Origin of the sequence: Kitasatospora sp. NPDC048407 (assembly GCF_043200475.1) — a bacterium.
Taxonomy (GTDB): domain Bacteria; phylum Actinomycetota; class Actinomycetes; order Streptomycetales; family Streptomycetaceae; genus Kitasatospora.
In genome coordinates this window covers 55,213-107,642 of the sequence record NZ_JBICXW010000001.1, presented here as the reverse complement: position 1 = coordinate 107,642, position 52,430 = coordinate 55,213, and the positions used below count along the sequence as shown (strand labels likewise).

Sequence of the window (52,430 nt, the reverse complement as noted above, 5' to 3'; positions counted from 1 at the left end):
GCGACAGCCGGCTCAGCCGCTGACCGGGCCGGTGTCCAGGCGGACGTGGTCGACGGCCCAGTATCAGTTGTTGCCCGCGTCGTACATGCGGAACTTCCAGTCCGGCCGGAAAGCGTGCGCCGACCAGCGCAGCAACTCGCCCGCGAGCGTGCGGTGCGGGTGCGGGACGTCGTCCGGGATCGTGCGAACCGGCTGGTAGATGATCAAGTCTGCCCTTCCTGGCTCAGTCACACAGTCGTGGTCCTGCGACGAGGGAGAGATAATGCGTCGCGCCCCGGCCCGGCGCGAGGCCAGTCCGGGGCGCGGGGGGCGGGTCCGTCACACGTATTCGATGAGCCAGCCGGCCGGGTTGTCGTCCACCACGTCGGTGCTGCTCTTCTTCACGCGCCCGACGTGAATCTTCTGAATCCCCCTGGGGAGCTTCTCGGTGACGCGGGCACCACCCTGACTGACGTCCCAGTCCTTGGCAGGGAGCCAGGTCGTACCGTTGTGGAACTGCACCTTCAGCCGCACATCGACCCAGCTGGAGCCGAGGCTGAAGTAGGCGTCGCCCCATACGCCGGTCTGGTTGGGCTGAGGGATGGGGAGGAGAAGGCCGTACCTGTAGTGGATGAGGCCGTCGCTCTCGTTGAACACGAAGCCCGTGGGGACATCACCGAGCTGGAAGTTGGGCATATGCGCTCCTCAGGAGTGCCGCATGAGCTGTCTTTCGACGAACGAGGCTCAGATTACGAGTGCCCTTCCACGGCATTTGCGGCATCAGATGTCAAACCACCCATGCAGGTGAGCCAGGGGCGTGAAGAGGCGACTGGCCGGGTTCCGTAATCCGTCCGCGCCTGCGGCGATTGCTCACATCCTGGCTGTCTCGCGGCGGGCCCGTTCCTCCAGCAGCCGGGCAGCGTCAGCGGAGACGTGCACACCGGCCGTGAAGGGCAAGTTCATGTCGTGGGCCCACAGTTCACGGGCCGTGCCGTGCGGGACCTCGGAGTCCAGGCCTGCTTCGTAGTAGACGATCGTCCGGGCGATGCGCAGGGCCTCGTCCGAGGGCCTTGCGGCCCGGGTCTTGCGGCGTGCCACGGCGCGCCCCCTTCATCGCGTCGACTACCGGTACACCTGCCCTGGCGCCAACCCCGCCACTCACCCTCAACTCGCCACGCTCCGTAACGAGTTGATGTCGCCCGTGCGGTCGTCTGCGACTAGCGGAGCAGCGGGGCCGTGCTTCACGCGCGATTGCCCCAACGGGCGCCGACGGCGTCGCGGGCGTTGTGGCCGCGCTTGGGGCCGTCGCCCTCACCGCCGATCTTGGCGAGGTGGCCGGCCGCGCTCGCCCGGTTCGTCTGGGCCTGCGCGATGCCGGGGTGCAGGACGAACATTCCGGCACGGTTGCCACCGGGGATCATCCGGCCTTCGCGCTTGACCACGGCGTCGAGCTGCGCGGCGCGGGCGAGCATGGCCGCGGCGATGTCGATCGCCACCAAGTCGCCTGTTTCGAGGCCGAGTTCGGTCTCATGCAGATCGATGAGCGCGGCGCGGACGGCCTGCGGGGCCCTCAGCGTCGGATCGAGGTCAACGGACCTCACCGGGGTGCGGTCGGTGGGTTTGGGCGGGCTGCCAGCGCATCGCGGCAGCCCTCTTGCGGGCGCGGCCGGCGTCGGCGGCGTCCTTGCGCAGTACGTGCCAGTCGCACAGCGCGCGCAGGTTCGAGGGGTCGTCGCTGCCGCCTTCGGAGGCGGGGACGATGTGGTCGCAGTGGCGCGCGGGCTCGGCGCAGATCTCGCGCGTGTCGTCCAGGGCGAGTTGCCCGGCCTTGGGTCGCGTGCTGTCCGGGTCGGCCGCCGTGGCGACGACGACGGGTTCGGGCTTGCCAGGCAGGCGGAGGGTGGTGGTGGGCACTGGCGTCTCCACAAGCAGGCCGAACGCGAGCGCGCCGAACGGGCCCGCACCGGCGCGGACATCACCCTGACGTGGTCCGCGGTGAGTGTCGGCCGCTGGAGCGTCACAGGCGCCGGACACGACCGAGGCTTCGAAGTCACCCTCAACGAACGCGACTTCGCGCATGGCATGTACGAGATCCGGGAGAACGGACACTTCCACTCCCGCCACCCCTACCGCCATCAGGCCGAGGCCGCCGTCCGCCGGCTGCTCGCCGACGGAGTCGAACTCGGGCAGCCGGCACCAGGCCCCGCCCCGCGGCCCCCACCCGCCCGTGCCAGACCAGCCCCGCCGGCCGCTGGCACCAGGCCCCATCCCGAGCTCGCAGACCAGTACGTGCCTGCCGATACGAATCTTCCGCCGAGCGAGTCTCTCGTTACTCGGAGTGGCCTTGTTGTCGAGATCGCCAGCGACCTCGGGGCTGCGGCGGGTCGGCCTTTTCCGCTGGCCCGAGGGGCGGCGAGGACAGCAGAGAGCCACTGCGGTTGAGCTGGCGGTTCATCAGAAGAGGAAGCGCCTGACACGGCATCCGCTCGTGAGCGATTCTGGTTCCCGCGCCAACGGCCATGCAAGATCGCGCAAGTGGAGTGACAGGAGGGGTAGGCATGACGGTACGGTTCTTTGCGATCGATCCGGAGACCGGTCAGGGGAACAGCCCGACCATCTGGGTGGACGACGAGATCGGAGACTTGCTGGTTCAGAGCTACAAGGCTGACGGTGCGTCGATCGCTGCCGTACTCGCGGCCGGCCATGGTCCTGACCACGAGAACACGATCCCCTCGCACGAGGGTGTGCTTCGGATTCCGGCCCGCATGGTGCCGATTCTCAGGAAGGCGTGTGATGAGGCAGAGCGTTCCCAGCTTCGTCGAGATGTTGAACTCGGCGAAGCGGACGGCGGTGCATCTGGAGCTGCGTGACCAGTACAACGTTGCCGAGGAAGCCGCTGAGCTTGCCAAGTGGAACCGCGGTGAGTCCGTGGACGTTGATCCCGATTCGGACTACTGGACCGGGTGGAGCGATCTGGTACGCAGCACTGTCGCCCGAGGGGTCCTGGTCCGTCGAGCCCGTGTCGTCTCCGTACCGGTTACGGACTATGTCCGGTATGAACACCACATCACGGTGGTGAACTTGGCGATCGGTGAGCAGGTGCGATGGCTGTCCCGCGCCGAGGCGTCGGATATCGCCCTTCCTGGCAACGACTTCTGGCTCGTGGATGATCGCGCCGTTCGCTTCAACGTCTTCGACGGCCCCGGTGCCGCCCTTGAACCGCAGTACTCCGAGGACCCGGCGGTGACGGCTCTGTGCGCCGGCGCCTTCGAAGCCGTGTGGGAACGAGGAGTGGAGCACGAGAAGTTCGTCGTCTGACACGTACGCAGGACCGCCGGATCATGCCCCTGTCTCCATCGTCCAGCGCGCAGAGCGCCCGTGAGACGATCGCCAAGAGATTGAAAACCCTCCAGCAGGACGCCCGCCTCACCGGGCATGATCTGGCCCTGCGAACCGGCTTCAGCGAGTCCAAGGTCTCACGCATCGCAAGTGCCAAGACACCGCCGTCAGCAGACGACATTCAGCGATGGTGTACGGCCTGCGGCGCAGAAGACCAAGTGGCAGATCTGATCGCCGCGAGTCGTGCGGCCGACGAGATGTACGTCGAGTGGAAGCGCCTGCATCGAACGGGAATGAAGCACGCCCAAGACGCCATCCTGCCGATGTTCAGGGACAGCCGGCAGATTCGGGCGTACTGCTCCAACGTGATGCCGGGGATCACCCAGCGCCGTGACTACGCGCTTGCCCTGATGCGGGCCATCACTACCTTCCAGAACACTCCGGACGACGTGGAAGAGGCTGTCGGCAGCCGTCTCCAGCGCGGCAACCTGCTGTACGAGGGGAGTTGCACCTTTGCTTTCGTCCTTGAGGAGGCAGTCCTCTACTACCCCCTCGGTGACAGGGAGGCGATGACGGACCAGCTGCACCACCTGCTGAACATCATGTCCTTGCCGCGAGTCAGTGTCGGTGTGATCCCGTTCCAGGCCCCCCGCGCCATGTGGCCGCTCGAAGCCTTTTACATGTTCGATGACCGGCAAGTTGACGCCGAGCTGCTGACCGCAGTCGTCAAGATCACGACGCCCAGCGAGATCGCGGCATACTCGAAGGCGTTCAAGATCCTCTCAGGCATGGCAGTGCACGGACGGGACGCCAGAGTGCTGATGGAGCGAGCCCTCAAGGCGCTCGGGTGAATCGATGCAAGACGGTGCAAGATTGTGGCACCGCTCGTAGCCGCTTGCCTACGGTCTATCACGTATCCCCGCCGCCCCGGCAAGGAGAGCAGACCGATGGCGACACGCAAGACCCCGAGGGTCTACCGCGACCCCGAGCCCGGCCCGTCGAAGGCCGAGCGGTACAGGCTTCCGAAGGGGTGGAACCCGCTGGCCGAGTATCGGGCGGCCAACGCGGCCGGCCGGGCCCCGTCCCCGGGCGAGGCCGTGCAGGAGTTGGCCGTACGGTCCTCGTGCCGCTGCCGCAACTGCATCGCCCGCAGGGGTGCCGCGTGATCATCCGACAGAAGCAGAGCCTGAAGGTGATCAAGGGCGACCCGGTCCGGCACGGCGAGGACGGCTGGACGGGCACCGTCGCGGAGACCCCGGGCGAGCACGCCAACTACGCCTGGGTGAACAGGGATTCCTCCTGCGAGGTGTACCCGGAGCTGGTCCTGCTGACCGAGTTGGAGTCCGCAGAGTGAACACGCCGAGACCCTTCCGCCTCGCGGGCGACGAGTACGCGGTGGACCGGCCCGACGGCTACCGCCAGGGAAAGTGCTGGGTCTGCCGGCAGGAGAAGCTGGTCTGCGCGGGCACCACGCTCCGCGCCCCCGGCGACGAGGACAGCACGCTCCACGCGATCTGCGACGACTGCATCGCCCGCGCCCGCGCCCGCGCACCCCACCGCCGCGCCGCGCTGCGGGCCGCGCTCGACCGGCGGCCGGCGTAGCGGTGACACCCCGAGGAGAGAACGCCGTGGACGGCGGCCGGAACGACTGCGGGGACACCGCCGGGCGGGCCTCGCGCGAGGCCCCCACGCCCTGGCCCCTTGCCGCCGCGTAAACGGTCTCCCTGCTCGCGCTCATAGCGCTCGCGATGGCGCTGATCGCCTCGGGCCGCTACTGGCCCCACCCGCGCCCCTGGGCGCCCACGAGTTCCCGGCCCGCTGGAAAGGGCCCGTCGGGCCGGGTCTGCATCACCCGCACCACGGCTCGTCCACCTCGGACGAGCGGAGCCAACCCGATTGGAGAGGCATCGTGAGCGACACCACCATCACGCCCGACCCGGAGGTCACCGCCCTGACGCGGCGGCTGGACCACTCCGTCCCGGACGGCGACTTCGCGCCGGCCACCGTCCCGTCCCTGACGCGGCGGTTGGACCACAAGGTCCCGGACGGCGACTTCGCCCCGGCGGGAACCGAGAGCTGACCTCAACTCCGAACTGACGCCGTCTGACTGACGGCACGGCGGGCCGACTCGGAATGCGTAACCGGGTCGGCCCGCCACCTCCCAGACCTGCCACCTGCACGCCTCGACCAAGAGGAGAGCCATCGTGTCGCCGACGATTGCCGCCCGAGTGGAGCCCGGTTCCTTCTTCGACCTCACCCGCAAGGACCCGGCCCTGACCCGGCTCCGTGAGACGGGCGCCGAGCCGATGCTCCCGTTCGCCCTGATGGAGCGCCTGGTGCGCTCGGGCACCCCCTTCGCGGAGCACTCCCGCGTCCTGCGCAGTGACACCGTGACCGTGGCGGGCGTGACCTTCGATTGGTTCGACGCCGAGCTTCCCCGCGAGATCGCCGACGAACTCAGCCTGACGGACTACGAGATCGCCCAGCACACCGACGAGCGCCGCACGACGCTGACCCAGGCCCTGGACCGCCTGTCGCTCGTCCACCCCGAAGGATTCGCCCGCGTGCGCGAATTCGTCCGGGGCCTGCTGTGGGTCGGCCTCAAGTCCGGTGTCCACGCGTCCTCGCTGACCAGTTCCAGCGACCCGGCGCTCCCGTACGTCGTCGTGTTCTCCGACAAGGCCCGGCACCACATCCCGCCGAACACCGTCAGTCCCGAGCCGTCGCCCCTCTTCCTGGCGGAGAACCTGCTGCACGAGGGAACGCACCAGTCGATCAGCTTCCACGTCCTCCAGAACCGGGTGTTCGCCGACGGCTACTCCTCCCGGACCTCTCCCAGGATCGAGATCGGGTGGCGTGCGACGCAGGGCGAGGCCCGCAACCAGTTCTGGGAGATCGACCGCGCGTTCCACGCGATCTGCGTCTACAACCAGCTGCTGCGGTTCCGCCGGACCGAACTGGACCGCGACGACCTGACCGCCGACGAGCGTGTGCGCTTCCAGGACGCCTACGACCAGGGACTGCCGGCCGTCCGCTACCTCATGCGCGAACTGGAGCTCCTGACCGAGCACTTCTCCCCGCACGGGGCGGAGCTGCTGGCCGACCTGCGCCACCAGACCGACCAGCTGTAGTGCGCCGCCGAGCGCCACCGAACCAGGGAAGGCCCCGTGCTCCAGCACCTCATCACCCAGGACGACCAGCTGCGCATGGTCCCCATCGACCGGGACGAGCTGACCGTCGTCGTCGGCCAGCTCCGCCAGGAGTTGGACGTCACCACCGACCCCTCCCGGACCCGGTTCCTGAGCAGAGAGATCGGCATCGCCCAGATGACCCTGGGCCACCACGACGAGGCCCGCACACTCCTGCGCCAGGTCCTCGACATGGCCACCGCCGCCGGCAACACCCGATCCGTCGTCGCCTCCGCAATCAACCTCGGCGACGCCCACCGCTACGCCGGCGACACGCAGGCCGCGGACGCCCTCTACCGCAGCGCGCTCGCCACTGCACGAAGCCGGCACCCGGAACTCCTCGACTTCGCACACCAGCACTTCGGCAAGCACCTCATGGAACTCGGCGACCACGCGGGGGCCCTGGCCCACCTGCAAGAGGCCCTGCGACTGCGGATCGCCAAGGGCAACGCGGAACTGGTCGAGTCCACGCAGGCCGCACTCGACCGCGTCGCGCTGCTGCTCGGCCGGGCCAACCCCAACTTCTCGGCACCGCACGGGTGGAGCGCCGGGTGGACCGCCTGGCTCCAGTCCCGCACCACCGCCCGGACGCCGGCCCGATGGGCGGAGAGCTTTCCGGGCCTCCGGGACGCCGTGCGAGGACTCACCGCGCACCAGCGCGTGCACCCGCGCCTCCTCCGGCACCTGCGCGACCAGTCGTTCGCCGCCGAGCCGATCGCCGCGATGGCGCAGGAGGCCGAGAACGCCCTTGCCACCGCCGGGTACCTCCACAACGGCAAGTGGAACGCGGTCGTCGGCGACGCGGCGACCCGCTTCGCCGACCACGTCGACCTCGCCGCCGTCGTGGCCCGGTCCACGGGGCTGGAGGTCGAACAGCCGCACGCCGCCGTCTACATCGCGTACCGGGACAGCGGACAGTTCCTCGATTTCCACGTCGATGAGTTCGGCTTCGGCGAGGCCAACCTGATCCTGTGCCTCAAGCACGAACGCCCCACCGGTGCCGCCAAGCCTAGCTCCACCGTCTTCATCACCGCCGACGGCTACCTCGAATGCGATCTGGCCGCAGGTGACTGCGTCGTCTTCGACGGCGCACTCACGCCTCACGGCCGTACACCCGTCAGTGCCGGCGAGAGCGTCACCCTCATCAGCTTCGGCTTCCGTGCGCGTGACCGAGCCCTGCGCACGCCCGTGAAGCTCCCGCCGCCGCCCCGGCCGTGAGGCTCGGAATCTCGACCCGCACCGTTCCTTCCCGTTCACCGCACCTCCAGAGCATCCCGTGGCCCGCGCCGTCCTCCTCACCGCACTGACCGTCTACCTGCTGACCGGCTTCCGATACCACTGGGCATCCGAGGGCGAGAAGGCCCCCGGAAAGCTCATGTACGCGCGGGTCGGTAGAAGGGCATGTCGGCGCTCTCGTAGTAGCCCTGGCCGAGCCAGCCGTCCGAGCGCCGGGTCACCGAACCGTCCGCCCGGCCTCGTTCCAGGCGCTCATCGAGTCGCCGTAGCCGAACGCGGGCGCGCCCTGCTGGTAGGCGCTGGTGTGGGCGGCGTTCATCGGACAGGGCAGCAGGTAGCCCTCGGGCCGGGACGGGTCGGGCTGGTGGAAGACCGACCGGCCGTTGACGCCGCGCACCGCCGCGCGTTCGCCGAGGCCGCGCACGCCGGGCAGGGTGCCGAAGCAGTGGTCGAGCGCCCGGTTCTCCTGCATGAAGATCACCACGTGCTGGATGTCCTCCACCCTGCCCGGGCGGGCGGGGCGGCCAGCGCCTGACGGGCACTCAGCGGCAACGCGGACAGCACCGCCGCGGCGGCGGCACCGCCCAGCAGGGTACGGCGCGACAGTTCGGGACTCATCGGGGCTCCTCGGGCACGGTGCCGGGCTTCGCTCCGCCCGGCCGCGGCCATTCGTAGGCCGCCCAGGTGGACTGGACCGGTGCGAGGGGTGTCCAGTGGATGACGCGCTCCGCAACCTGTACAGACATCTCGCCAGGCAGCGAAATTCCGGGACGCTGCACACCCTCAACAGGTAATATCCACCAAGCAGTTGAGACCATTACAAGTGGAGTGTGGCCATGCCCGACGACCCGACCGTCCCCGCCCTCGTCCGGGCTTGGATCAGCGGCTGGACGGTCTCCCGCGGCGCCGCCGACCCCCGCCCCGAGCCATGGGGCTGGAGCATCGACGTCGGCCAGCCCCGCCACCCCTGGCGGCACGTCCTGCCCGCCCCCACCGAGCCGGACGTCCGCAAACTCACCGAGGGCACCACCGTCCCGTGGACCTGGCTCAAGCTGTTCGACGTCGACGAACGCGCCCTGCCCTGGATCGGCCCCGGCTGGCACATCGACGTCCCCGGCCACCTGATGACCTGCCGGCTGCGCCCGGAGAGCCCGACCGTCCCGGCCGGCTACCGGATCACCACTTGGAGCCGTGGCGGCGTGATCCGCGCCCTGGTCCGCACCACCAGCGGCGAGTACGCCGCGCGCGGCCAAATGGGCATCGGGCCGGGCTCCGACGGCCGCCTGCTCGCCGCCGCCGACCAGATCGAGACCGCCCCCGAGCACCGCCGCCGCGGCCTCGGCTCCCTGCTGATGCGCACGCTGCAGAGCGAGGCGCACGCGGCCGGCGCGCACACCGGCCTGCTGGTCGGTACCACCGAGGGGCGCGCCCTCTACTCCGCCCTCGGCTGGCGCTGGCACGCCCCGATGCTCAGCCTCTGGTACGACCCGTCCACGCCCACCGACCACCTGCTCGGCGGATCCTGAGGCTGCGTCGAACGGCTGCGTCTTGAACGGCCGCGCCGGAAGGCGTATGGCCGCGCCGAAAGGCGTATGGCCGCGCCGGAAGGGGTACTGAAGGGCCCCGGAAATGCCGACGCCCGCCAGGAGGGCGCACTCCGGGCGGGCGGTGATCGGTGAGGTGGTGCGGACCGGCGTTCAGGCGGCGATCAGCAGGGTCCGGCGCGGGGCGATCACGCGGCCGTCCGGCAGCAGTTCGCCGGTGTCGTCGAACAGCAGCACCCCGTTGCAGAGCAGGCTCCAGCCCTGCTCGGGGTGGCGGGCGACCGCTTCGGCCGCTTCACGGTCCGACGACTCGGCGGACGGACAGTCGGTTCGGTGCTGGCACATCGTTGTACCTCGCTTCGCTCGGGATTCGCGCCGCCGTACGGTCACCCCCCGGGGCGCCCGCCCTGCCGACGGAAACTTTCTCACCGCATCAGGTGTGAAACGGCGTCAGCCGGGTAGGACGTGTGGTCCTCCCCGACCGACACCAGTGTCCGACTCCGCGGGCGCTCGCGCAGGCATTTGGTGACATGCGCCACAGAAGATCCGGCGAGATCACCCTACCGGGCGGCGGGCGATCCGATCCGCGCACGGACGGGCCATCCCGCAGCGATCCGATCGGATCATTCCGGCATGGCCCGTCCGGGTGGTGCGAGCGGAAGAAGGGCGTCAGCCGATCAGCGCGGTCGGCCGGGCCGCGGGTGCGTTCGCCAGCCGGGCCAGCAGCTCGGCGGCGGGAAACACCTGATGGGCCGCCACCCCGAGCGGGGCGGGCGCCAGCGGGATCAGCAGGTCCTCCCCGGGCAGCGCGCTGTGCAGCCACAGCGCCGAGGCGTAGTGCTCGGGCAGCGACAGCAGCCGCGGCTCGTACCGGGCGGGGGAGGGGTGCACCAGCTGCCAGGCCTGGCGCAGCGCCCGCACCGTGGAGTCCAGGTAGGGCCCGGCGGTCAGGTGCGAGAAGGCCGGCCCGTTCGCGCCGACGGCGACCTCGGCGGCGGCCGTCACCTGCTCCAGCCCGTCCTCGGTGAACTCGCCGACGGCGAGCGGCCGGTGCTCCGCCCGCCCGCCGCCCGCCGCCCGTCCGCCCGCCGGGCCGCCCGCGCCGTCGCAGTCCCCGTGCGGGCAGTGCGGCAGCGCCGCGTCCGGACGGGCGGCGCGCAGCAGGAACCGCCAGCCGATGCAGTCCGCCCCGGCCAGCTGCGGCGTGGGCCCGCGCAGGGCGTGCACGGGCAGCGCGAGCAGCGGCTCCGGGCGCCCCTCGCTATGGCGGAGCACGGCGGCCGCCGACGGCGGCAGGGCCGCCCCGGGCGCGAGGGCCGAGTGGACGGCGTGCAGGGCGCCGGCCGGGGGCTGGGACAGGTGCAACGTCATGGTGAGTCGCCTCTCCGTTCGAGATCGGCGTGCTGCGGCATACCGGCATGGCATCGACATTGAGGGGTCTGGCCGTGTCCGGTTGGGCATGATCGCCGAGGGGGTGGGCGGGTCGTCGACGAGTCCCTCGACAGTGGGGGTTTCTCGGACGGCCCTGACCTGGCCTGAGCGGCGTGCGAATTCTACTCGAACAAGTGCGCAGGGTGACCTTCATATCACGTTCCGTGTCATTGTGCAAGTGCGTTTGAGCTGATCGGCCGTCAGAAATGCTCTCCCGCTCGGCTGTTCGAGCCGTGGGCTAGAAATCTTCGCCGTGGGCATGATGGACAGGCACTGTCGACCGAGGGGAGGGAAGGCACCCGTGGGCGAGAAGGTCGTCGCGACCCGGGCGGAGCTGGCCGACCGGCAGCTGTACCGCCGCAAACTCCAGTCCTGTCTGGACGTCCTGGGGCGAATGCTCAGGGAGGAACGGTTCGACCGCCCGAAAGCCATGATGGGCGTGGAGATCGAACTCAATCTGGCCGACGAGCAGGGGCTCCCCATGCTCGGCAACGAAGCGGTGCTGGACGCGATCGCCTCCGCCGACTTCCAGACGGAGCTCGGCCGCTTCAACATCGAGTTCAACATCGCCCCCCGCCGCCTGGGTGGACACGTCTTCGAGGATCTGCGCGAGGAACTCGGCACCGCCCTGCGCTACGCCGACCGGCGGGCCGAGGAGGCCGGCGGACGCCTCGTCATGGTCGGCATCCTGCCCACCCTCGACCTGGAGCACGCCGGGCTGGAGGCGATGTCCAGCAACGACCGCTTCACCCTGCTCAGCGACCAGATCCTGGCCGCCCGCGGCGAGGACATCGCCCTCGACATCGACGGCGTGGAGCGGCTGACCATCGACTCGGTGTCGATGGTCGCCGAGGCCGCCGCCACCTCCTTCCAACTGCACCTCCAGGTCACCCCCGCCCGGTTCGCCTCGGTGTGGAACGCCGCCCAGTCCATCTGCGGCGTCCAGCTCGCCCTCGGCGCCAACTCGCCGTTCCTGTTCGGCCGAGAGTTGTGGCGCGAGACCCGCCCGGTGCTGTTCCAGCAGGCCTGCGACACCCGCACGGCCGAACTCAAGGCCCAGGGGGTGCGCCCGATCACCTGGTTCGGCGAACGCTGGGTCGACTCCGCCTACGACCTGTTCGAGGAGAACCTGCGCTACTTCCCCGCACTGCTGCCGATCTGCGACGACGAGGACCCGGTCAAGGTGCTGGCCTCCGGCGGCGCCCCCCGGCTCTTCGAGATGCGGCTGCACAACGGCACCATCTACCGCTGGAACCGCCCCGTGTACGACGTCGCCGACGGCGTCGCCCACCTGCGGGTGGAGAACCGCTGCCTGCCTGCCGGCCCCACCGTCGCCGACATCCTCGCCAACGCCGCCTTCTACTACGGCCTGGTCCGGGTGCTCGCCGAACAGCCCCGCCCGATCTGGACCAGGCTGCCGTACGAGAAGGCCGACCAGAACTTCGTCAACGGCGCCCGGCACGGCATCGACGCCGTCCAGTGGTGGCCCCGCTCCGGGCGTGGCGCCCGCGGCCTGGTCGAACTGCCCGCCACCGACCTGGTGCTGAACGAACTGCTCCCGCTCGCCCACCAGGGCCTCGACCGCTGGGGCATCGCCGCCCGCGACCGCGACCACTACCTCGGCATCATCGAACAGCGCTGCCTGCGCCGCACCAACGGCGCCGCCTGGCAGGCCGCCGTCGTCCACCGCCTGCGCGAACGCCACGGCCTCGACCCGAACGCGGCGATCGCCGCCATGACCCGCCGCTACATCGAGGGCATGCGCAGCGGCGAACCCGTGCACACCTGGCCGGTGGACTGACGCCGCTCCCCAAGGTCCAGAAACGTCTCATCGTGCTGTGAAAGGATGATCGGCCCGGAGCCAGGCAGTGCGCTCCGGGCCGCATCCGTCCTCGGGGAGACCAGTGACCACCGCCTCGGCCGAGCCCGCCACCACCAAGACCCTCTCCCGCCGCCTGCTCGTCGCCGAACTGCTCATCGTGCTCGGCCTCTCGCTCGGCATGAGCGGCGTCTCCGCGCTGATCAGCTTCCTCGGCTCGCTCACCGAACCCGTCGGCCTCGGCCAGCAGGTCGCCACCCTCAACGCCTCCCGCGCCCCCGGCCGGCCCTGGCTCGACCTCGCCTGGCAGCTCTTCTACATCGTCCGCGCCCTGATGCCCGTCGCCCTGGTCGGCTACCTGCTGGTCCGCGAAGGCGCCTCGCTGCGCACCATCGGCTTCGACCTGCGCCACAAGCTCTCCGACCTCGGCCGGGGCACGCTGCTCGCGGCGGCCATCGGCGGCTCCGGGCTCGCGTTCTACATCGCCATGCAGGCGGCCGGCTTCAACCTGACCGTCGCCGGCTCCGGCCTGCCCGACGTGTGGTGGCGGATCCCCGTGCTGATCGCCGCCGCCTGGCAGAACGCCATCCTGGAAGAGGTCGTGGTGGTCGGCTACCTGGTGCGCCGCCTGCACCAGATCGGCTGGACCTGGCCCGCGATCATCACCGCCAGCGCCGTCCTGCGCGGCTCCTACCACCTGTACCAGGGCATCGGCGGCCTGATCGGCAACATCGTGATGGGCGTGGTGTTCTGCCTGCTGTACCGCCGCTGGCGCCGGGTCGGCCCGCTGGTCGCCGCGCACGCCCTGATCGACACCGTCGGCTTCATCGGCTACGCCCTGCTGGCCGGGCACGTGAGCTGGCTGCCCTCCTGAAGCCGACTGCCGAATCCCGCCTGACGATCGGTCGGCTGCCGGTAGGGTGACGCCCGGTGGACGGCGCGCGGTGCGCCGCCCGGCAGGGGAGCGGGGAGCGGCCATGGGCGGGCAGCAGGGCTGGCACGGCGACCGGGACCGCGCCCGCCGCATCGCGGACGCCCTGCACAAGCTCACCGGCCGGCCGCCATTGGTGGAGCGCGGCCGCACGAAGGGCACCACCAAGGTCAGCGTGAAGATCGCCGAACGCCCGGACGGCACCCAGACGTTGGCGCTGCTGCGGGTCCTGCGCCACGGCGACCGCTTCGGCCACGCCCGCACCGCCCGCTGGGAGCACGTCTGGGTCGAGGTCGGCGAACCGCTCCCCACGTCCGAGGTCAGCCCGTCCGACGGCTGAGCCAGGCCCGCGACGGGGGACGGCGCAACAGCCGGTCCACGTGCTCGCGTTGCAGGCCCTGCGCCGGGTCGATCGGCATCAGCAGCCGGTCCGCGCGCAGCAGGCTGCGGCGCACCAGCCGCGGCGGGATGCAGTCGTCCACCCACGCGAACGGGCGGCCCTCGGCGTAGCGCAGCAGCGGCGCCCACTTGAACGCCGAGAACAGCTCCATCAGCGGCACCCGCGGATCGCCCGGCTGCGGCACGTAGCCGGTGAACTTCACCACCGGGAGCTCGGGCAGGCCCAGCAAGGGCGAGATGTACTCATTGGCCTCGAACTCCCACGTGGTCGCCCACACCAGCTCGTAGTGGTCGGCCAGTTCGCGAAGCCACTCGCCGTGGCGTGGTGACAGCAGCACCGAATAGCCGAGCAGCGTATGGGAGTCGAAGTCTTCCTCGGGGTGCGGGAACACCGGGTTCAGCACCCCGTCGACGTCAAGGTACAGCAGCGGTTTGCCCATGCGGGTCCCTTCCCCGGGTCAAGGTCAGTCAGGGACTGGACGACATCCGGGCCCCGGGGGGTTGCAGGTCAACTCCCGCGTCACCCGGACGTGGCCGGCTCCGGCTGCGGTACGTTGCCGCGCGCCTCGGGCACGGTGCGCTCCAACTGCCGTACCTCCGGCACCAGTAGCACCGCCGCGGCCAGGCCCAGGCACGTCAACGCGCACGCCCACAGCGCGCCGGACTGACCCAGCACCTTCGCCGCCGGGCCGGCCAGCGCGGTGCCCGCCGGCATCAGCGCGAAGGAACCGAAGGCGTCGTACGCGGAGATCCGCGACAGCAGTTCCTCCGGGATCTCCTGACGGAGCGCCACCAGCCAGCCCACCACGAACACCGTGACGCCGACACCCGACAGGAACATCGCCACCGCGACGGGCACCAGCGGCAGGCCGAGCGCCAGCACCAGCGCGGGCAGGCCGAACAGGAACACGCCGCCGTTGCCGACCAGCAGGATCCGGCGCGGCTGCCAGCGGGCCATCAGCACCGCGCTCGCCACCATGCCGACGCTGAGCGCGGCCATCGCGGTGCCCCACGCCGCGGCGCCGCCCATCCGCTGTTTGGCGATCACCGGCCCGTACACCGTCTCCACGGCCAGCACGCAGGCGTTCATCAGGGAGAACTGCACGACGATCGCCCACAGCCAGCGGCGCGAGACGAACTCCCGCCAGCCGACCCGCAGTTCGTGCACCAGGCTGGGCCCGGACTCGCGCCGCTCGCCGACCTGCGTCAGACCGGAGCGCATCAGCGCCGCCACCGCGAAACAGAGCGCGTCCCCCGCCAGCACCCAGCCCGGTCCGAGCAGCGCGGCCAGCAGGCCGCCGAGCGCGGCGCCCGCGATCTGCGCGCCGTTCACGCCCATCTTGAACACCGACAGCGCCTTGGACGCGTGCTCGGCCCGCACCGCCTGCAGGATCACGCCCTCGGCGGCCGGGGTGTAGAACGCCTGCCCCGCGCCGCCCGCCGCCGACAGCACCAACAGCGCCCACAGCGGCGGATGCCCCATCAGCACCAGCGCGGCCAGCACCGCCTGCGACACCGCGTTGAACACATTGGCGCCCACCATCACCACATGCCGCGGCCAGCGGTCGGCCACCGCCCCGCCGATCAGCATCAGCGCCACCAGCGGCACCGTCCGCGCCGCCGTCACATAGCCGACCTCGGTGGCGTGCCAGCCCGCGCCCAGTACGGCGAACGCGGTGGCGATCGGCGCGGCGGCGTTGCCCAGCCCGCTGACCACCGTGGCGGCGGTCTGGATCCGGTAGTTTCGGCCGGCCCACGCCGGATAGGTGATTCGCACTTCCAGACGATGGACCGCCAACCACCGCCCTGTCCAACGAATTTCAGGGCGTCCAGTCCGCCGCGAGCATCCCCAGCAGCACCTCGTCGACGAACCGCCCCGACACCCACGCGGCCCCGCGCAGCGTCCCCTCGACGCGGAACCCGGCCCGCTCGGCGGCGCCGATCATCGCCGCGTTGTCCGCCAGCGTGTCCACCTGGAGGCGGTGCAGGCCGCGCACCTCGAACCCGTACCGGCACAGCACCCGCACCACGTCCGTCCCGAAGCCGCGCCCGCGGACACCCGGCCGCAGGGACATCCCGAGGTGGGCGGAGCGGTGGTGCGTGTTGACGCCCCACAGCACGGCGGCGCCGGCGAGTTCACCGCCGGCGCGCTCCACCACCGAGAACACCGCCGGCTCCTCGGCCCCCGTCGCCCGGAACGGCGACGCCTCGACGGGCAACGGCCGCCAGGGCCGCCCGTCCGTGCGGGTGCGCATCGCGACGTCCTCGTACAACTCCTCGTGCAGGACGGCGACATCGCTCTCGTGCCGGGCCCGCAGCAGGATCTTCTCCCCGATCAGCATCCGCCAGAGCTACCACCCGCCGCACCGCCCTGGCCAGCGTTTTTCGTCAGCCGAGGTGCGCCCGGCTCAGCCGAGGTGCGCCCAGAGGAAGGTGAGGGTGCGGCGCCAGGCGATGGCGGCCTGCAGGGGGTCGTAGCTGCTGGGGGTCTTCTCGTCGTTCATGAAGGCGTGGCCGGCCGGGTAGAAGTGGATCTCGGGGCGGCGGCCGGTGGCCTCGCCGATCCGGATGGCGGCCTCGTCGACCACCGCGGCGGGCAGCGAGGCGTCCTGTTCGCCGAAGTGGCCGAGGACGTGGGCGGTCAGGCCGCGGTAGTCGTACTCGGGGTCGCCGGGCAGGCCGTAGAACGGGACGACGGCGGCGACCCGGTCGCCCTCGTGGGCGGCGAGCCGCAGGGCGAGGCCGCCGCCCATGCAGAGACCGACCACGCCGACCGCGTCGCCGACCGACCCCGGGTGGGCGAGCAGGTGGGAGACGGCCGCGTCGAGTTCCTCCGCGACCCGCGCGGCGGGCAGTTCGTGCTTCATCCGGGCGGCGGCCTCCCGGTCGTGGGTGACGGTACCGCCGTACAGGTCGGGCGCGAGCGCGAGGAAGCCCTCGGCGGCCAGCCGGTCGGTGAGTTCGGCGATGTGCCGGGTCAGCCCCCACCACTCCTGGATCACCAGGACTCCGGGACCGACCCCGGCGGGCGGCACCGCCAGGTAGCCGTGCACGGTCCGGCCGGAGCGGCCGGAGAAGCTGACGTTCTGGCGGGCAGCACCCATGGCTCTCCGTCAAGGCGGCCGCGCGCGGCGGCAGGCAGGAAGTTTCGTCTGGCACTCTAGGCGCGAACTCGCTTGCTTCAACGGCACACTGGCGGTGTGTCAGCGGGAGTTCAGCCCATCTCTTCCAGTGCCTTGCCCTTGGTCTCCTTGATGCAGAAGGCCACGAACGGGATCGACAGCAGGGCGAAGCAGGCGTAGATCACGTACGTCGCGGACAGGTTCCAGTCCGAGAGGGTCGGGAAGGAGACGGTGATCGCCCAGTTGGCGATCCACTGCGCGGACGCGGCGACCGACAGGGCGAGCGCCCGGATGGTGTTCGGGAACATCTCGCCGAGCAGCACCCACACCACCACGCCCCAGGAGAACGCGAAGCAGAACACGAAGACGTGCGCGGCGACCAGCGCGGTCGTCGCGTACGTGTTCGCCAGGGTGGCGGTGTCGCCGGTGCCGTGCCGGTAGGAGAACGCCCAGGCGGCCAGCCCGAGCGAGAGCGCCATGCCCGTTGAGCCGGCCAGCGCCAGCGGCTTGCGGCCGATCCGGTCGACCAGCGCCATCGCGACCACCGTGCCGATGACGTTGACGATCGAGGTGGACAGCGAGATCAGCAGCGAGTTGGACTCGTTGATGCCGACCGACTGCCACAGGAACGACGAGTAGTAGAAGATCACGTTGATGCCGACGAACTGCTGGAACGCCGAGGCGCCGATGCCGACCCAGACGATCGGCAGCAGCCCGAAGCGCCCGCCGAGCAGGTCGGTGAGCCGCGGCTTGCGGCGGGTGTCCAGCACCCGGCGGATCTCCGCGATCCGGGCGTCCAGGTCGATGTCCTCGCCCTCAACCTCGACCAGCACCTTGCGGGCCTGATCCTCGCGCCCGTCGGCGATCAGGTAGCGCGGCGACTCCGGGATGGACAGCGCCATCAGGCCGTACACCAGGGCGGGCACGGCCTCCACGCCGAGCATCCACTGCCAGGCCTGGATGCCGGCCAGATGGTTGGTGGACTCGCCGCCCGCGGCCTGGTTGAGCGCCCAGTTGGCGAGCTGCGAGACGGTGATGCCGAGCACGATCGCCATCTGCTGGAACGAGGCCAGCCGGCCCCGGTACGCGGTCGGCGCGACCTCCGCGATGTAGGTCGGGGCGATCACCGAGGCGATGCCGATCGCGATGCCGCCGAGCACGCGCCACACCCCCAGCACCTCGATGGTGGGCGGGAACATCGACCCGATGCCGCTGATCGCGAACAGTGTCGCGGCCAGCAGCATGGTCCGCACCCGGCCCATGTGGTCGGCCAGCCACCCGGCGACCACCGCGCCGGCCGCCGAGCCCAGCAGCGCGATCGCCACCACGAACGCGGTCTCGCCGTTGCCGACGCCGAAGTGCTTCTGGATGCCGGTGACCGCGCCGTTGATCACCGCACTGTCGTAGCCGAACAGGAAGCCGCCCATCGCGGCGGCGGCGGAGATGAACACCACATGGCCGAGGTGCTCGTCCCGGACGGCGGAGGAGTGGGTAGCCAGTGCTCTTCTCCCTACGTGACGATCCGTCCGGTCGGGGCGGATCTATCCGGAGGTAATTCGACCAGCGGCTACCCCGTGGCGCGGCTTCGACACGCCCGGAACCAATGAGCTGTCAGTCCGACGAAGGGCCGAGCGCGGGACGGCGGGTGCGCCGCCGCAGCAGCTGCGCCCGGGCCGCCGCGTCCTGCGGGTTGCCGGTCGCCGCGTGGCGTTCGGCCAGCCGTTCGGCGATCTCCAACTGGAGCTCCACCGGCTTCTTGTCGTCGTACTTGAACTTCGCCCGCACCCGGCGCACCGTCAGCCGCAGCCCGCGCAGGCCGGTCAGCTGCGGGCCGTACGGCGCCGCGCCGACGGTCACCCGGTCCTCGTGGTTCTCGGGCTGGAAGTGCGCCAGCTGCCGGTTGAGGATCTCCGCCTTGCCCGCCGGGTCGTCCACGATCTCGGCGGTGCAGGAGAACTGCACCGAGGCGTAGTAGCTGGTCGGCGTGTACGGCGCGTCGCGCCAGCGGCCCGGCGCGAACGCGTAGTCGTCGGTGACCGCCAGTGTGACGTGCGGGTCGGCGCGCACCGCCGCGAACAGCGGGTTGGGGGCGGCCAGGTGCAGCAGGATCTCGCCCGCTTCGGCGTCCAGCAGGAAGTGGGTGGGGACCAGGACCGGGCCGTCGGGGCCGTTGGCGGCCAGCGTGCCGAAGTCCCGCCCGGCGGCCAGCCACTCCTGCCACTCCCGGTCGGTGCCCCGGTCCCAGCCGCGGATCAGCATGCCGGGCCGGCCAGGTACCCGGGCAGCGGCAGGTCCGAGTGCGGGGAGGCCACCGGCGTGCCGTAGACCGGGGCGACGGGCACCACGCCCGCCCAGTACGGCAGGTCGAGGTCCTCCTCGTCGTCGATCACGTCGCCGGTGCGGGTCTTCGCCGAGACCTGGTCCAGCTCCAGCCGGATCACCGCCGTCGCCGCCAGCTCCTTCGGGTTGCCCGGCCGGCAGTCGGCGGCGCGGCCCGGTATCGCCTGCTCGACGATCGCGTCCAGCGCGATCCGCAGCTCCTCGGGGTCGGTGACCTGGTGCGCGGTGCCGTGCGCCACCACCGAGCGGTAGTTGACGGAGTGGTTGAACGCCGACTTCGCCAGCACCAGGCCGTCCAGGTGCGTCACCGTCACGCACACCGCCAGGCCCTGCTCGCCGCGCGCGCCGCGCAGCGGGCGGCTGCCGGTGGAGCCGTGGATGTACAGCCGCTCGCCGACCCGCGCGTACAGCGTGGGCAGCACCACCGGCGCGCCGTCCCGGACGAAGCCCAGGTGGCACAGGTATCCGGCGTCCAGGACGGCGTGCACCGCGTCCCGGTCCCAGTCGGCCCGCTCCTTGTCCCGGGTGGGGGTGGTGAGAGAGTTCCGGGTGTAGGTGTCCTTGGGCGTGTCCGGCATGACAACCTCAATGTACTAGTGCATACTCACGTTTGTGCTAGGAGAGTATCGGTTCACGGGTCGGCGGGCCAGCGATATCGCCGCCGACGTCGAACGCGCCGTCGCCGAAGGCCAGTTGGCGCCCGGAGCCGCCCTGCCGCCGCTGCGCGACCTGGCCGGCGAGCTCGGCGTCAACCCCAACACGGTGGCCGCCGCCTACCGCCTGCTGCGCGAACGCGGCGTCATCGAGACCGCCGGCCGGCGCGGCAGCCGGATCCGACCCCGGCCCGCCACCACCCCCCGCGACGAGGCCCGGCTGCCCGTCCCGCCCGGCGCCCGCGACCTGTCGGCCGGCAACCCCGACCCCGCGCTGCTGCCCCCGCTCGGCCCCGCCCTCGCCGCCGCCGCGGCCGGCCCCACCGTCCTGTACGGCGAACCCGTCGCCGAACCCGAACTCCTCGACGGCTTCCGCGCCGAATTCCGCGCCGACGGCGCCCCCGACGGCGAACTCGCCGTCTGCTCCGGCGCGCTGGACAGCATCGGCCGCGTCCTCGCCGCCACCCTGCGCACCGGCGACACCGTCGCCGTCGAGGACCCGGGCTGGGGCAGCGTCCTCGACCTCGTCCCCTCCCTCGGCCTGCGCACCGCCGGCGTCCCCGTCGACGACGAAGGCCCGCTCCCCGACGCCGTCGCCGCCGCACTCGACGCCGGCGCCCGCGCCCTCGTCGTCACCAGCCGCGCCCAGAACCCCACCGGCGCCGCCCTCACCCCCGCCCGCGCCGCCGCGCTGCGCACCGTCCTCGCCGCCCGCCCGCACACCGTGCTGATCGAGGACGACCACGGCCACGGCATGGTCGACCAGCCCTTCCAGTCGCTCGCCTCCGACGGCCGCGGCGGCACCACCGTCACCCACTGGGCACTGATCCGCTCCGCCGCCAAGGCACTCGGCCCCGACCTGCGGGTCGCCGTCCTCACCGGCGACGCCGACACCGTCGCCCGGGTCCTCGGCCGCCAGCGCCTGGACGCCGGCTGGGTCAGCCACCTGCTGCAACGCGCTGTCGTCGAACTGCGCCGCACCGACGCCGCCCCCGCCGCCGCGATCGCCGCCGCCTACCGGGCCCGGCGCGACGCGCTGCTCACCGGGCTCGCCGCGCACGGCGTCCGCGCCCACGGCGAGAGCGGCGTCAACGTCTGGGTGCCCGTCCCCGACGAGACCGCCGTCTCCGCGGCCCTGCTGCACCGCGGCTGGGTGGTCGCCCCCGGCTCCCGCTTCCGCCTCGGCTCCCCGCCCGCGATCCGGATCGGCATCGCCGCCCTCGCCCCCGCCGAGGCCCCCGCCCTGGCCGCCGCCATCGCCGACGCGCTGCGCGGTCCGACCCACGGGTCGCGGGTGACCTGATGCGGATCGAGCTCCGGAGGCTGCGCGCCGGGCTCGCCGAGGTGGCGACCCCGCACGGCCCGGCCGTCGCCCGCTGGCGCGGCGGCCCGGCCGACCCGCCCGGGCCGTACTTCGTGGAGTGGACGATCGACGAGGAGCACGCCGCGGTCCGCCCCGCCGCCGGGCCCGGTCCCGAGGTCCGGGTGGACGGCGAACTGCTCGTGCTGGTGGGCGAGTTCGACGGCGAGGCGGCGCTGCGGATCGGCGACAGCCTGGTCCTGCTGGATCTGCCCGGCCACCCTCCCGGCCCGCTGGAGCTCGCCGTCCCGCGCGAGTGCGCCGAGCTGTACCCGTACACCGTGTGACGAAGCCCCCGTTCGAGGACGGGGGCTTCACCCGCACCGGAAGGCGTCAGCCCTTGGCCAGCAGGGCCTGGGCGTGTTCGCGGACCTGGTCGCGGGAGAGATAGGCGTCGGTGTACTCGAAGTCGCGCAGCCGGGCGGGCTGGCGGGCCAGGAAGCCGGTGCGGACGAAGTCGTCGCCGGCGGTGGCGTTCAGCAGCCAGTTCGCGCTGGTGCGGTACTTCGCGCTGTTGGTGCGCATCGCCATCACGTGGTAGCCGCGCGCCACCAACTGGGCGGGCAGGCCGTGCAGTTCGACACCCAGCGGCTTGGACACCGCGTCCTTGCCGCCGAGGTCCACCACCAGGCCCAGGTCCTTGTGGAAGTACGGCTGCAGCGGCTGGTTGCGCAGCGCCGCCACCAGGTTGTCCGCGAGCTGCCGGCCCTGGCGCGCCGAGTGCTGCGCGGTCGGCGGGCACACCGCGCCGTCGCCCTTGGCGAGGTCCGGTACCGCGGCGGCGTCACCGAGCGCGAACATGCCCTCGAACTGCGGCACCCGCATCTCCGCCGTCACCGCCAGGCGCCCGCGCACCGTCTCCGCGTCCAGCGTGCCGATCAGCGGCGACGCGGCCACGCCCGCCGTCCAGATCAGCGTCCGGCACGGCAGGGTGCGGCCGTCGGTGAACTTCACCGTCTCCGCGCCGACCTCCGCGACCGACACACCCAGTGAGACGTCCACGCCGCGGCGGGTGAGGATCTCCATCGCGGTCTGGCCGAGCTTGTCGCCCAGCTCCGGCATCAACCTCGGCGCGATGTCGATCAGATGCCACTTGATCAGGTCCGGGTCCAGCCGCGGGTAGCGCTTGATGGCCGCCGTGGTCAGCCGCTGCAGGCAGGCCGCCGTCTCGGTGCCCGCGTACCCGCCGCCGACCACCACGAACTGCAGGCGCGAGGCCCGCTCGTTCTCGTCCATCGACGCGGACGCCAGGTCGAGCTGGGCGATCACGTGGTCGCGGATGTACGTGGCCTCGGCGAGCGTCTTCATGCCGCGCGCGTAGTCCGGCAGGCCGGGGATGTCGAAGGTCCGGGTGACGCTGCCCGGCGACAGCACCAGGTAGTCGTACTTCTCCGCCACCACCTCGTCGGTGATCTTGCGGACCACCGCGACCCGGGAACGCGGATCGATGCCGATCGCCCCGCCCGGGACTATGTGGGTGCGCCGCAGTGAGCGCCGCAGCGAGATCGCCACCGACTGCGGGGTCAGCACCCCGGCCGCGACATGCGGCAGCAGCGGCAGGTACAGCTGGTAACTGAACGGCGTGACGAGCGAGATCTCCGCCTCGGAAGGGGCGAGCTTGCGCTCCAGGCGACGCGCGCACTCCAGCCCGGCGAAGCCGCCGCCGACGATCAGGATCCGAGGTCGTTCCATCGTTCATCCCCTGGGTTTGCGGGTCCGTGACTGACTAAGGACGACTGTTGGCCACACTCGCACGGGGCAACGGCGGGTGCATCTCCAACCGGTCGCGGCCCCCTGCCCGGCCGGAGCCGCCTGTGAGGGCCGCTAGGCTGTCGGGATGCTCTCCGAGGTGACGGCCGTCCGCTACGCGACGCCGCTGCGCGAAGGCGGTTCGATGCCCGGCCTGATCGAGGCCGACGACCGCCGGATGTACGTGCTGAAATGGGTCGGTGCGGCCCAGGGCCGCAAGGCGCTGGTGGCCGAAGTGCTGGCCGGTGAACTGGGCCGCGGGCTCGGCCTGCCGGTGCCGGAACTCGCCCTGGTCGACCTCGACCCGGTGCTCGCCCGCAGCGAGCCCGAGGTACAGATCCAGGACCAGATGCGGGCCAGCGGCGGCGCCAACCTCGGCATGGCGTTCGTGTCCGGGGCGCTCAACTTCGACCCGCTGTGCTTCGAGACCGACACCGACACCGCCGCCCGGGTGCTCTGGTTCGACGCTCTGATCGGCAACGTCGACCGGTCCTGGCGCAACCCCAACCTGCTGGTCGCCACCGGCGGCCTGCGGCTCATCGACCACGGCGCCAGCCTGATCTTCCACCACAGCTGGTCGCGCGCCGAGGCCTGGCGCCGCAAGCCGTACGACGCCTCCGACCACGCCCTGCGGCACGCCGTCGGCCACCTGCCGAAGGTCGACGCCGAACTCGCCGCCCTCGCCGAGACCGCGCTGCCCGCCGCCGTCGCCGCGATCCCCGACGTGTGGCTCACCGACGAACCCGGCTTCGACACCCCCGACGACGTCCGCGCCGCCTACACCGCGCAGCTCACCGCCCGCCTCGCCGGGCCCCGCGACTGGCTCCCGGAGGTGGACGCCTGATGGACCAGCACCCCAAGGACTACGAGTACGCGCTGATCCGCGCCGTCCCCCGGGTCGAACGCGGCGAGTGCGTCAACATCGGCGTCCTGCTGTACTGCCGCGACTCCGGCTACCTCGGCGCCCGCACCCACCTCGACCAGGGCCGGCTGCTCGCCCTCGACGCCGTCGTCGACGTGGCCGGCGTGCGGCGCGCCCTGCGCGGCATCGAAGCGATCTGCGCGGGCGGCGAAGCCGCCGGACCGGCCGCCGCCGACAGCCCCGGACAGCGCTTCCGCTGGCTCACCGCCCCGCGCAGCGCCGTCGTCCAGCCCGGCCCCGTGCACACCGGCCTGACCACCGACCCGGCCGCGGAACTCCACCACCTGTTCGACCGTCTGGTCCTCTGACCGCCTGCCTCGCTTCCGGACCTCCCGACTACTTGCCTCACTCAATACTTGAGGCACTGAAACGATGGGCGTACCCTGACCGCCATGGGCAGCACCACAGGCACCGGCACCGCCGCACCCACCACCCCCGAACTCATGGAGCAGGTCGCCGCGGTCGGCGCGGCCTACTTCCAGGACTTCGCCGCCGCCGCGGCCCGCCACGGGCTCAACTCCTCGCAGGCCAAAGCACTCAAAGCCGTCCTCGAACCCGTCCCGATGCGCGCCCTCGCCGGACGCCTCGGCTGCGACGCCTCCAACGTCACCGGCATCGTCGACCGCCTCGAAGCACTAGGCCTGGCCCGCCGCGAAGCCGCCGCCGCCGACCGCCGCGTCAAGATCGTCACCATCACCGACGACGGCCGCGCCGTCCTCGACCGGATCCGCGACGACATGACCCGCGCCCGCCACGCCTTCGACAGCCTCGACGCCGAGCAACGCACCGCCCTGTCCCGGCTCTGCCAACAGGTCCTGCCCCTGCTGCGCCCCTGACTGTCCGTCGCATGCCCTACGCTCACCGGATGCACCAGGCGAACGGATGGACCTCCACCGGCCTTCGCTGGCACGACGGCGCACCCCGCCTCACCGCCACCGACGGCCGCACCAGCCACACCCGGCCGCTCACCGACGGCCTCCCCGTCGCCTGGCGGATCGCCGGCCCCCGCCAATGCACCGGCGCCACCACCGCCCGCGGCCACCGCCCGTGCCCGCACCACGCGCACATCGAACCCGACGGCACCACCACCCAGTGCCCCAGCTGCCAGAGCGCCGACCGCGGCCTGCAACTCGCCCGCGACCGCATCCTCGACGACGGCCGCACCTACCGGCTCTACCTCGCCTGGTTCGGCCCCGGCCTGCTCAAGGTCGGCCTCACCGCCGAAGAACGCGGCACCGTCCGGCTGCTCGAACAGGCCGCCCTCACCTGGACGTTCCTCGCCCGCGGATCGCTGCCCGCCGTCCGCCGCGCCGAACTCGCCGTCGCCCACGCCAAACTGGCCCGCGAACGGATCCCCGCCGCCGCCAAGTACCCCGCCTGGTGGACGCTGCCCACCCCCGCCGACCGGCACGCCGAACTCACCGCCGGCCGCACCCGCGCCCACCAACTCCTGGCCGAGCACCCCGTCACCCTGCTGCCCGACCACCCCGTCACCGACCAGGTCGAGCTGTACGGCCTCACCGCCGGCGCCCCCGAGCAGTACCAGCAGGTCAAAGCACTCAGCGACGGCGCCCGCCTGACCGGACGACTGCGCCGCCCGATCGGCGGCCACCTCTTCCTCGACCCGCCGGCCGGCCCCCCGCTGCTCCTCGACACCCGCCTGCTCACCGGCTGGACCCTGCACGCCGAGGCCGCCGACAGCTGCGACGGCCTCACCCTGCTGCCCCGGGCCCGCCCCGCCGCCGAGCAGGACACGCTGTTCTGACGTCAGCTCTTCTTTCGGGCCTCCTGCTTGCCCCGGGCGCCCACCGCCGCCAAGGACATGTCCTGCGCCTGCGACTTCAGGTTCTTGTAGCCGTACCCCCGGTCCGTCAGCCACAGCTCCGCCGCCGTCTCGGCCCGCACCGAGGCCGCCACGATGTCCTCCTCCGCCTCCCCCTGCTCCAGGAACCGGAAGGTGAAGAACGGACGCGCCGACAGGTCGTACGTCAGATGCCCCTCGTCGGTGAACTTCGCCTGCAGCACGTCGTGTTCGGCCGCCGCGGCGGTCAGCTCGGCGTGCTGCTCGGGCGTGAGGGCGTCGAAGGAACCGCGCACCATGATCCGGAACGTACGAGTCGTCATGGCGGGACCCTAACCCGCCTGGCCTGTCCCGATCACCCCATTTCCGCCCGGTCGGTGTTCGAGAAGGCCGCCCGCAGCGGCTCCGGCAGCGGGCCGTGGTGGGCGACGGTCAGCCGGCGGGTGGCCCGGGTCAGCGCCACGTACAGGTCGTGGCCGCCGCGCGGGGACTGCGCCAGGATCGCCGCCGGATCGGCCACCACCACCGCGTCGAACTCAAGTCCCTTGCACTGCACGGCAGTCAGCGCCCCCAGATGCGCCAGCTCGGCCAGCCGCCGGTCCGGCACCACCAGACCCGTGGTGCCCGGCCCGTCCTGCGCCAGCAGGGCCGGCAGCTGAGCCCGGTAGTCCTCGACCGGCACGGCCCGCGGCGCCTCGCCGTCCGCCCGCACCGACTCCGGGGCCCGCGCCGCCGGATCGACCGCCGCCAGCACCGCCGCGGCCACCGCCATGATCGGGGCCGGGGTGCGGTAGTTGACGTTCAACCGCTCCTCCCGCCAGCGGGTGCCCAGGTAGCGGCCCAGCATCTGCTGCCAGTCGTGCGCGCCCGCCGCCGAGGAGGTCTGGGCCAGATCGCCGACCACCGTCAGCGAACGGGTCGGGATCCGCCGCATCACCATCCGCCAGGCCAGCGCCGACAACTCCTGCGCCTCGTCAACCACCACATGACCGAACGTCCACTCCCGGTCCGCCGCGGCGCGCTCCGCCGTCGAGCGGTACGGCCCCGCGTCGGCATGCCGCTCGGCCAGTGCCACCGCGTCCAACTCGCCCTCCTGATCGGTCACTTGCAGTACCCCGCGGGCGTACGCCTCGGCGTCGGCCCGGGCCCGGCCCTGCTCGGCGGCGGCCCGGCGCCGCTCCGCGCCGTCGCTGCCGAGCAGTTCGGCGGCCTCGTCCAGCAGCGGGACGTCCTCCACCGTCCACGGCGCGCCGGGCGCCCGGCGCAGGGCGGTGCGCTCGGCGGGGGAGAGGGACGGGGCGAGGCGCTCCGGGTCGGCGAGCAGCGACTCGACCAGCCGGTGCGGGGTCAGCAGCGGCCACAGCGCGTCCAGGGCGGCCCGGACCTCCGGCTCGGCCCACAGTTCGCCGGGCGCGTACCGGGCCTCCTCCTCGTCCCACGGGCGGCCGATCGCGTCGGCGCGGGTGCGGGCCAGTCCGTGCAGGGCGGCGCGCAGGAACTCGGCGCGGGCCGCGTTGTGCGGCAGCCGCAGGCCGCGGGCGCGCTCCCGGGCCGCGGCCAGCAGCCGGCGGGGGACCGGCAGGTCGAGCGCCTCGATCCGGCCGTCCCCGGCGGGCAGCCGCTGGTGCAGGCGCACCGCCTCGGCGAGGACGTCCGCCATCTTCGGCGAACCCTTCAGGAAAGCGGTTTCCGGTTGGTCCGCGTCAACCGCGCGCACCCCCGGGAACAGCTCGCCGAGGGTGCGCAGCAGCACCTCCGTCTCACCGAGCGAGGGCAGCACCTGCTCGATGTAGCGCAGGAACGCCCGGTTCGGGCCGATCACCAGCACGCCGCGCCGCTCCAGCACCTCCCGGTGGGTGTACAGCAGGTACGCGGCCCGGTGCAGCGCGGCCACCGTCTTGCCGGTGCCGGGACCGCCGTGCACCACCACCGCGCCGTGCAGCCCCGAGCGGATCACCCGGTCCTGCTCGGCCTGGATGGTCGCCACCACCTCGCGCATCCGCCCCGTCCGGGCCCGGCGCAGCTCGGCCAGCAGCGCCGCCTCGCCGACCAGGGTGCGCCGGCCGTCGTCCCCGAGCGCGTCCAGGTCGAACGCCTCGTCGTCCAGGCCGACCACCTCCCGCCGGTGGGTGCGCAGATGACGGCGGCGCAGCAGACCGGCGGGGTCGGCGGCGCTCGCGGTGTAGAACGGGCGGGCGGCCGGGGCCCGCCAGTCCAGCAGCAGTGGTTCGAACTCCTCGTCCAGCAGGCCGATCCGGCCGAGGTGGCGGACCGTGCCGTCGAGGCCGTCGATCCGGCCGAAGCACAGGCCGCGCTCGACGGCCGTCAGCCGGGCCAGCCGGCGGGTGCGTTCGGCGAGCACCACCTCCTGCTCGAGCCGGGCCTGCCGGGTGCCGCCCGGTCCGGTGTGCTCGGCGCCGGCCTGCTCGAGGGCGGTGCGGGCCTGCTCGCGCAGGATGTCGAGGCGGGCGTACAGCTCCGTCAACCGGCGTTGCTCGGTGCGGAGTTCGGCCGTGAGGACGGCGTCGCTTGCCATCTGTTCGGTCAACGTGATATCCTTGCGCCGAGGGAGTTTTATAGTCGAGCGTCAATCCGGTGATAACCGGTCATGCTACCCGGCCGTCCGTCCACCCGTACACCGGATGCGCTGCACGACCTCCTGACCTCGACTGTTAGGCTTGCGAAGCGTGAGCGCGAAGCCCAAGATCCCCAATGTCCTGGCCTCCCGGTACGCCTCGGCGACCCTGGCCCAGCTGTGGTCCCCCGAGCACAAGGTGGTCCTCGAGCGCCACCTGTGGCTGGCCGTCCTGAAGGCCCAGCAGGACCTCGGCATCGAGGTGCCGGCCACCGCGATCGCCGACTACGAGCGCGTCGTCGACCAGGTCGACCTGGCGTCCATCGCCGCCCGCGAGAAGGTCACCCGGCACGACGTGAAGGCCCGCATCGAGGAGTTCTCCGAGCTCGCCGGGCACGAGCAGATCCACAAGGGCATGACCTCGCGTGACCTCACCGAGAACGTCGAGCAGCTGCAGATCCGCCAGTCGCTGGAGCACGTCCGCGACCGCACCGTCGCCGTCCTGGTCCGCCTCGGCCGCCTCTCCGCCCAGTACGGCGAGCTCGTGATGGCCGGCCGTTCGCACAACGTCGCCGCCCAGGCCACCACCCTCGGCAAGCGCTTCGCGACCGCCGCGGACGAGGTCCTGGTCGCCTTCGCCCGCCTGGAAGAGCTGATCGCCCGCTACCCGCTGCGCGGCGTCAAGGGCCCCGTCGGCACCTCCCAGGACATGCTCGACCTGCTCGGCGGCGACGCCGACAAGCTCGCCGAGCTGGAGCGCCGGGTCGCCGGCCACCTCGGCTTCGACAACGTCTTCACCTCGGTCGGCCAGGTCTACCCGCGCTCGCTCGACTACGACGTGGTCTCCACCCTGGTCCAGCTCTCCGCCGGCCCGTCCAGCATCGCCAAGACCATCCGCCTGATGGCCGGCCACGAGCTGGTCACCGAGGGCTTCAAGGCCGGCCAGGTCGGCTCCTCGGCGATGCCGCACAAGATGAACACCCGCTCCTGCGAGCGCGTCAACGGCCTCGCCGTCATCCTGCGCGGCTACGCCTCGATGACCGCCGAGCTCGGCGGCGACCAGTGGAACGAGGGCGACGTCTCCTGCTCCGTGGTCCGCCGGGTCGCGCTGCCGGACGCGTTCTTCGCCTTCGACGGCCTGCTGGAGACCTTCCTCACCGTCCTCGACGAGTTCGGCGCCTTCCCCGCCGTCATCGAGGCCGAACTCGACCGCTACCTGCCGTTCCTGGCCACCACCAAGGTCCTGATGGCGGCCGTCCGGGCCGGCGTCGGCCGGGAGACCGCGCACGAGGTCATCAAGGAGCACGCCGTCGCTGCCGCGCTGGCGATGCGCGAGGGCGCCCGCGAGAACACCCTGGTGCCGGCGCTCGCCGCCGACACCCGGATCCCGCTCGACCGCGACGCGATCGACGCACTCCTCGCCGACCGCCTCTCCTTCACCGGCGCCGCCGCCGCCCAGGTCGGCGAACTCGTCCGCCGCATCGAGGCCGTGGCCGCCGCCCACCCGGAGGCCGCCAAGTACGCGCCGGGCGACATCCTCTGACGCTGCCGCCCCGCCGCCTTCGCGAAGCCCCGGAGGGCCCTGCACCCGCAGGTGCTCTTCGGGGCTTCGGCGCGTGCGACGACCGGGCGGCACGCCGCTGACCAGGCCCGCGCACGCCGAACGTGAGTCAGGCGTGAGCGGGGGCTGCGAGCGTGGTGCCCACCGGCGCCGATCGGCGCGGGCCGGCAGAGAAGAGGAGTTCATGAGGGCACGAACGGCGAAGACCGGAGCGGCTGCGCTGCTGCTCGCCGGCGGCATCACGCTGGCGACGGCCTCGCCCAGCGCCGCCTACACGGGACGGGCGACGCACTACCCAGTGGGTCTCGGTGCTTGTGGCCAGTCATCGGTACCGGGCGACCTGGTGGTGGCACTGAGCCCCGCCGAGTTCGGCAACGGATACTCGACGCCGCACTGCTTCCAGTCGGTCCGGATCCAGCACGGCGGGACGTCGATCGTCGCGACCGTCCTCGACCGCGGGCCCGCCGGCATGCCGCTCCACGACCTCGATCTGTCGCTCGGGGCTTTCGTGGCGCTCGGCGGTGACCCCAAGGGCGGCCCCATCGACGTCAGCTGGGGGTACGTCGAGACCTCACCGGGCCCGGGGCCGACGACGACGCCTCCGGGGCCGGGACCCATCGGCACGACCATGCCGGCTCCCAGCGGCACCACGAAGGCGCCCACGCCCACCGGAACACCGGTCACGCAGAAGCCCGCGCCCACCGGGGTACCGATCAAGCCCCCCGTCCACCCCGATCCGACGACGACGGCACCGCAACAGCCGACCGGAGTGCCGACCCCCGGGCCGACGGGGCCCCACACGATGCCGATTCCCACCGTGACCGCCGTCCTGAAGTAACGGCCTCGGGCGACGCGCCGTCAGGCCTCCTCGTGGTTCGGATGGATCGGCGGGGAGGTCGGGGAGCAGTACCAGTCGCAGTCGGGCTCGGCGACGGGGTGGGGCGGGGCGAGGGCGTCGGAGCGGATGGTGGTGAAGGCGATCGCGGCGCCGGCGGCGAGCAGCCCCGCGCAGATCAGCATGGACGTCCGGAAAGCGCTGTCCACCTCGGACGGGATCCGGTACGCCTCACCGCTCAGACCGGCCAGTGGCGGGATCGCCGCCACGGCGAACAGGCCCGCGGCGCGCGCCGCCGCGTTGTTCACGCCGGACGCGATGCCCGCGCGGCGGACGTCGACGGCGGCGAGGACGGTCGCGGTGAGCGGGGCGACCAGCAGGGTCATGCCCGCGCCCTGGACGGTCACGGCGGGCAGCACGTCCAGCCAGTAGTTCGCGTTCGGGCCGATCCGCAGCATCAGCAGCACGCCGCACGCCACCAGCAGCGGGCCCGCGGTGAGCGGGATCCGCGGCCCGACCGCACGGCCGAACTGGCCCGCCCGCCCCGAGAACAGCAGCATCAGCACCGTGATCGGGACCAGCGCCACCCCCGACAGCAGCGGCGTGAACCCGGCGACGATCTGCAACTGCACCGTCAGCAGCAGGAACACCCCGCTGAACGCCGCGTACACGCACAGCGTGACCAGGTTGACCACCGTGAACAGCCGGGACCGGAACAGCGACAACGGCAGCATCGGATTCGCCGAACGGTGCTCGACGAAGATGAACGCGGCCGCCAGCGCCACACCCGCCAGCCCCGCGAGGGCCGCCGCCGGCGTCAGACCGGAACCCGCCTCCGTCAGCGCGTACGTGATCCCTGCCAGGGAGAGCGCCGCGAGCAGCGCACCCAGCACGTCGAACCGGCCCTGCTCGTCCGGGTCGCGGGTCTCCGGGACATGGCGGACCGTCACCGCCACCACGACCGCCGCCAGCGGCAGATTGAGCAGGAAGATCCACCGCCAGCCCGGGCCGTCCACCAGCCAGCCACCGAGGAACGGCCCGACCGCCGCCGCGACGCCGCCGAAACCCGACCACGCGCCCACCGCACCCGCCCGGTCGTCCTCGTGGAACACCGCCTGAAGCATCGCCAGCGAACCGGGCGTCAGCAGCGCGCCACCAATGCCCTGCAACGCCCGGGCCAGGATCAGCACCTCCACGGTCGGCGCCGCCGCGCACCCCGCGGAGGCCAGCGCGAACCAGCACACCCCGATCAGGAACACCCGGCGCCGGCCGAAACGGTCACCGAGCGAACCGCCCAGCAGGATCAGCGCGGCGAGCGTCAGCATGTAGGCGTTGATCGTCCACTGGAGCGAGGCGAGACTCGCCCCCAGATCCTCACCGATCCGCGGCAGCGCGACGTTCACCACCGTGCCGTCCAGCAACGCCATCCCGGACCCGAGCGCCGTCGCCGCGACGACCCACCGCCCACGCCCAGTCCCCAGCCGAATCCCGCCGGCCACACCCGCCGCATCCTCGCTCACGCAACGAATCCTCCGCCAGGACCCGCGCCGGGACCAGCCCACCGCGCCTTGCGGGTTGCCGGCTGGCGGGGCGCGGTGGGGGCGGTTGGGGGATGGGGGGTGCGCTGTGCGCGGTTGGTGGGGTGGAGGGGGATTGCCCTGCGGGCGGTCGTGGGGGGAGGTTGCGGTGTGGGTGGCCGGGACCAGCCCACCGCGCCTTGCGGGTTGCCGGCCGGCGGGGGCGGTGGGGGCGGTTGGGGGATGGGGGAGTGCGCTGTGCGCGGTTGGTGGGGCGGAGGGGGATTGCCCTGCGGGCGGCTGTGGGGGGAGGTTGCGGTGTGGGTGGCCGGGACCAGCCCACCGCGCCCTGCGGGTTGCCGGCCGGCGGGGGCGCGGTGCGGGCGGCCGGGGCGGCCGGGGGGAGGACTCGCGGCCGACTCAGGCCTGGTAGGCGAGTGCCTTCCGCAGGTGGTAGTCCGCCACGTCGAGCATCCACTGCCGGTTCGGGAAGTCGCCGTCGGCGATGCGCAGCGGGCCGCCGACCAGGTCCAGGTGCATCACGTACTGGTAGTAGTTCATGCGCCGCGGGTCGAGGTCCGGGTTGCGGAGCGCTTTGTAGTGCGGGCCGAAACGCATCCGCATCCAGCAGTGCTCCACCTCGATGTCGGTGTACATCAGGCCCTCGATGTCGATGAGGACGGGTTCCCCGTCCGGCCCGACGAGCGTGTGTTCCGCGCACAGTTCGCCGTGGACCACGCCGAACTCCGCATGCGGCTCGAGTGCCGCGTGCAGGACGCGGAGCTTCTCCGTCAGCACGGCCTCGCCCTCGGCCGCGCGGACGTCACGGGACACGGCGGTGGCGATGTTCACCAGCGCCCGCTCGAAGTACGCCTGCTCGCAGCTCCCGTCCGGCGGCGCGCCCCCGCCGTCGATCCACGCCACCCGCCCGAAGGCCGGCGCACGGTGGGCGTGCATGCGTCGCAGCATGTCGGAGAGCCGGGCGAGCGTCTGCCGGCCGGCGTCCGGATCGCGTTCCAGCAGGGCTTCGAGCGTTCCGCCGCGGATGTCCTCCGCGACGGCGATGTCGGCCGGGTACAGGTTCTTGCTGCGATCGGCGAGCATCAGCCGCGGCGAACGGGCTCCGACCGCCTCCAGCCGGCGGGTGGCACCCTCGAGGAAGTCGAGGCCGGAGGCGTGGGCGAACGGGTTCGACGGGTCGTCGTGGCCGTCCGGGAGCAGCCCGTTCCAGAAGTCCTCGTCAGCGTTCCAGACGTAGACGATCGTGCTCGTGGCGTCGTCCAGCGTGACCCGGTAGACGCCCTTCTTGCTTCCCTTGAGCAGCCGGTCGACCCCGGCGACGCGGCGGTCGGTACCGAAGACCTCCCGTATCACCGGGGTCAGCGATTCGGCGTCGGCGAACTTTCGCGCAGCAGTCATTCCCGCTCCCCCTCCGGAGTGCCCGCATCGATCCGCAGCCGGCTGTCTTCTGCCGCCGTGGGCACGGACGCACCAGCATAGAGATCTCCTGCTCGGGCAGGCGGAGGGCCGTGGACAGGGTCAGGGGAGCAGCGACCCGCGGCGCCACGCGCGGGCCGTCGCCGGGGTGACGATGCCGAGGTCGGCGAAGAAGCCGAGGGCCTTGCGGGACCAGTCGATGCGGGCCTGGCGCCAGTGCGGGTTGGTGGCGGCGGCGCGGCGGGCCTCGGCGGGGTCGAGGCCGGCGAGGGTGTAGACGCGGGGGTGGACGATCTCGGCGACGGACTGGCGGGCCAGGGTCGCGAGGGCACGGCGGAAGACGGCGCGGCGGGCGGGGTGCATCCGGGCCCAGCGGCGTTCGAGTTCGGGCTTGGCGTAGCCGATGTGCCGGGCTTCCTCGACGACGTGTATGCGGGCGACCGAGCGGGCCAGCGGCTGCAGGCTCTCGTCGCGGATCATCTCCCGCTGCATCGCGTCCGTGAACTCCTCGACGAAGATCGCCCCGGCGAAGGTCATCGTGGTGTCGTTGAGCAGGAAGTGCAGCCGCCCGAGCCGGTCCGCGCGCTTGGTGGGGCGGGCGGACGGGTAGCCGGTCGCGGTGATGTAGCGGGCGAACATGGTGGAGTGCCGGCACTCGTCGGCGACCTCGGTCAGCGCGTACTGGGCGTGGCCGGTGGTCAGGTCGTTCTCGTAGACGTGCCGGATCAGACCTTCCATCAGGACCAGTTCGAACCAGATGCCGGCCGCCGTGGTGGACGCGAACTGGTGGACGCTCAGCTGCGCCCGCTGCCGTTCGTCGAGGCGTTCCCAGAGCGGGGTGCCGTACAGGGCGACGCGGTGGGCGGGCAGCGCGTAGTGGTCGGGGTCGACGGGGGCGGTCCAGTCGATCTCGGTGAGCGGGTCGAAGGAGTGCTTGGCGGAGGCGCGCAGCAGGCGGGCGGCGTTGAGTTCGCGGTCGGCGTTGCGCTGCTGGGCGATGGTTCCGGTGGGGGCCGTGGTGTCGGGCATGGGCGGGCTCCGGAGGTCGCGGGGGCAGGGGCTCCAGGAGGAGTAAACCAATGAGACAGAGTGTCAACAAGGGTTTTGCGCAGATCACCGGCGCCCCGGCCGTCCATTCGTGCCGTCGCTGCCGTCGCTGCCGTCCGGCTGCGGCCCGCATGCGACCCCCTGCGGCCCCGCGCAGACTGGCCGCATGGATCCGGTCACCGCCCTGGAACGCATCGCCTTCCTGCTGGAACGTGAACTCGCCTCCCCGTACCGGGTCAAGGCGTTCCGCACCGCAGCCGAAGCCGCCACCGGGTTGCCCGCCGGGCCGGTCGACGTCGCCACCGCCGAGCGCCTCCCGGGCGTCGGGCCCGTCACCGCCCGGGTGATCGCCGACGCGACGGCGGGACGCACCCCGCAGTACCTGCTGGAGGCCGAGGCCCGGGCCGCCGCCGGGCCCGCGCCGTCCACGGCTGGGCTCCGGCTGCGCGAGAAGATCCAGGGCGACTGCCACCTGCACTCGGACTGGTCCGACGGAGGCGCCCCGATCGAACTGATGGCGCGCACCGCCCGCGACCTCGGCCACCGCTGGGCCGTGCTCACCGACCACTCGCCGCGCCTGACGGTCGCCAACGGTCTGAGCGCCGAGCGGCTGCGCGAACAGCTCGACGTGATCGAGGACCTGAACGGCCGGCTCACCCCGTTCCGGCTGCTCTCCGGCATCGAGTGCGACATCCTCGACGACGGCTCGCTCGACCAGGACGAGGAACTGCTCGGCCGGCTGGACGTGGTGGTCGCCTCGGTGCACTCCAAGCTGCGGATGGACAGCGCCGCGATGACCCGTCGGATGCTGGCGGCCGTCCGCAACCCGCTGGTCGACGTGCTCGGCCACTGCACCGGGCGGCGGCTGGGCGGAAAGCCGCGCCCGCAGTCCGAGTTCGACGCGGAGGCGGTCTTCACCGCCTGCCGGGAGCACGACACCGCCGTGGAGATCAACTGCCGCCCCGACCGCCAGGACCCGCCGGACGACCTGCTGACCCTCGCCGCCGACCTCGGCTGCCTGTTCACCATCGACACCGACGCGCACGCCCCCGGCCAGCTCGACTGGCAGATCACCGGCTGCGAACGCGCCGCCGCGCTGGGCCTGGACGCCGAGCGGATCCTCACCGCCTGGTCGGTCGACCACCTGCTGGCCTGGACCGCGGCCCGCTGATCGGGTTGTCGGACTCCGGCGCTACCCTGCCCGGATGACTGATGATCAGCTTCAGGTGGGGACCGGCAGCAGGATCCGGCCGTTGGCGTTCCACGCCGCGCCCGGCACGGAGGACTGGCGGGTCCTGGGCGAGGGGGCGTGCACGTTCTTCCGCACCGGCTCCTTCGCCGACGGCGCCCGGCTGGTGGCCGCGATCGCCACCGCCGTGGACGGCTTCGGCGCGCCGGACATCGACCTGCGGCCCGAGGGCGTCACCGTCCGGCTGATCGCCGCCACCGACGAGCTCTACGGGCTGACGGCGCGCCACATTGAGCTGGCCCAAAGGATCTCCGCGGCCGCCCGCGCGTTCGGCGCGGTCGCCGAACCGCACGCGGTGCAGACCGTGCAGGTCACCCTGGACGCCCTCGAAATGCCCACCGTGGTCGCCTTCTGGCGCGCGCTGCTCGGCTACCGCGACCGGGCCGGCAGCCCCGAGGACCTGATCGACCCGGCCCGCCGCGGCGCGCCGTTCTACTTCCAGCAGATGGACGAGCCCCGGCCGCAGCGCAACCGGGTGCACGTGGACGTGTGGGTGCCGTACGACGTCGCGGAGCAGCGGGTCGCCGCCGCGATCGCCGCCGGCGGCCGGGTGGTGACGGACGAGCACGCCCCGGCCCTGTGGGTGCTGGCCGACCCCGAGGGCAACGAGGCCTGCGTCGGCGCGGCCGGCGCGGCGGGCTGACGCCGGTCCGGTCAGGACGTTTGGACCAGGCGGCTGCGGAGGCTCTCCAGGGTCTCGTCCTTGAGGCCGAGGGCGGCCCGGGCGTAGCTCTCCGGGTCGCCCCAGTGGTCGGCGAGGGTGCCCAGGGAGGCGGCCAGGTACTCGGCGCGGACGGAGAGGATCGCGTCGGCGATCTCCGGGTCGCCGCCCCCGGCGAGGAAACGTTCCAGCAGGGGGGCGTACCGGACGTGCACCGCAGGATCGACCGACAGGTACTCGGTGCGGACGGTCTCCTCGTCCGCGCCGAGCAGCAGCAGGATCAGCGCGGCGCCCCAGCCGGTGCGGTCCTTGCCCGCCGTGCAGTGGAACAGCACCGGGCCGCCGCCCTGGTGCGCGAGGGCGGTGAGCAGCTGCTTGTACGCGTGCCGGGCGGCGGCGGAGGTGACGAAGGCGCGGTAGTCCTCGGTCAGGGCGAGCGCGGCACGGCCGCCGCCGAGGGTGCGGTTGGCGCCGGCCGGGTCCTCCAGCGCGGCGGTCAGCGCGGTCGCCACGCCGTTGCCCGCCCGGTCGGCGAGCACATCGGCGACCAGCAGGTGCGCCCCGCCGGGCACCCGGTCGGGGTAGGCGGTGCGCTCGGCGCCGCTGCGCAGGTCGATCACGGTGCGCACGCCGAGCGCCTCGAACATCGGGTCGCCGGACGTGTCGAGCCGGTCCAACTGGCCGGAGCGCAGCGCGAGTCCGGAGCGGACCCGGGCGCCGCCGGGCAGGTCGATGCCGCCGAGATCGCGCAGGTTGGCGACGGTGGCGGAGTCAACGATGTGCGAGTGCTGCATGGCGACCTCCCTGCCGGCGGACCTGCGGTGGCGGGGCCCGACGGCATCGCGAACGTCGCCCTGAGACCGGCCCCGTCAGCACGCTAGGCGGGCCCCGGGCGGGTCGCCCCCGGAGTACCCCCTGCCGGGCGGGACGCTGCATCGAGCGGCGGAGCGCACGCCCCGACCGCGCGCCGTGTGCTGCGCGCGCCCCATTGCCTGACGACGCGTCAGCGGGCAGGGTGGGCAGCGCGGGCCCCGCCGGGGTGGGCGGTGTGCCGGACGCGCGGAGGGACGGGAGCCCCGAATGGCAGCGAAAATCCTGATCATCACCGGCGACGCGGCCGAGTCGCTGGAGGTGTTCTACCCCTACCAGCGGCTGCTGGAGGAGGGGTACGAGGTGCACATCGCCGCGCCCACCCGGAAGACCCTGCAGTTCGTGGTGCACGACTTCGTCGAGGGCTTCGACACCTACACCGAGAAGGCCGGCTACACCTGGCCCGCCGACCTGGCGTTCGACGAGGTGGACCCGGCGCAGTACGCGGCGCTGGTGCTGCCCGGCGGCCGGGCGCCCGAGTACCTGCGCAACAACCCGGAGGTGCAGCGGATCGTCGCGCACTTCGTCGCCGACGACAAGCCGCTCGCGCAGATCTGCCACGGCCCGCTGATCACCCTGCGGACGGGGTCGATGGCCGGCCGCCGCACCGCCGCGTACCCGGCGCTGGAGCCGGACGTGGCCGCCGGCGGGGCGAGCTTCGTGGACGGGGACGCGGTGGTGGACGGCACCGTGGTCTCCGCCCGCGCCTGGCCGGACCACCCGGCGTGGATGCGCGCGTTCGTGGAGCTGCTGCGCGAGAAGGCCCCGGTCGAGGAGTAGGCCGGCCTGGACGAGTAGGCCGGCCTGGACAAGTGGTCCAGGGTCGGGGAGCGGTCCGTCCGGGGCCGGGGAGCGGTCCGTCCGGGCCACGGGGTGTCGCCTTGCCCGGGAGGCGCGGGCGGGCAAGCGTGGGGCGCATGGCGACACACCTCGACGACCAGGCCCTGCTCGCGCTGCACGCCCAGGCCCTGGACCACTTCGGCCGGCTGGTCCGCGCCGTGCCCGACGACCGCTGGCAGGCCCCCACGCCGTGCACCGACTGGACGGTCCGTCAGCTGGTCGGGCATCTCACCTACGAACAGCTGTGGGTGCCCGACCTGCTCGACGGAGCGACCGTCGCCGAGGTCGGCGACCGCTACGACGGGGAGATGCTCGGCGACGACCCGGTGGCGGCATGGACGGCCGCCGCCGACGCCGCCCGGGCCGCGTTCGCCGCGCCGGGCGCGCTGCGGCGCACCGTCCACCTCTCCTACGGGCAGCGGCGGGCGGCCGGGTACGCCCGGGAGATGACGGTGGACGCGATCGTGCATGGCTGGGACCTGGCCACCGGGATCGGCGCGGACGCCCGGATGGATCCGGCGGCGGTGAGCTTCGGACTGGCCGAAGTCGCCCCGCACGCGGGAGCGTTGGCGGCCTCGGGCCTGTTCGCGGACGCGGTGCCGGTGGCGGCCGACGCCGATCCGCAGACCAGGCTGCTGGCTCTGGTGGGCCGGGACGCCGCGAACCCGTTCGGGAGCGGCTGATCGTCGAACGGGAGGTGTCAGGGGCGGGTGCGGATGCCGTCCAGGGCGATGGCGAGGACCTTGGCGCGCTGCTTGTCGTCCGGGAAGGCGACGGAGGCGATGCCGGAGACCAGTCGGAGCAGGTCGTCCATGTTCATGTCGGTGCGCACGCTGCCGTCCTGCTGGGCGCGTTCCAGCAGGGGGGTGCCGGCGTCGTACATGGAGCGGCGGCAGGCGAGGAAGACGGCGGACTCCTCGCCCTGGAGGGCCTCGCGGATGGCGCGCTTGGTCATCGCGTAGTCGACGAAGCGGCGCAGCCAGGTGACCAGGGCGTCCCAGGACGGCCGGTCGGCCAGGCCGGTGGCGACCCGGGCGAGGTCCTCGACCTCGTTGGCGTAGACGGCCTCGAAGAGGTGCCGGCGGGTGGGGAAGTTGCGGTACAGGGTGCCGATGCCGACGCCGGCCCGGCGGGCGATGTCCTCCAGGGAGGCGTCGGCGCCGTGTTCGGCGAAGGCCTCGCGGGCGGCGGTGAGCAGCGCGTCGAAGTTGCGCGCGGCGTCGGCGCGGCGCGGGCGCCGGGCAGCGAGGAACTCGCCGACGGAGATCGGTTCGGACACGGTGACCTCGTTTCGACACATCCGGATTGAACCGGAGGCTCACCTCCGCTAATCTGGAGGCATGCCTCGACTTTAGCACCGGGGCCCTGGCTTCGGCCTGTCGCCCGTCGGCGACGGGCTCTCCGCAGCACCCGCGCCGCCCCGTGCCGGCACCGCTGCCGTCAAACAGGGTTGACCGCACCGGCACCGCGGTCGTCAATCCGAACTGACGGGACGTGCACCGCTGTCGTCAATTCTGTTTGACCGTACCGGCATTGACCCGTCGTCCGTTTCTGCTCCGCACCACCGCCCGTTCGGGCGTCTGCCTGCCAGTTGTGCGCCGTGGCGCGCCGTTGTTCCCGTGCGCCGCGACCCGAGTCCCGAGAGGGTTCGATGAATCGCCAGTCCCACCGCGTCACCTTCGGCGTGCTCGCCGTCGGAGCGGGCGTGTTCGCGCTGCTCCAGTCGCTGATCACGCCGGCCCTGCCGATCGTTCAGGAGGCGATGCACACCTCGCAGTCCACCGTCACCTGGGTGATGACCGCCTACCTGCTGTCCGCGTCCGTGTTCACCCCGATCCTCGGCCGGGTCGGCGACCTGGTGGGCAAGAAGCGCACCCTGGTCGCGGCGCTGGCCGCGCTGCTGACCGGCTGCCTGGTCGCCGCGCTCGCCCCCGACATCACCGTGCTGCTGATCGCGCGCGTCCTCCAGGGCATCGCGGGTGCGCTGTTCCCGCTGTCCTTCGGCATCATCCGCGACGAGTTCCCCGCCGGGCGGGTGCCCACCGGCATCAGCAACCTGTCCGCCGTGATCGCCGTCGGCAGCGGCCTCGGCATGGTGCTGGCCGGCCCGATCGTCGGCGCGCTGGACTACCGCTGGCTGTTCTGGCTCCCCGTCATCGTGGTCGCCGCCACCGTGCTGCTCGCCTGGCGCTACGTCCCCGAGTCGCCGACCCGCAGCGAGGGCGGCGTCGACTGGACCTCCTCCGTGCTGCTCTCCGGCTGGCTGGTGGCGCTGCTGCTGCCGGTCAGTCAGGCTGCCCAGTGGGGCTGGGGATCGGCCCGGGTGCTCGGCCTGCTGGCCGCCGCCGTCGTGCTGTTCGCGCTCTGGGTGCTCAACGAGGCCCGCTCGCGCAACCCGCTGATCGACCTGCGGGTGATGCGGCTGCACGCCGTGTGGACCACCAACACCGCGGCCCTGCTGTTCGGCGGCGGCATGTACGCCGTGTGGGCGTTCCTGCCCGGCTTCGTCCAGACCCCCACGAGCGCGGGCTACGGCTTCGGCTCCACCGTCACCGGCGCCGGCCTGCTGATGCTGCCGATGGTCGGCGCGATGTTCGTCTCCGGCATCCTCGGCGGGCGCCTGGCCGGCCGCTTCCCCGCCAAGGCGCAGCTGGTCACCGGCGCGCTGCTGGGTGCCGTGGCCTGCGCGCTGCTCGCCGCCCGGCACCAGACGCCGGCGGACGTCGCCGTCGCGGCCGGGGTGTTCGGGCTCGGCATCGGCCTGGCGTTCGCCTCGATGAGCAACCTGATCGTGCAGAGCGTCTCGCCCGCCCAGACCGGCGCCGCCACCGGCATGAACGCCAACATCCGCACCATCGGCGGCTCGATGGGCGCCGCGCTGATGACCGGCCTGGTCACCGGCCACCTCCAGCCCTCCGGCCGCCCGATGGAGTCCGGCTACACCCACGGCTTCGCGCTGCTCGCGGCGTTCTGCCTGGCCGCGGCGCTCGCCGCACTGCTGGTGCCGTCCCGTCGCACCCGGCCGGTACCCGCGCCGGTGGAGCCCGCAGCCGCCCAGCGGGACGCCGAAGTCACCCTCGGCTGAGCCGAGTTGGATGCGCTGAACCCGCCGCCCCGGTGCAGTCTTCGGGGCGGCGGGTGTTCGGCGTGCGGTCAGCAGTCGCGCAACTCCGGGGACTGGTTCAGCAGTTGGGCCCGGATGGAGGTGAACTTCCGGTAGGCGTCGGTGTGTTCGGTGTTCGGGTGGAAGACCGCCAGGCGGTGGCAGTTCTGGAAGGCCAGCTTCACCGAGAAGTGCCGCTCCAGCGCCCCGCGGATCGAGTCGCTGGCCAGTGCGCGCAGCAGCTGGGCGCGTTCGGCGTCGGTCGGGGCGACCGTGTTGTCCGCGAACTCGGCTTCGCTGGTGGCGAGTTCGGCCGTCAGGTCGTTGACCAGCCGGTACGCGTAGGGCAGCGAGGTGCGGACGGTGGCGAGGAAGTCGGCGTCGGCGACCTCGTCGCGCTCGGCCAGGGTGAGCAGGGAGGGGGAGACGTCCAGCGACATGGGGGTGGCCTTTCGGGGGCGGAATGGAAGCGGAATGGAAGTGGAAGTCGTTTTCAATAAGTGATCCTGGCAAGCCCCATGACGCCCTGTCAATTACGCTCCCCCTTTCGGGTCAACCCGCCCCGCCGCGAAGGGCCCGCCGCCCCGATCGGCCCTGGTGGCGGGCCGCATCCCGGCTTCCTAGAGTGAGGAACAGGGCGGACCGTGAGGAGGCCTCCGATGGACGAGCAGGGCAAGGGCGGCGCCACCGACCGCCGCATCCTGGACCGGATCAGCGCCATGGTCGACGCGGAACGGAAACTGCGTGCCGCGCTCTCCGAAGGCCGCATCGACCAGTCCACCGAACAGCGCGAACTCAAGGACCTGGAAGAACAGCTCGACCAGTGCTGGGACCTGCTGCGCCAGCGCCGGGCCCGCACCGACGCCGGCGACGACCCGAACCAGGCCGGCGTCCGCAGCGTCGAGGAGATCGAACGCTACGAGTCGTAGCCGCGGGCTGCCCGGTGTCAGATCGACGCGAGGCGGGTGAGCGGCGCCGTGGGGTCGGGGAGGCCGCAGGCGGCGCGGACGGCGGCGTCGTGGGCGGCCGCGAGGGCGTCGAGGCGGGTCAGGCGGGTGCGGCCCTGGCGGGAGAGGTGGGCGGTGATCCGGCGGCGGTCCTGGTCGTCCTGGCGCCGGTAGACCAGCCCGGCATCCGCGAGGGCGTCCGCCAGGCGGCTCAGGCTGGCCTGCGGAATCAACAGCGCCTGCGCCAACTCGCCCATGGATCGGCCCTCGCCGTCCGCGAGCGCCCGCAGCACCCGCCACTGGTCGACCGTGCAGTCCTCCTCGGCGAGCGCCGTCGCCAGCCCTGAGGTGAGCCGGCGGTGGGCGAGCGCCACGAGCTCCACCAGCAGCGGCGGCGAGCCCGCCGGACCGGGCGCGGCGGTGGTGTGCGCGGCAGCGCTCCTCATGGCCATCCGACCCTCCCGTTCCGAGCTCCCCCCGAGCCTCGCGGGCTTTCCCGGGGCCGACATCCCGACCATACTCGCACCGGTGACGCTGGACGCCAGGCTGGTCGACCCGCTCGACGCGCTCCACCTCCCCAGGGAGGACGGCGCGTTCCGGGTGGGCCTCGTCGTGCCGCAGTCCGGCCCGCTCGGACTGACCGGCCCGTCCGCACTCGACGGCGCCCTGCTCGCCGCGCACGAGATCAACGCCCGCGGCGGCATCCTCGGCCGCCCCCTCGACCTCGTCCTGGTCGACGGCGGCGGCGCACCCCACCCCGTAGCTGCCGAAGTCCGCCGGCTGCTCGACGCCGGCGCCCTCGACGCCCTGGCCGGCTGCCACACCAGCGACGTCCACCGCGCCGTCGAAACCGTCGCCGCCGGACGCATCGCCTACATCTACACCCCGCCGCACGAAGGCGGCACCCGCCGCCCCGGCGTCCTGTGCACCGGCACCGACCCGACCGGTCAACTCGCCCGGGCGGTAGGTGTTTTGACGGAGCGGCACCGACTGCGCCGCTGGGCGCTGATCGGCAACGACTACATCTGGCCGCGCTCCGTCCACCGCGCCGCCGCCACCCTCGCCACCCGCGCCGGAGCCAGGATCGTGCTGGAGCGCCGCGTCCCGTTCGGGGCCGTCCAACCGGCCGTCGAACCACTGCTCGAGGCGCTGCGCACGGCCCGCGCCGACGCACTGCTGCTCAGCCTGATCGGCCGCGACCTGGTGCACTTCAACCGCGCGCTGCGCCGCAGCGGACTCGACCGCCGAATCGTCCGGCTGTCCGGGGCGCTGGAGGAGAACGGACTGCTCGCTCTCGGCGGCGACGACACCGGGACGCTGTACGCCGCCATGCCGTCCTTCGCCACCCTCGCCGAGGAGCCCCGGCAGCTGCTCGGCGAGCGGCACCGGGCGCTGTGCGGGCCGTGGGCGCCCGTGCTGGACGCGTACGCGGTCGGGCTCTACGACGGCCTGCAGCTGCTCGCGGCGCTCGCGCACCGTCACGCCCTGGAGCCGCACGGGCTGGCCCGGGCGGCCGGCCGGCTGCTGGGCGGGGCGCGGCGCGCCGTGCACCTGGCCCGGGCCGAGGGGCCCGGTTTCGCCGTCCTGTCGCCGCGTCAAGGCAGCTGACCTGCGAAGACCGCTGAGCGCCCGCTTTCTCAGTCGGTGGAACGTCCTCGCAAAACCCTTCCATATGGAAATACTTCGCTCTACAGTCTCCCCCACACACCCGCAGGGTCGTCACGGAGAGAGAGCACCATGGCCGACACACCCGCGCACCAAGGCATCGAGAGCTACGGCTACCAACAGGAGCTGCGCCGGTCCCTGACCTTCACCGACCTGCTCGTCTACGGGCTGGTCTTCATGGTGCCGATCGCCCCCTTCGGCATCTTCGGCGGCGTCTTCCAGGGCTCCGGCGGCATGGTCGCCCTGGCCTACGTCCTCGGCATGGTGGCGATGATGTTCACCGCCCTGTCGTACGCCCAGATGTCCCGGGCGTTCCCGATGGCCGGCTCGGTCTACACCTACGCCGGGCGCGGCATCGGCGCACCGGTCGGCTTCCTGTCCGGCTGGATGATCCTGCTGGACTACGTGCTGGTGCCGGGCCTGCTCTACCTGATCGCCGGCGTCGCGATGAACTCGCTGGTGCCGTCCGTCCCGGTCTGGCTGTGGCTGGTCGGCTTCGTGCTGCTCAACACCGTCGTCAACTACCTGGGCATCGAGACCACCGCCAAGGTCAACAAGGCGGTGCTGATCGGCGAACTCGTCGTGCTCGCGGTGTTCCTGGTGGTCGGCGTGATCGCGCTGGCGAACGGCAAGGGCCGCGGCTTCGATTTCACGCCGCTGTACAACTCGCACCACTTCTCGTGGCACCTGGCCTTCGGCGCGGTCTCGATCGCCGTGCTCAGCTTCCTCGGCTTCGACGGCATCTCCACCCTCTCGGAGGAGAACCGCGACTCCACCAAGGCGATCGGCCGGTCGATGGTGGCCGCGCTGCTGCTCGCGGGCACACTGTTCATCGTGCAGACCTGGGTGGCCTCGCTGCTGGTCGCCGACCCGGACGCGCTGATCGCCGACGGAGACCCGAACGGCACCGCCTTCTACGACGCCGCCCGCGCCGCCGGCGGCGGCTGGCTGGCCACCCTGACCGCCGCGTCCACCGCCGTGGCCTGGGGCTTCGCCAACTCCCTGGTCGCGCAGGCGGCCACCTCGCGGCTGCTGTTCGCGATGGCCCGCGACCGCCAACTGCCCCGATTCCTCGCCAAGATCCACCCCACCCGCCGGGTGCCCGTCAACGCGACCCTGCTGACCGCCGGCATCTCGCTGGTGCTCGGCCTGTACATGGCCTCGCGCGAGGACGGCATCACCCTGCTCAGCACCCTGGTCAACTTCGGTGCGCTGACCACCTTCCTGGTGCTGCACGTCGCCGTCGTCGTCCACTACCTGATCCGCAAGCGCAGCAAGGACTACTGGCGCCACCTGATCGCCCCGCTGCTCGGCTTCGCGATCCTCGCCTACGTCGTCGTCAACGCCAACATCGCGGCCCAACGGCTCGGCTTCGTCTGGCTGTTGATCGGCGGGATCGTGCTGGCCGGACTGATGCTGACCGGCCGCAAGCCCCGACTGGCCGTCGCCGACACCACCTCCGAGGAGACCGACAAGTGACCCTGCCCGAGATCGTCCAGCTGACCCCCGCGCCGGAGGACTGGGCCTACACCTTCGGCGGACGCGCCCCGCTGACCACCGTTCAGCCCGGCAGCATCGTCGAGTTGACCACCGAGGACTGCTTCGGCGGCAAGGTGCGCGGCACCGGCGACCTGCCCAGCCAGGTCTGCGTCTTCCCGTACCTCAACCCTGTCACCGGCCCGATCGCCGTCGCCGGGGCCGAACCCGGGGACGTCCTCGCGGTGCACTTCGTGGAGATCACCCCCGCCCGGGACTACGGCATCTCCAGCACCTTCCCGCACTTCGGGGCGCTCACCGCCACCCACCAGACCGCGATGCTGCACCCCGCGCTGGAGGAACGGGTCTGGATCTACGACCTGGACGTCGCCGCCGGTCTGTGCCACTTCCGGGCCCGGGGCAGCGACTTCACCGTCGCGCTGCCGCTCGACCCGATGCACGGCACCGTCGGCGTCGCCCCCGCCGCCGGCGAGGTGCTGGCCTCGATCACCCCCGGAGCGCACGGCGGCAACCTGGACACCCCCGAGATGCGGGCCGGCACCACCGCCTACTTCGGCGTCAACGTCGACGGCGGCCTGCTCGCCATCGGCGACGGCCACGCCCGCCAGGGCGAGGGCGAGGTGTGCGGCACCGCCATCGAGGCCGCGATGCGCACCACCGTGATCGTCGACCTGATCAAGGGCGGCGGACCGGCCTGGCCCCGCTTGGAGAGCGACGACTACCTGATCAGCACCGGCTCCGCCCGCCCGCTGGAGGACGCCTTCCGGATCAGCCAGCACGACCTGGTCGGCTGGACCGGCGAACTTTTCGGCCTGGACCAGCTCGACGCGTACCAGCTGGTCAGCCAGGCCGGACTGGCGCCGGCCGCGAACGTCTGCGACACCAACTACACGATGGTCGCCAAGCTGCCGAAGTCCGTCCTCGGCCGGGCCCGCGCGTACGACGGCCTGCACGAGCGGCTGCGCGCGACCGCGGCGGCGTACCTGCGGCATCGGTAGGTCTTTTCAACGCGGCCCCGGCGCCTGCGTGTTGAGGATTCTCGACGCTCAGGCGCCGGCCGCGTCCAGGTTCGCGGTCAGGCGGGTGAGCAATTCGCGCAGGGTGCGCAGGTCGGACAGGGGGAGTCCGGCCGCGGCGCCGATGTGGCGCGGGACGGCGCGGGCGGGCTCGCGAAGGTCGCGGCCGGCCTGGGTGAGCGAGACGATCACCGACCGCTCGTCCTGCGGGCTGCGCTCGCGGGCGATCAGCCCCGTCGCCTCCAGCCGCTTGAGCAGCGGGGAGAGCGTGCCGGAGTCCAGCCGCAGGCGCTCGCCGAGCTGCTTGACGGGGAGTTCGTGGTGCTGCCAGAGCACCAGCATCACGAGGTACTGCGGGTACGTCAGGCCCAGATCCTTCAGCGCCGTCCGGTAGACGCTGCCGAACGCGCGGGAGGCGGCGCTCAGCGAGAAGCAGATCTGCTGGTCGAGCAGGAGCAGGTCGGAGCCTGCGGCCGCGAGTTCCTCCAGCGTCGTGATCGTCGGGTCGGTGCCGGTCCCGGCCCTGGCTTCGTCCTCTTCGTCGTGGCTGGTCATGGCTCAAGGGTAGCAAGCGGCCGATTCAGTTGTGCGCAATTAAATTGTGTGCTGTAGTTATGGGGCAGGACAGGGCAGGCCGGAGACGGCGCCGGCGGAAACGCTGCCGGACACCGGTCTGAGATCAGGTATGGACGAGACAGGAGAGCTCGGAATGGAACCGCTCTACACCGCAGTTGCCACCTCGAACGGCCGCGAGGGCCGCTCCGTCAGCTCGGACGGCAAGCTCGACCTCAAGCTGTCGCTGCCGCCGGCGCTGGGCGGCGACGGCGTGGGCACCAACCCCGAGCAGCTGTTCGCGGCCGGCTACGCGGCCTGTTTCTCCGGAGCGCTCGGCCTGGTCGCCCGGCAGGCGAAGGTCGATGTCTCGAACGTCTCGGTGACCGCCGAGGTCACCATCGGCAAGGACGAGACCAGCTTCGCCCTCTCGGTCGTCCTGCGGGTGGAACTGCCCGAGGAGCTGGCCGGTGAGACCGGTGAGCAACTGGTCAAGCAGGCCCACCAGGTCTGCCCGTACTCCAAGGCGATCAGCGGGAACGTTCCGGTGGAGCTGGTCGTCGAGTAAGGCGAGGCAGGGGTCTCACCTGGGGACTGCGGGCCGCCGACCGCGTGGGGGCGGGGCGGCCCGCAGTGGTGTCCAGGCGCTATTGGGCATGGCTGTCTGGGCCAGGGCATGGCTGGGCCAGGGTATGGCCAGGCCTGGGCATGTTCGGACCTGGGCATGGCTGGGCCAGGGCATGGCTGGGTCCGGGCATGGCTGGGTCCGGGCATGGCCGGGTCGAAGTCGGGTCTGGCGGTGGTGAATTGGGGCTCGGGCCGGGTGGGTTGCGTCCGGGCCGGGTGGATCGGGTCTCGGGACGCGTGGATTGCGCCTCGGGCGGGCCGGGTCGGGTCAGAGCGGGAGCAGCTCCGGGCGCTTCGCCTCGATGTGGTCGCCGGACGACTCGCCGCGCAGGCGGCGGCCCACCCACGGCAGCAGGTAGGTGCGGGCCCACTGGAGGTTCTCCCGGCGCTGCTCGGCCGGGGTGGCGACCGGCGCCGGCGGCCAGGCGGCCTCCGGGTCGCCGACCTCGGTCAGGCCGAGGGCGCGCGCCGCCAGCAGCGCCACCCGCTGGTGGCCCTCCGGCGACAGGTGCAGCCGGTCGTCCGACCAGGCCCGGCGGTCGTGCACCGCCCGCAGCGACCACAGGTCCGCGACGGCGAGACCGTTGCGGTCGGCGATCGCCCACAGGTGCGAGTTGTAGGTTGCGACCTTGCCGCGCAGGTGGCGCAGCACCGGCACGTTGCGGGTGTCGAAGCCGGTGCAGATCAGCACCTTCCCGGCGTGCTCGCGCAGTTCCAGCACGGCCGACTCGAAGTGCTCGGCGATCAGGTCCGGGTCGCTGCCCGGACGCAGGATGTCATTGCCGCCGGCGCACAACGTCACCAGATCGGGCTGGAGTTCGCGAACCTTCGGGACCTGCTCGGTGACGATCTGGTCCAGCAGGCGGCCGCGCACGGCCAGGTTGGCGTACCGGAGATCGGACTCCGGGCGCCGCTCGGCCAGCATTCCGGCCAGCCGGTCGGCCCAGCCGGCGAACTTCCCGTCGGGGCCGGGGTCGTTCAGGCCCTCGGTGAAGCTGTCACCGAGTGCGGCGTAGGAACTGAGGTCGAGGGTCTCCTGGTAGTCGGCCATGGAGGAGATAGTTCACTGTGTGAAGTGACCTACGCCACCGTAGGTGGCCCTAAGTGGCCCGTGATCTCCGCCACGGGCCCCGTACGGCGTACCCTGCAAAGGCCGGAACGGCAGAACCGGGACGGGACAGGACGACAGGAGGACCGACGTGACCAGCTCCGCCGTGCGTGAGGAGAAGGCGCGGCGCAAGCAGATGCTGATCCGTGCGCTGATCTACATCGTGGGCACCCACGTGTTCGCCGGATTCGTGCTCCTGCTGTTCGCCGTCGGGCACCGCTGACGGGGCGTACCGCCTCAGTTCGGGGCGGCGTCGGACTCCGGCGTCGGCAGCGCGCGGGCAGCGACCTTCGCCAGGTGCGCGTCGAACGCGGCGGCCGGGTCCGGATGCACCCGGGTCAGCGCGACCATCGCGGTGATCACCACGTCGCACAGTTCGCCCGCCACGTCGTCCCAGGTGTGCGAGAAGCCCTTGCGCGGGTTCTGGCCGAGTGCGCCGATCACCGCCTCGGCCACCTCGCCGGCCTCCTCGCTGATCTTCAGACACTGCAACACCCGTTGCATCTCCGGGGGTTGAGTACTTCCCTCGGCCAGCCACGCCGCCAGCCGCCGCACCGTCTCCCACTGCTGCGCGTCCACGTTCCCGCCCCTTCGCCGTCGCTGTCGCCGTCGCCGCCGCTGCCGGTCCGTGCGGGTGGCCGCGCCGGCCCGCGTCGCACCACAAACCGACCGTACCCGGCACGGATGGTGGCGCGGGTACGGTCGGTTGTGGTGGGCGGGAGTCAGCGCAGGCGCTGCTGCCAGTCGATCGGGACGCGGCCGGCCGGGCCCGGGGTGGGCTGGGTGACCGGGTGCGCGGACGGGCCGGCGAGCGGCGGGCCCTCGTAGAACTGTTCGGTCTCGGTGTTCCAGAACCAGTCCTCGCCCGGTTCGAAACTGGTCAGGAACGGGTGGCCGGCCGACCGGGCGTGTGCGGTGGCGTGCTGGGACGGTGAGGAGTCGCAGCACCCGATGTGTCCGCACGCCGCGCACCTGCGCAGGTGGAACCACCAGCCCTGGCCGTCGCCGGCCAGACACTCCACGCAGCCGTCGCCGCTGGGCGGCACCTTCGGATCGATACCGGGGATCGTCGTGTCATCACTCATCTGGGGCACCTCCTCGGAAAGGGTATGCCCGGGGCGACGGCCGACGCCGGTAGGCGGCCCCGGCGCGGCGCGGCGGGTGACCTGGGCGGCGCGCGGCGGGTGACCTGCGGGGGGACGCCGTGGTCGGACCTCGCGAGAACCGATCCGACGATCAGGCCGGTGCCGCTCGGTGTGGTGCCGTCAGATCCGGTGCCGCGCGGTGACTTTTGGGACGCTGCTGGTGCGAAGGTGGATTCCGTCCTGTTCTACAGTGCTGTAGATTCAACTTCGGGGCCTGCGCCCGCATCACGCGGCGGCTGCCGGCCGCCGGGCCGAACTACCGGGCCCGGTACGGGGATACCACAGGAGGGCAACATGGGAGTCTCGCTCGCCAAGGGCGGAAACGTCTCGCTGACGAAGGAGGCCCCGGGGCTCACCTCCGTCATCGTCGGCCTCGGTTGGGACGTCCGGGCCACCACCGGCGCGGACTTCGACCTCGACGCCAGCGCGCTGCTGTGCAGCGAGGCCGGACGGGTCCTCAGCGACCAGCACTTCGTCTTCTACAACAACCTGCGCAGCCCGGAGGGTTCGGTCGAGCACAGCGGCGACAACCTCACCGGTGGCGGCGACGGCGACGACGAGCAGATCCGGGTCGACCTGACGGCCGTTCCGCCGCAGGTCGCGAAGGTCGTCTTCCCGGTGTCGATCTACGACGCCGAGCAGCGCCGCCAGAGCTTCGGCCAGGTCCGCAACGCCTTCATCCGGGTCGTCAACGACGCCGACGGTGCCGAGGTCGCGCGCTACGACCTGAGCGAGGACGCGTCCACCGAGACCGCGATGGTCTTCGGTGAGCTCTACCGCTACGGCGCCGAGTGGAAGTTCCGCGCCATCGGCCAGGGCTACGCCTCCGGCCTTCGGGGCATCGCGCTGGACTACGGCGTCAACGTCTGAGCGGGCGTCGGCCCTTGGCGGGTACGCACCGCTGATCGAGCCGGGCCGTCCCGGTGCCGTTGGGCGCCGGGGCGGCCTTCGGGTCTGCACGGCCGGTGGGGCCGGTGCCGTCCGGGGAGTGTCGGGGGTTGGGCCGCGTCGGGCATTGTGGCAGGCTCGGCGCATGGAACAGCGTGTACTTGGCCGGACCGGGCGTCCGGTGTCGGTGGTGGGTCTCGGGACGTGGCAGCTGGGCGCCGACTGGGGCGTGGTGCTGGAGGACGACGCGCTGGCGGTGCTGGACGCCGCCGCCGACGCCGGGGTGACGTTCTTCGACACCGCCGATGTCTACGGGGACGGCCGCAGCGAGCAGTTGGTCGGTCGCTTCCTGAAGTCCCGCCAGGACGACGGCCTGCTGGTCGCCACCAAGCTCGGCCGCCGGCTGCCGCAAGTGCCGGAGAACTACACCCTCGCCAACTTCCGTGAGTGGACCGATCGTTCGCGTCGCAACCTGGGCGTGGACCGACTCGACCTGGTGCAACTGCACTGCCCGCCCACGGCGGTGTACTCCAGCGACGAGGTGTTCGACGCGCTCGACACCCTGGTCGAGGAGGGCCGCACCGCCGCGTACGGCGTCAGCGTGGAGACCTGCGCGGAGGCGCTCACCGCGATCGCCCGGCCCGGCGTCGCCAGCGTGCAGATCATCCTCAACCCGTTCCGGCTGAAGCCGTTGGACGAGGTGCTGCCCGCCGCCGAGAAGGCCGGCGTCGGCATCATCGCCCGCGTCCCGCTGGCGTCCGGCCTGCTGTCCGGGAAGTACACCAAGGACACCCTGTTCGGTGCGGACGACCATCGCACCTACAACCGGGACGGTTCCGCGTTCGACCAGGGCGAGACCTTCTCCGGCGTCGACTTCGCGACCGGGGTGGAGGCCGCCGACGAGTTCGCCCGCCTCGCCCCGCCCGGCGCCACCTCCGCGCAGACCGCGCTGCGCTGGATCGTCCAGCAGCCCGGCGTCACCAGCGTCATCCCCGGCGCCCGCAGCCCCGAGCAGGCCCGGGCCAACGCTGAGACGGCCGCTCTGCCGCCGCTGTCGCCGCAGACCCTGGACGCCGTTCAGGACCTGTACGACCGCCGCCTGCGGGCGCAGGTGCACTCGCGTTGGTGAGCGGCTGAGAGCCGGTCGACCGGAACGGAAGGGCCGGTTGACCGGAACGGAGAGGTCGGTTGACCGGAACGAACGGGAAAGCGCTTACCGGAAGGTGTCCGGCAAGCGCTTTCCCGTTGGTGTCGGCGGCGGGGAGGCCGAGGCTCAGGGCAGTGGTTCGGCGTGCATCGGCGTTCGCGGGGCCTGGTGGCCGCCGGTGGCCATCATCCGGACCTCGCCGGCGTCGCTGATCTCGGCCTGCACGATGCCGGAAGGGTCCGTGTACACCGGGTGCCCGCCGGGGCCTCGGGTGCCGGTCGCCTCGACCACCACCACGTCCTGTTCGGCGTGGCCTCCGGTCTCCCCGGG

65 protein-coding genes (1 of these 65 running past the window's edge) are annotated in these 52,430 nt (G+C 72.3%); 34 read left to right on the top strand and 31 right to left on the bottom strand.

Annotated elements, in window-relative coordinates; genetic code table 11:
• Positions 1 to 63: 63 nt before the first annotated feature.
• The 5 genes from ACGFWJ_RS00585 to ACGFWJ_RS00565 all read right to left on the bottom strand — a co-directional run bounded on the left by ACGFWJ_RS00585 (position 64) and on the right by ACGFWJ_RS00565 (position 1,893).
• The gene (locus ACGFWJ_RS00585) at positions 64 to 207 is read right to left on the bottom strand and encodes a hypothetical protein (protein WP_392943810.1); all 144 of its coding nucleotides are present in this window, start codon (positions 205 to 207) and stop codon (positions 64 to 66) included.
• Between the two features lie 111 nt (positions 208 to 318).
• The gene (locus ACGFWJ_RS00580) at positions 319 to 675 is read right to left on the bottom strand and encodes a hypothetical protein (RefSeq protein ID WP_392943808.1); all 357 of its coding nucleotides are present in this window, start codon (positions 673 to 675) and stop codon (positions 319 to 321) included.
• Positions 676 to 849: 174 nt separating this feature from the next.
• Positions 850 to 1,077, bottom strand: coding sequence for a hypothetical protein (locus ACGFWJ_RS00575; RefSeq protein WP_392943806.1), 228 nt, complete (start codon positions 1,075 to 1,077; stop codon positions 850 to 852).
• Positions 1,078 to 1,220: 143 nt separating this feature from the next.
• A complete protein-coding gene (locus ACGFWJ_RS00570) occupies positions 1,221 to 1,580 on the bottom strand; it encodes a hypothetical protein (RefSeq protein WP_392943804.1) in 360 nt (119 codons plus the stop codon).
• Positions 1,567 to 1,893 carry an HNH endonuclease gene (locus ACGFWJ_RS00565; RefSeq protein WP_392943802.1) on the bottom strand — a complete coding sequence of 109 codons (327 nt, stop codon included), beginning with the start codon at positions 1,891 to 1,893 and terminating at the stop codon, positions 1,567 to 1,569. The genes ACGFWJ_RS00570 and ACGFWJ_RS00565 overlap by 14 nt, the downstream gene beginning before the upstream one ends.
• A gap of 644 nt (positions 1,894 to 2,537) precedes the next feature.
• Here ACGFWJ_RS00565 and ACGFWJ_RS00560 point away from each other — a divergent pair.
• From ACGFWJ_RS00560 to ACGFWJ_RS00520, 9 genes are all read left to right on the top strand, one after another.
• Positions 2,538 to 2,849, top strand: a complete 312-nt coding sequence (locus tag ACGFWJ_RS00560; protein ID WP_392943800.1) for a hypothetical protein — start codon at positions 2,538 to 2,540, stop codon at positions 2,847 to 2,849.
• Positions 2,773 to 3,297: a DUF6879 family protein gene (locus ACGFWJ_RS00555; protein WP_392943798.1), complete on the top strand. Its 525-nt coding sequence runs from the start codon at positions 2,773 to 2,775 to the stop codon at positions 3,295 to 3,297. Before ACGFWJ_RS00560 ends, ACGFWJ_RS00555 begins: the two co-directional genes overlap by 77 nt.
• Positions 3,298 to 3,320: 23 nt before the next feature.
• The gene (locus ACGFWJ_RS00550) at positions 3,321 to 4,169 is read left to right on the top strand and encodes a helix-turn-helix domain-containing protein (RefSeq protein ID WP_392943796.1); all 849 of its coding nucleotides are present in this window, start codon (positions 3,321 to 3,323) and stop codon (positions 4,167 to 4,169) included.
• A 96-nt stretch (positions 4,170 to 4,265) separates the two neighbouring features.
• The gene (locus ACGFWJ_RS00545; RefSeq protein WP_392943794.1) at positions 4,266 to 4,484 is read left to right on the top strand and encodes a hypothetical protein; all 219 of its coding nucleotides are present in this window, start codon (positions 4,266 to 4,268) and stop codon (positions 4,482 to 4,484) included.
• Positions 4,481 to 4,672, top strand: coding sequence for a hypothetical protein (locus ACGFWJ_RS00540; protein ID WP_392943792.1), 192 nt, complete (start codon positions 4,481 to 4,483; stop codon positions 4,670 to 4,672). Before ACGFWJ_RS00545 ends, ACGFWJ_RS00540 begins: the two co-directional genes overlap by 4 nt.
• The gene (locus tag ACGFWJ_RS00535) at positions 4,669 to 4,920 is read left to right on the top strand and encodes a hypothetical protein (RefSeq protein ID WP_392943790.1); all 252 of its coding nucleotides are present in this window, start codon (positions 4,669 to 4,671) and stop codon (positions 4,918 to 4,920) included. The genes ACGFWJ_RS00540 and ACGFWJ_RS00535 overlap by 4 nt, the downstream gene beginning before the upstream one ends.
• Positions 4,921 to 5,227: 307 nt before the next feature.
• Positions 5,228 to 5,398 carry a hypothetical protein gene (locus ACGFWJ_RS00530; protein ID WP_392943788.1) on the top strand — a complete coding sequence of 57 codons (171 nt, stop codon included), beginning with the start codon at positions 5,228 to 5,230 and terminating at the stop codon, positions 5,396 to 5,398.
• Between the two features lie 124 nt (positions 5,399 to 5,522).
• Positions 5,523 to 6,449, top strand: a complete 927-nt coding sequence (locus ACGFWJ_RS00525) for a hypothetical protein (RefSeq protein WP_392943787.1) — start codon at positions 5,523 to 5,525, stop codon at positions 6,447 to 6,449.
• Between the two features lie 36 nt (positions 6,450 to 6,485).
• Positions 6,486 to 7,724, top strand: coding sequence for a tetratricopeptide repeat protein (locus ACGFWJ_RS00520; protein ID WP_392943785.1), 1,239 nt, complete (start codon positions 6,486 to 6,488; stop codon positions 7,722 to 7,724).
• 235 nt (positions 7,725 to 7,959) lie between these two features.
• On the opposite strand, the gene ACGFWJ_RS00515 is transcribed toward ACGFWJ_RS00520, so the two are convergent.
• Positions 7,960 to 8,226, bottom strand: coding sequence for an alkaline phosphatase family protein (locus tag ACGFWJ_RS00515; RefSeq protein ID WP_392943783.1), 267 nt, complete (start codon positions 8,224 to 8,226; stop codon positions 7,960 to 7,962).
• Complete coding sequence (locus ACGFWJ_RS00510) at positions 8,220 to 8,360, bottom strand: hypothetical protein (RefSeq protein ID WP_392943781.1); 141 nt, start codon at positions 8,358 to 8,360, stop codon at positions 8,220 to 8,222. Before ACGFWJ_RS00510 ends, ACGFWJ_RS00515 begins: the two co-directional genes overlap by 7 nt.
• 218 nt (positions 8,361 to 8,578) lie before the next feature.
• On the opposite strand from ACGFWJ_RS00510, the gene ACGFWJ_RS00505 reads away from it, so the two are divergent.
• Entirely contained in the window at positions 8,579 to 9,268 is a 690-nt protein-coding gene (locus ACGFWJ_RS00505) for a GNAT family N-acetyltransferase (protein WP_392943779.1), read from the top strand.
• Positions 9,269 to 9,439: 171 nt separating this feature from the next.
• Here the strand turns inward: ACGFWJ_RS00505 and ACGFWJ_RS00500 are convergent, their stop codons facing one another.
• Both ACGFWJ_RS00500 and ACGFWJ_RS00495 read right to left on the bottom strand, forming a co-directional pair.
• On the bottom strand, positions 9,440 to 9,631 hold the full coding sequence (locus ACGFWJ_RS00500; protein WP_387633798.1) for a DUF5999 family protein: 192 nt from the start codon (positions 9,629 to 9,631) through the stop codon (positions 9,440 to 9,442).
• Between the two features lie 324 nt (positions 9,632 to 9,955).
• Entirely contained in the window at positions 9,956 to 10,657 is a 702-nt protein-coding gene (locus ACGFWJ_RS00495; RefSeq protein WP_392943777.1) for a hypothetical protein, read from the bottom strand.
• Positions 10,658 to 11,018: 361 nt separating this feature from the next.
• Between ACGFWJ_RS00495 and ACGFWJ_RS00490 the strand changes: the two genes are divergently transcribed.
• The 3 genes from ACGFWJ_RS00490 (at position 11,019) to ACGFWJ_RS00480 (ending at position 13,807) form a co-directional block, all read left to right on the top strand.
• Positions 11,019 to 12,518, top strand: a complete 1,500-nt coding sequence (locus ACGFWJ_RS00490) for a glutamate--cysteine ligase (protein WP_392943775.1) — start codon at positions 11,019 to 11,021, stop codon at positions 12,516 to 12,518.
• Between the two features lie 103 nt (positions 12,519 to 12,621).
• Positions 12,622 to 13,410, top strand: coding sequence for a CPBP family intramembrane glutamic endopeptidase (locus ACGFWJ_RS00485; RefSeq protein WP_387633792.1), 789 nt, complete (start codon positions 12,622 to 12,624; stop codon positions 13,408 to 13,410).
• Positions 13,411 to 13,513: 103 nt separating this feature from the next.
• Positions 13,514 to 13,807, top strand: coding sequence for a hypothetical protein (locus ACGFWJ_RS00480; protein WP_387633790.1), 294 nt, complete (start codon positions 13,514 to 13,516; stop codon positions 13,805 to 13,807).
• Here ACGFWJ_RS00480 and ACGFWJ_RS00475 read toward each other — a convergent pair.
• From ACGFWJ_RS00475 to ACGFWJ_RS00445, 7 genes are all read right to left on the bottom strand, one after another.
• A complete protein-coding gene (locus ACGFWJ_RS00475) occupies positions 13,788 to 14,306 on the bottom strand; it encodes an HAD domain-containing protein (protein WP_392943772.1) in 519 nt (172 codons plus the stop codon). The genes ACGFWJ_RS00480 and ACGFWJ_RS00475 overlap by 20 nt on opposite strands.
• A gap of 80 nt (positions 14,307 to 14,386) precedes the next feature.
• A complete protein-coding gene (locus ACGFWJ_RS00470) occupies positions 14,387 to 15,643 on the bottom strand; it encodes an MFS transporter (protein ID WP_392943770.1) in 1,257 nt (418 codons plus the stop codon).
• Between the two features lie 43 nt (positions 15,644 to 15,686).
• On the bottom strand, positions 15,687 to 16,208 hold the full coding sequence (locus tag ACGFWJ_RS00465) for a GNAT family N-acetyltransferase (protein WP_387633784.1): 522 nt from the start codon (positions 16,206 to 16,208) through the stop codon (positions 15,687 to 15,689).
• Positions 16,209 to 16,274: 66 nt separating this feature from the next.
• Positions 16,275 to 16,970 carry a dienelactone hydrolase family protein gene (locus ACGFWJ_RS00460; protein ID WP_392943768.1) on the bottom strand — a complete coding sequence of 232 codons (696 nt, stop codon included), beginning with the start codon at positions 16,968 to 16,970 and terminating at the stop codon, positions 16,275 to 16,277.
• A 110-nt stretch (positions 16,971 to 17,080) separates the two neighbouring features.
• Positions 17,081 to 18,442 (bottom strand): sugar porter family MFS transporter, encoded by a 1,362-nt coding sequence (locus ACGFWJ_RS00455; protein WP_392943766.1) that lies wholly within the window; start codon positions 18,440 to 18,442, stop codon positions 17,081 to 17,083.
• 157 nt (positions 18,443 to 18,599) lie between these two features.
• Positions 18,600 to 19,247: an FMN-binding negative transcriptional regulator gene (locus tag ACGFWJ_RS00450; protein WP_387864553.1), complete on the bottom strand. Its 648-nt coding sequence runs from the start codon at positions 19,245 to 19,247 to the stop codon at positions 18,600 to 18,602.
• A complete protein-coding gene (locus ACGFWJ_RS00445; RefSeq protein WP_392943763.1) occupies positions 19,241 to 19,906 on the bottom strand; it encodes a pyridoxamine 5'-phosphate oxidase family protein in 666 nt (221 codons plus the stop codon). Before ACGFWJ_RS00445 ends, ACGFWJ_RS00450 begins: the two co-directional genes overlap by 7 nt.
• 34 nt (positions 19,907 to 19,940) lie before the next feature.
• On the opposite strand from ACGFWJ_RS00445, the gene ACGFWJ_RS00440 reads away from it, so the two are divergent.
• On the top strand, positions 19,941 to 21,284 hold the full coding sequence (locus tag ACGFWJ_RS00440) for an aminotransferase class I/II-fold pyridoxal phosphate-dependent enzyme (protein ID WP_392943761.1): 1,344 nt from the start codon (positions 19,941 to 19,943) through the stop codon (positions 21,282 to 21,284).
• Positions 21,284 to 21,628 (top strand): hypothetical protein, encoded by a 345-nt coding sequence (locus tag ACGFWJ_RS00435; RefSeq protein ID WP_392943759.1) that lies wholly within the window; start codon positions 21,284 to 21,286, stop codon positions 21,626 to 21,628. Before ACGFWJ_RS00440 ends, ACGFWJ_RS00435 begins: the two co-directional genes overlap by 1 nt.
• Positions 21,629 to 21,674: 46 nt before the next feature.
• Here ACGFWJ_RS00435 and ACGFWJ_RS00430 read toward each other — a convergent pair whose 3' ends face one another.
• On the bottom strand, positions 21,675 to 23,033 hold the full coding sequence (locus ACGFWJ_RS00430; RefSeq protein ID WP_392943757.1) for an NAD(P)/FAD-dependent oxidoreductase: 1,359 nt from the start codon (positions 23,031 to 23,033) through the stop codon (positions 21,675 to 21,677).
• 145 nt (positions 23,034 to 23,178) lie between these two features.
• On the opposite strand from ACGFWJ_RS00430, the gene ACGFWJ_RS00425 reads away from it, so the two are divergent.
• The 4 genes from ACGFWJ_RS00425 to ACGFWJ_RS00410 all read left to right on the top strand — a co-directional run bounded on the left by ACGFWJ_RS00425 (position 23,179) and on the right by ACGFWJ_RS00410 (position 25,777).
• On the top strand, positions 23,179 to 23,934 hold the full coding sequence (locus tag ACGFWJ_RS00425; RefSeq protein WP_387633768.1) for a HipA family kinase: 756 nt from the start codon (positions 23,179 to 23,181) through the stop codon (positions 23,932 to 23,934).
• The gene (locus ACGFWJ_RS00420) at positions 23,931 to 24,320 is read left to right on the top strand and encodes a DUF3037 domain-containing protein (protein WP_392945431.1); all 390 of its coding nucleotides are present in this window, start codon (positions 23,931 to 23,933) and stop codon (positions 24,318 to 24,320) included. The genes ACGFWJ_RS00425 and ACGFWJ_RS00420 overlap by 4 nt, the downstream gene beginning before the upstream one ends.
• Positions 24,321 to 24,404: 84 nt before the next feature.
• On the top strand, positions 24,405 to 24,848 hold the full coding sequence (locus tag ACGFWJ_RS00415; RefSeq protein WP_387633766.1) for a MarR family winged helix-turn-helix transcriptional regulator: 444 nt from the start codon (positions 24,405 to 24,407) through the stop codon (positions 24,846 to 24,848).
• Between the two features lie 11 nt (positions 24,849 to 24,859).
• On the top strand, positions 24,860 to 25,777 hold the full coding sequence (locus tag ACGFWJ_RS00410) for a DUF2797 domain-containing protein (RefSeq protein WP_392943755.1): 918 nt from the start codon (positions 24,860 to 24,862) through the stop codon (positions 25,775 to 25,777).
• A gap of 2 nt (positions 25,778 to 25,779) precedes the next feature.
• Here ACGFWJ_RS00410 and ACGFWJ_RS00405 read toward each other — a convergent pair whose 3' ends face one another.
• The gene (locus ACGFWJ_RS00405) at positions 25,780 to 26,136 is read right to left on the bottom strand and encodes a DUF6204 family protein (protein WP_387864544.1); all 357 of its coding nucleotides are present in this window, start codon (positions 26,134 to 26,136) and stop codon (positions 25,780 to 25,782) included.
• Between the two features lie 32 nt (positions 26,137 to 26,168).
• Positions 26,169 to 28,361 (bottom strand): HelD family protein, encoded by a 2,193-nt coding sequence (locus ACGFWJ_RS00400; protein WP_392943752.1) that lies wholly within the window; start codon positions 28,359 to 28,361, stop codon positions 26,169 to 26,171.
• A 130-nt stretch (positions 28,362 to 28,491) separates the two neighbouring features.
• Between ACGFWJ_RS00400 and purB the strand changes: the two genes are divergently transcribed.
• The gene (gene purB, locus ACGFWJ_RS00395) at positions 28,492 to 29,931 is read left to right on the top strand and encodes an adenylosuccinate lyase (protein WP_392943750.1); all 1,440 of its coding nucleotides are present in this window, start codon (positions 28,492 to 28,494) and stop codon (positions 29,929 to 29,931) included.
• A gap of 202 nt (positions 29,932 to 30,133) precedes the next feature.
• Entirely contained in the window at positions 30,134 to 30,787 is a 654-nt protein-coding gene (locus tag ACGFWJ_RS00390; RefSeq protein ID WP_387633756.1) for a hypothetical protein, read from the top strand.
• Positions 30,788 to 30,807: 20 nt separating this feature from the next.
• Here ACGFWJ_RS00390 and ACGFWJ_RS00385 read toward each other — a convergent pair whose 3' ends face one another.
• From ACGFWJ_RS00385 to ACGFWJ_RS00375, 3 genes are all read right to left on the bottom strand, one after another.
• Positions 30,808 to 32,304: an MFS transporter gene (locus ACGFWJ_RS00385; protein ID WP_392943748.1), complete on the bottom strand. Its 1,497-nt coding sequence runs from the start codon at positions 32,302 to 32,304 to the stop codon at positions 30,808 to 30,810.
• 417 nt (positions 32,305 to 32,721) lie between these two features.
• Entirely contained in the window at positions 32,722 to 33,720 is a 999-nt protein-coding gene (locus ACGFWJ_RS00380) for a phosphotransferase (protein WP_392943746.1), read from the bottom strand.
• 120 nt (positions 33,721 to 33,840) lie between these two features.
• A complete protein-coding gene (locus ACGFWJ_RS00375) occupies positions 33,841 to 34,767 on the bottom strand; it encodes a diiron oxygenase (RefSeq protein ID WP_392943744.1) in 927 nt (308 codons plus the stop codon).
• A gap of 184 nt (positions 34,768 to 34,951) precedes the next feature.
• Here ACGFWJ_RS00375 and ACGFWJ_RS00370 point away from each other — a divergent pair, with 184 nt between their 5' ends.
• Together ACGFWJ_RS00370 and ACGFWJ_RS00365 are read left to right on the top strand one after the other, a co-directional pair.
• Positions 34,952 to 35,956 carry a PHP domain-containing protein gene (locus ACGFWJ_RS00370; protein WP_392943742.1) on the top strand — a complete coding sequence of 335 codons (1,005 nt, stop codon included), beginning with the start codon at positions 34,952 to 34,954 and terminating at the stop codon, positions 35,954 to 35,956.
• A 34-nt stretch (positions 35,957 to 35,990) separates the two neighbouring features.
• Positions 35,991 to 36,677, top strand: a complete 687-nt coding sequence (locus ACGFWJ_RS00365) for a VOC family protein (protein ID WP_392943740.1) — start codon at positions 35,991 to 35,993, stop codon at positions 36,675 to 36,677.
• Positions 36,678 to 36,688: 11 nt separating this feature from the next.
• Here the strand turns inward: ACGFWJ_RS00365 and ACGFWJ_RS00360 are convergent, their stop codons facing one another.
• Positions 36,689 to 37,489, bottom strand: coding sequence for a tyrosine-protein phosphatase (locus tag ACGFWJ_RS00360; RefSeq protein WP_392943738.1), 801 nt, complete (start codon positions 37,487 to 37,489; stop codon positions 36,689 to 36,691).
• Positions 37,490 to 37,775: 286 nt separating this feature from the next.
• Between ACGFWJ_RS00360 and ACGFWJ_RS00355 the strand changes: the two genes are divergently transcribed.
• Positions 37,776 to 38,345 (top strand): DJ-1/PfpI family protein, encoded by a 570-nt coding sequence (locus ACGFWJ_RS00355; RefSeq protein ID WP_392943736.1) that lies wholly within the window; start codon positions 37,776 to 37,778, stop codon positions 38,343 to 38,345.
• Between the two features lie 137 nt (positions 38,346 to 38,482).
• A complete protein-coding gene (locus ACGFWJ_RS00350) occupies positions 38,483 to 39,088 on the top strand; it encodes a TIGR03086 family metal-binding protein (RefSeq protein ID WP_392943734.1) in 606 nt (201 codons plus the stop codon).
• A gap of 17 nt (positions 39,089 to 39,105) precedes the next feature.
• Here the strand turns inward: ACGFWJ_RS00350 and ACGFWJ_RS00345 are convergent, their stop codons facing one another.
• Complete coding sequence (locus tag ACGFWJ_RS00345; RefSeq protein ID WP_392943732.1) at positions 39,106 to 39,684, bottom strand: TetR/AcrR family transcriptional regulator; 579 nt, start codon at positions 39,682 to 39,684, stop codon at positions 39,106 to 39,108.
• A gap of 372 nt (positions 39,685 to 40,056) precedes the next feature.
• Here ACGFWJ_RS00345 and ACGFWJ_RS00340 point away from each other — a divergent pair, with 372 nt between their 5' ends.
• The gene (locus tag ACGFWJ_RS00340) at positions 40,057 to 41,490 is read left to right on the top strand and encodes an MFS transporter (protein WP_392943730.1); all 1,434 of its coding nucleotides are present in this window, start codon (positions 40,057 to 40,059) and stop codon (positions 41,488 to 41,490) included.
• A gap of 68 nt (positions 41,491 to 41,558) precedes the next feature.
• Here the strand turns inward: ACGFWJ_RS00340 and ACGFWJ_RS00335 are convergent, their stop codons facing one another.
• Positions 41,559 to 41,948, bottom strand: coding sequence for an SCO5389 family protein (locus ACGFWJ_RS00335; protein WP_392943728.1), 390 nt, complete (start codon positions 41,946 to 41,948; stop codon positions 41,559 to 41,561).
• Positions 41,949 to 42,167: 219 nt separating this feature from the next.
• On the opposite strand from ACGFWJ_RS00335, the gene ACGFWJ_RS00330 reads away from it, so the two are divergent.
• Positions 42,168 to 42,437: a DUF2630 family protein gene (locus ACGFWJ_RS00330; protein ID WP_387633733.1), complete on the top strand. Its 270-nt coding sequence runs from the start codon at positions 42,168 to 42,170 to the stop codon at positions 42,435 to 42,437.
• A 17-nt stretch (positions 42,438 to 42,454) separates the two neighbouring features.
• Here ACGFWJ_RS00330 and ACGFWJ_RS00325 read toward each other — a convergent pair whose 3' ends face one another.
• Positions 42,455 to 42,907: a MarR family winged helix-turn-helix transcriptional regulator gene (locus ACGFWJ_RS00325; RefSeq protein WP_392943726.1), complete on the bottom strand. Its 453-nt coding sequence runs from the start codon at positions 42,905 to 42,907 to the stop codon at positions 42,455 to 42,457.
• A 76-nt stretch (positions 42,908 to 42,983) separates the two neighbouring features.
• Here ACGFWJ_RS00325 and ACGFWJ_RS00320 point away from each other — a divergent pair, with 76 nt between their 5' ends.
• The 3 genes from ACGFWJ_RS00320 to ACGFWJ_RS00310 all read left to right on the top strand — a co-directional run bounded on the left by ACGFWJ_RS00320 (position 42,984) and on the right by ACGFWJ_RS00310 (position 46,615).
• Positions 42,984 to 44,063 (top strand): substrate-binding domain-containing protein, encoded by a 1,080-nt coding sequence (locus tag ACGFWJ_RS00320; protein WP_392943724.1) that lies wholly within the window; start codon positions 42,984 to 42,986, stop codon positions 44,061 to 44,063.
• A gap of 129 nt (positions 44,064 to 44,192) precedes the next feature.
• Positions 44,193 to 45,599: an APC family permease gene (locus ACGFWJ_RS00315; protein WP_392943722.1), complete on the top strand. Its 1,407-nt coding sequence runs from the start codon at positions 44,193 to 44,195 to the stop codon at positions 45,597 to 45,599.
• A complete protein-coding gene (locus ACGFWJ_RS00310) occupies positions 45,596 to 46,615 on the top strand; it encodes an acetamidase/formamidase family protein (RefSeq protein WP_392943720.1) in 1,020 nt (339 codons plus the stop codon). Before ACGFWJ_RS00315 ends, ACGFWJ_RS00310 begins: the two co-directional genes overlap by 4 nt.
• A 48-nt stretch (positions 46,616 to 46,663) precedes the next feature.
• Here the strand turns inward: ACGFWJ_RS00310 and ACGFWJ_RS00305 are convergent, their stop codons facing one another.
• Complete coding sequence (locus tag ACGFWJ_RS00305) at positions 46,664 to 47,188, bottom strand: MarR family winged helix-turn-helix transcriptional regulator (protein WP_392943718.1); 525 nt, start codon at positions 47,186 to 47,188, stop codon at positions 46,664 to 46,666.
• A gap of 154 nt (positions 47,189 to 47,342) precedes the next feature.
• Here ACGFWJ_RS00305 and ACGFWJ_RS00300 point away from each other — a divergent pair, with 154 nt between their 5' ends.
• Positions 47,343 to 47,753 carry an organic hydroperoxide resistance protein gene (locus ACGFWJ_RS00300; RefSeq protein ID WP_387633721.1) on the top strand — a complete coding sequence of 137 codons (411 nt, stop codon included), beginning with the start codon at positions 47,343 to 47,345 and terminating at the stop codon, positions 47,751 to 47,753.
• Positions 47,754 to 48,080: 327 nt separating this feature from the next.
• On the opposite strand, the gene ACGFWJ_RS00295 is transcribed toward ACGFWJ_RS00300, so the two are convergent.
• Positions 48,081 to 48,863, bottom strand: a complete 783-nt coding sequence (locus ACGFWJ_RS00295) for an SGNH/GDSL hydrolase family protein (RefSeq protein WP_392943716.1) — start codon at positions 48,861 to 48,863, stop codon at positions 48,081 to 48,083.
• 148 nt (positions 48,864 to 49,011) lie between these two features.
• Between ACGFWJ_RS00295 and ACGFWJ_RS00290 the strand changes: the two genes are divergently transcribed.
• The gene (locus tag ACGFWJ_RS00290) at positions 49,012 to 49,143 is read left to right on the top strand and encodes a DUF6126 family protein (protein ID WP_387633717.1); all 132 of its coding nucleotides are present in this window, start codon (positions 49,012 to 49,014) and stop codon (positions 49,141 to 49,143) included.
• A 14-nt stretch (positions 49,144 to 49,157) separates the two neighbouring features.
• Here ACGFWJ_RS00290 and ACGFWJ_RS00285 read toward each other — a convergent pair whose 3' ends face one another.
• The gene (locus ACGFWJ_RS00285) at positions 49,158 to 49,499 is read right to left on the bottom strand and encodes a MazG-like family protein (protein WP_392943714.1); all 342 of its coding nucleotides are present in this window, start codon (positions 49,497 to 49,499) and stop codon (positions 49,158 to 49,160) included.
• Between the two features lie 143 nt (positions 49,500 to 49,642).
• The gene (locus tag ACGFWJ_RS00280; protein ID WP_392943712.1) at positions 49,643 to 50,005 is read right to left on the bottom strand and encodes a UBP-type zinc finger domain-containing protein; all 363 of its coding nucleotides are present in this window, start codon (positions 50,003 to 50,005) and stop codon (positions 49,643 to 49,645) included.
• A 354-nt stretch (positions 50,006 to 50,359) separates the two neighbouring features.
• On the opposite strand from ACGFWJ_RS00280, the gene ACGFWJ_RS00275 reads away from it, so the two are divergent.
• Both ACGFWJ_RS00275 and ACGFWJ_RS00270 read left to right on the top strand, forming a co-directional pair.
• The gene (locus ACGFWJ_RS00275) at positions 50,360 to 50,935 is read left to right on the top strand and encodes a TerD family protein (protein ID WP_392943710.1); all 576 of its coding nucleotides are present in this window, start codon (positions 50,360 to 50,362) and stop codon (positions 50,933 to 50,935) included.
• 163 nt (positions 50,936 to 51,098) lie between these two features.
• On the top strand, positions 51,099 to 52,082 hold the full coding sequence (locus ACGFWJ_RS00270) for an aldo/keto reductase (protein WP_392943709.1): 984 nt from the start codon (positions 51,099 to 51,101) through the stop codon (positions 52,080 to 52,082).
• A 144-nt stretch (positions 52,083 to 52,226) separates the two neighbouring features.
• Here ACGFWJ_RS00270 and ACGFWJ_RS00265 read toward each other — a convergent pair whose 3' ends face one another.
• A protein-coding gene (locus ACGFWJ_RS00265) for a DUF6296 family protein (protein ID WP_387633707.1) crosses the window boundary here: on the bottom strand, positions 52,227 to 52,430 show its 3' portion. The gene runs 27 nt beyond the window's last position; the window shows 204 of its 231 coding nt (coding positions 28–231); its start codon lies off the right edge, out of view; its stop codon occupies positions 52,227 to 52,229.

Excerpts from the sequence above, each read along its gene's own strand:
- ACGFWJ_RS00390 (WP_387633756.1), top strand. The coding sequence starts at position 30,134 with ATGAGGGCACGAACGGCGAAGACCGGAGCGGCTGCGCTGCTGCTCGCC.
- ACGFWJ_RS00340 (WP_392943730.1), top strand. The coding sequence starts at position 40,057 with ATGAATCGCCAGTCCCACCGCGTCACCTTCGGCGTGCTCGCCGTCGGA.
- ACGFWJ_RS00270 (WP_392943709.1), top strand. The coding sequence starts at position 51,099 with ATGGAACAGCGTGTACTTGGCCGGACCGGGCGTCCGGTGTCGGTGGTG.
- ACGFWJ_RS00325 (WP_392943726.1), bottom strand. The coding sequence starts at position 42,907 with ATGGCCATGAGGAGCGCTGCCGCGCACACCACCGCCGCGCCCGGTCCG.
- ACGFWJ_RS00480 (WP_387633790.1), top strand. The coding sequence starts at position 13,514 with ATGGGCGGGCAGCAGGGCTGGCACGGCGACCGGGACCGCGCCCGCCGC.
- ACGFWJ_RS00315 (WP_392943722.1), top strand. The coding sequence starts at position 44,193 with ATGGCCGACACACCCGCGCACCAAGGCATCGAGAGCTACGGCTACCAA.
- ACGFWJ_RS00465 (WP_387633784.1), bottom strand. The coding sequence starts at position 16,208 with ATGCTGATCGGGGAGAAGATCCTGCTGCGGGCCCGGCACGAGAGCGAT.
- ACGFWJ_RS00305 (WP_392943718.1), bottom strand. The coding sequence starts at position 47,188 with ATGACCAGCCACGACGAAGAGGACGAAGCCAGGGCCGGGACCGGCACC.
- ACGFWJ_RS00330 (WP_387633733.1), top strand. The coding sequence starts at position 42,168 with ATGGACGAGCAGGGCAAGGGCGGCGCCACCGACCGCCGCATCCTGGAC.
- ACGFWJ_RS00360 (WP_392943738.1), bottom strand. The coding sequence starts at position 37,489 with ATGCAGCACTCGCACATCGTTGACTCCGCCACCGTCGCCAACCTGCGC.
- ACGFWJ_RS00450 (WP_387864553.1), bottom strand. The coding sequence starts at position 19,247 with ATGCTGATCCGCGGCTGGGACCGGGGCACCGACCGGGAGTGGCAGGAG.
- ACGFWJ_RS00545 (WP_392943794.1), top strand. The coding sequence starts at position 4,266 with ATGGCGACACGCAAGACCCCGAGGGTCTACCGCGACCCCGAGCCCGGC.
- ACGFWJ_RS00380 (WP_392943746.1), bottom strand. The coding sequence starts at position 33,720 with ATGACTGCTGCGCGAAAGTTCGCCGACGCCGAATCGCTGACCCCGGTG.
- ACGFWJ_RS00335 (WP_392943728.1), bottom strand. The coding sequence starts at position 41,948 with ATGTCGCTGGACGTCTCCCCCTCCCTGCTCACCCTGGCCGAGCGCGAC.
- ACGFWJ_RS00435 (WP_392943759.1), top strand. The coding sequence starts at position 21,284 with ATGCGGATCGAGCTCCGGAGGCTGCGCGCCGGGCTCGCCGAGGTGGCG.
- ACGFWJ_RS00280 (WP_392943712.1), bottom strand. The coding sequence starts at position 50,005 with ATGAGTGATGACACGACGATCCCCGGTATCGATCCGAAGGTGCCGCCC.
- ACGFWJ_RS00355 (WP_392943736.1), top strand. The coding sequence starts at position 37,776 with ATGGCAGCGAAAATCCTGATCATCACCGGCGACGCGGCCGAGTCGCTG.
- ACGFWJ_RS00550 (WP_392943796.1), top strand. The coding sequence starts at position 3,321 with ATGCCCCTGTCTCCATCGTCCAGCGCGCAGAGCGCCCGTGAGACGATC.
- ACGFWJ_RS00560 (WP_392943800.1), top strand. The coding sequence starts at position 2,538 with ATGACGGTACGGTTCTTTGCGATCGATCCGGAGACCGGTCAGGGGAAC.
- ACGFWJ_RS00505 (WP_392943779.1), top strand. The coding sequence starts at position 8,579 with ATGCCCGACGACCCGACCGTCCCCGCCCTCGTCCGGGCTTGGATCAGC.
- ACGFWJ_RS00425 (WP_387633768.1), top strand. The coding sequence starts at position 23,179 with ATGCTCTCCGAGGTGACGGCCGTCCGCTACGCGACGCCGCTGCGCGAA.
- ACGFWJ_RS00495 (WP_392943777.1), bottom strand. The coding sequence starts at position 10,657 with ATGACGTTGCACCTGTCCCAGCCCCCGGCCGGCGCCCTGCACGCCGTC.
- ACGFWJ_RS00445 (WP_392943763.1), bottom strand. The coding sequence starts at position 19,906 with ATGCCGGACACGCCCAAGGACACCTACACCCGGAACTCTCTCACCACC.
- ACGFWJ_RS00430 (WP_392943757.1), bottom strand. The coding sequence starts at position 23,033 with ATGGAACGACCTCGGATCCTGATCGTCGGCGGCGGCTTCGCCGGGCTG.
- ACGFWJ_RS00580 (WP_392943808.1), bottom strand. The coding sequence starts at position 675 with ATGCCCAACTTCCAGCTCGGTGATGTCCCCACGGGCTTCGTGTTCAAC.
- ACGFWJ_RS00500 (WP_387633798.1), bottom strand. The coding sequence starts at position 9,631 with ATGTGCCAGCACCGAACCGACTGTCCGTCCGCCGAGTCGTCGGACCGT.
- ACGFWJ_RS00475 (WP_392943772.1), bottom strand. The coding sequence starts at position 14,306 with ATGGGCAAACCGCTGCTGTACCTTGACGTCGACGGGGTGCTGAACCCG.
- ACGFWJ_RS00350 (WP_392943734.1), top strand. The coding sequence starts at position 38,483 with ATGGCGACACACCTCGACGACCAGGCCCTGCTCGCGCTGCACGCCCAG.
- ACGFWJ_RS00370 (WP_392943742.1), top strand. The coding sequence starts at position 34,952 with ATGGATCCGGTCACCGCCCTGGAACGCATCGCCTTCCTGCTGGAACGT.
- ACGFWJ_RS00555 (WP_392943798.1), top strand. The coding sequence starts at position 2,773 with ATGAGGCAGAGCGTTCCCAGCTTCGTCGAGATGTTGAACTCGGCGAAG.
- ACGFWJ_RS00415 (WP_387633766.1), top strand. The coding sequence starts at position 24,405 with ATGGGCAGCACCACAGGCACCGGCACCGCCGCACCCACCACCCCCGAA.
- ACGFWJ_RS00365 (WP_392943740.1), top strand. The coding sequence starts at position 35,991 with ATGACTGATGATCAGCTTCAGGTGGGGACCGGCAGCAGGATCCGGCCG.
- ACGFWJ_RS00510 (WP_392943781.1), bottom strand. The coding sequence starts at position 8,360 with ATGAGTCCCGAACTGTCGCGCCGTACCCTGCTGGGCGGTGCCGCCGCC.
- ACGFWJ_RS00275 (WP_392943710.1), top strand. The coding sequence starts at position 50,360 with ATGGGAGTCTCGCTCGCCAAGGGCGGAAACGTCTCGCTGACGAAGGAG.
- ACGFWJ_RS00375 (WP_392943744.1), bottom strand. The coding sequence starts at position 34,767 with ATGCCCGACACCACGGCCCCCACCGGAACCATCGCCCAGCAGCGCAAC.
- ACGFWJ_RS00405 (WP_387864544.1), bottom strand. The coding sequence starts at position 26,136 with ATGACGACTCGTACGTTCCGGATCATGGTGCGCGGTTCCTTCGACGCC.
- ACGFWJ_RS00410 (WP_392943755.1), top strand. The coding sequence starts at position 24,860 with ATGCCCTACGCTCACCGGATGCACCAGGCGAACGGATGGACCTCCACC.
- ACGFWJ_RS00300 (WP_387633721.1), top strand. The coding sequence starts at position 47,343 with ATGGAACCGCTCTACACCGCAGTTGCCACCTCGAACGGCCGCGAGGGC.
- ACGFWJ_RS00460 (WP_392943768.1), bottom strand. The coding sequence starts at position 16,970 with ATGGGTGCTGCCCGCCAGAACGTCAGCTTCTCCGGCCGCTCCGGCCGG.
- ACGFWJ_RS00295 (WP_392943716.1), bottom strand. The coding sequence starts at position 48,863 with ATGGCCGACTACCAGGAGACCCTCGACCTCAGTTCCTACGCCGCACTC.